This is a genomic window from Saprospiraceae bacterium (assembly GCA_016717265.1).
In the GTDB taxonomy this organism is placed as follows: Bacteria; Bacteroidota; Bacteroidia; order Chitinophagales; family Saprospiraceae; genus Vicinibacter.
Window position 1 is genome coordinate 1 of the sequence record JADKFX010000001.1, and the last position, 57,671, is coordinate 57,671.

Sequence of the window (57,671 nt, forward strand, 5' to 3'; positions counted from 1 at the left end):
CACCCTAAAAGACGACACGACCGACAACAAACAAACAGAAACGAAGGACAAAAGCTAACGCTTCGCAAAATTAAAAGAGGTGTTTTGCCAACGCACTTGCCGACACAAAAACACCACATTTAATTTTGCCCAACCGCACCAAAAGCCCACCCACCACCCGACAAGTGGAATGTTGAAAATTTGGAGGCAACTTTTGACCCTTTTTCTAAAAATAATTTTTACATTTGCCAATATTTGTCAAGTCAAAAGAAAGCACATTGAAAACAATTGGGACGACATTACGAGAATTAAGAGAAGCAAAAGGACTATTGCTTAAGAAGTTGGAGCTAAACTTTCGCTTGACCCAACCATCTTGAGCAAAATCGAGCAAGACAAACGAATGCCGACAAAAGAGCAAGTAAAATCACTTGCCAACTTTTATAAAGACCAAAAGAATGAAGTTATAATTGCTTGGCTTTCAGACAAACTTTATTATGAAGTTCAAGACGAAGATTTGGCATTACAAGCAATGCAAGTAGCAGAAGAGAAAATTAAATACAATAAAAAGAAAACAAAATAATGGCTGTAGATTTTTCCGAAATATTAGTTGTTGGAGTTTCCAGCCGAGCACTTTTCAATCTTGAAAAGGAAAATGAAATTTTTAATACCGAAGGTATTTCTGGTTTCAGAAAATATCAACTTGAACACGAAGACGAACCTTTAGAACTTGGAACAGCTTTCCACCTTGTTCAAAGTTTATTGCACTTAAATGAAAACGCTAAGAAAAGAATTGTTGAAGTTGTTGTAATGTCGAGAAACAGCCCCGAAACAGGTGTAAGAATTATGAACTCCGTTGGTAAATACAATTTGGACATTACAAGAATGGCGTTTAGTGGTGGCGAACCTTTAGCACCTTATATAGATGCTTTTGATATTGACTTATTTTTAAGCAAAGACCTTAAAGATGTTCAAAGTGTAATTGATTCTAAAAAATGTGCAGCCGCCTATATTTACGAACCGCCAACAGAATTTAAACCCAGTGACAACAGAGTGAAAATTGCATTTGATGCAGATGCAGTTTTGTTTTCTGACGAATCGGAACACAGATACAAAACAGAAGGAATTGAAGCATTTCATAAATACGAGCAAGAACATCAAGACGAACCATTGGGAGAAGGTCCTTTTGCAAAATTGCTAATTAAACTTTCAAAAATTCAAGAAGAATTACCAACAACAATTGAACTTTCTCCTTTGCGAATTGCAATTGTAACAGCAAGAAATGCACCGTCACATATGAGAGTTATCAAAACGCTTCGCAAATGGGGCGTATATGTTGACGAAGCATATTTTTTGGGCGGACTTTCTAAAGACAATGTTTTAAAAGCATTTGGAGCACACATATTTTTTGACGACCAAGAAGTTCACCTAACGGAATCATCAAAAGTAGTTCCTTCTGGAAAAGTGCCCTATGCATCAGATTCTCCATTACTGAAATTAAATGGAAAAGTATCAATCACTAAAGCAACAGACAAGAAATGAAATTATACGAAACACTTGAAAAGCAACTAAAAAAAGAACCCAACTTCGTTACCGACAACGGAGAACTTAAAAAATGGGTGGTAATAAATAAAGCACAGAATTATGATGCTGAACTTATTGGCTTGTTGCTTGACGATAAGGAACTGAAAGCAAAATTCTTTCTTGACATCAAAGGTGTTTTGATTTTCAACCAATCTTTATTTGTGCAGTTCTTAGAGCAAAAGAATTATTTGAATGACAGCTACACAGCATATAAAAATAAAGTTGGACTAAACATTGACGGAAAATATTTGAAGCAACGCAACGAAGTTGCTTTAGTTTGGCCATTTAAAGACTGTATTCTAGAAGGTGGACAAAGCCGTGAAGAAGATAAACGAGAAGAAATATTTTTTAATGAAACCCTTGCACAAGACGAAATTACTCAACTCTTAGAACCAAAGGTTTTAACCAATGCAAAACGCTACACAACAAAAGGTGATAAAGCATTCGATAAATTCAATAGGGATGAGGATAATTTTATAACGGATAATTTAATTGTTAAGGGTAACAATTTACTTGACCTTTATTCACTAAAAGCCCAATTTGAAAATAAGATAAAACTAATATACATTGACCCTCCTTACAATACTGGCGGGGATAGTTTCAGATACAATGACAGTTTCAATCATTCAACTTGGCTGACCTTTATTAAAAACAGAATGGAAATAGCAAAATCATTGCTTCGTCCTGATGGTTTTGTTTTTATTTCAATTGATGATAATGAACATCCATATTTACGATTAGTTTGTGATGAAATTTTTGGCAGACAAAATTTTGTTTCTGATATTATAATTCAATCAAATAAAGGTGGAAGAGATTATTTAAAAATTGCAAAAAGTCACGAATATTTAATTTGCTATCAAAAATCACCTGATAGTGAAATGAATGAAATTGAAAAAACAGACGTAACTCATCAATACAAGGACTCGAAAGGTGGTTTTAATTTGAGAGAACTAAGGAATCGTAATCCGAAATTTCACAAAGGCAATCGTCCAAATTTATTTTATCCGTTCTACGTTAATGAAAAAAGTAAAGATGAGAATGGATTTTGTGCAGTTTCATTAGTTCCGAAGAAAGGATTTGAAATACAAGCTGTTCCATTAAATAGCACAGGTAAGGAAAGTTGCTGGCGTTGGGGAAAACCTAAATCTGAATCAAACAGCAATGAAGACCTTGATAAAACAGAAGTTGTTGCAAAACAGAAAGGTGATGGTGGTTGGAATGTTTATGAAAAACATAGAAAAACAACTGGAAAAGTTAAATCAATATGGGATGATAGTGCAGTTCGCACAGAAGCAGGAACAAAAGAACTTCGTAAATTATTAGTAAATCCAGCGTTTCCATTTCCAAAACCTGTTGAACTTATTAAAAGAGTAGTAATGATTGCAAGCGATGAAGGCGATACAATCTTAGATTTTTTTGGTGGTTCAGGAACAACAGCACAAGCAGTTCTTGAGATTAATCAAGAAGCTGAAGAACCAAGAAATTTTATAATCTGCGAACAACTTGACTACGTTGAAACAATAACAATTGAAAGAATTAAAAAGGTAATCGAACAAAACAAAAATGGTGAATTTGTTTATTTGGAACTCAAAAAATACAATCAAAACTTCATTGAACAAATTAAATCTGCCAAAGACAAAAAAGCAGTGTTGAAAATTTGGGGAGAAATGAAAACAAAATCTTTCCTTAACTACAATGTTGATTTGCAAAAGCAAGAAGAAAATATTGAAGATTTTAAAGCATTGACTTTAGAAGAACAAAAACAACATTTGGTTGAGCTATTAGACAAAAACCAATTGTATGTAAATCTTTCTTCATTGAACGATAAAGACTTTGCCGTTTCAGCCGAAGAAAAGAAAGTAACCCAAGATTTTTACCAACTTAAAAAATAAGCAGAATGAGTTTTTTACACGACACATTGGTGCAGGAGTTTGGTAAAAGAGAAATTGCCCGTGTTCCTCTTCCCAATTACATAACTGACAATCTTAAACCTGGTTTTGGTCAACGACCTTATCAAATAGAATCTTTTCAGCGTTATATTCTTTGCCATACAGAAGATTTTACAGGCAGACCCAAAAAACCGTTTCACTTGTTGTATAATATGGCAACAGGTAGCGGAAAGACTTTAGTAATGGCTGGCTTAATGCTTTACTTGTATGAAAAAGGTTTTAGAAACTTTTTGTTTTTCGTTAACTCAAACAACATCATCAAGAAAACGAAGGACAATTTTTTGAATCCACAGGCTTCAAAATATTTGTTCAATGACAAAATAGTAATTGACGGAAAGGAAGTTTATATAAAGGAAACAGACACCTTTGAAAGTGCTGATGATAAAAACATCAATATCAAATTCACGACTATTCAGCAACTGCATATTGATTTAAACAACACCAAAGAAAACAGCGTTACTTACGAAGATTTCAAGGACAAAAAAATGGTGCTCATAGCAGATGAAGCACATCATTTAAGTTCTGCAACAAAAAACAACGGTGATTTATTTGGCAGTTGGGAAGGAACTGTAATTGAAATTCTAAAACAGAATTTCGACAACATACTTTTAGAATTTACCGCTACGCTTGACTATGATAATGCCGAAATCTTAAAAAAGTATCAAGACAAGGTAATTTTCAAATACGACCTTGCTCAATTCAGAATTGACAAATATTCAAAAGAAATAAATCTTATCAGGTCAGGCTTTGACCAGCAAGAAAGAATTATACAAGCATTGATATTGAACTTGTATCGTCAAGAGTTGGCAACAGCCAACAATATCAATTTAAAGCCTGTTATTCTATTCAAAGCAAAAAAGACAATTAAAGAATCCGAACAAAACAAAGTAGATTTTCATAATCTCATTGATTTAATGTCAGCCCAATTGGTTGACCAAATTAGAAATACGGCAACAGTTACAATAGTTCAAAAAGCGTTTAACTTTTTTGATTCAATAAATATTTCATCAGCCGAGATTTCAAGAAGAATAAAATCGAATTTCCGTTTTGAAAATTGCATCAGTGCAAATAATGATGAAGAAGCAGAGAAGAATCAGTTGCTTTTAAATACGCTAGAAGATGAGAACAATCCAATCCGAGCAGTTTTTGCAGTGCAAAAATTAAACGAAGGTTGGGACGTTTTAAATCTTTATGATATTGTTCGTTTATACGAAGGTCAAAACACAGGAGGAACAAATACAACCGTTGGAGCAACAACACTTGCAGAAGCCCAATTAATTGGACGAGGAGCAAGATATTTTCCTTTTGCATTAGAAGAAGGACAAGACAAATACACAAGAAAGTATGATGATGACCAAGCCAACGATTTAAAAATACTCGAAGAACTTTATTACCATACAAAAGAAGACAGCCGATACATTTCAGAATTGAAGAAAGCACTTGTAGAATCAGGAATTTACGAGGACGAAGATAAATTGGTAACAAAGCAACTTACTTTAAAACTTGACTTTAAAGAAACTGAATTTTATAAGACTGGTAAAGTTGTTTACAACAAGAAAGTTGAGAAAAGCTATAACAATGTAAAATCGTTTGCAGACTTAGGAGTTTCAAAACGAAATTTTGCTTTTACACTTTCATCGGGTTCAGGTAGAATTTCAAGTGCATTTAGTAAAGAAGAAGAAACTACAACCGAAAAGACAGAAAGCAAAGACATTAAAGTTTCAGCTATTCCAAAACACATCATTCGTTTTGCATTGGCTCAAAATCCATATTTCTACTTTGACAGTTTAGAAAGGTTTTTTCCTAACGTAGAATCACATTCAAACTTTATTGACGGCAAAGACTATTTGGGTGGTTTGGAAATCACTTTCAATGCTTCAAAAGCAAGACTTGCAAACATTTCAAATCACGACTTTTTATTAGCTATTCAAGGTCTATTGCAAAGTATTGAAATGGAAATAAAATCAAACTTGACAGAGTTTGAAGGTTCAGACTACATCAAAGAATATGTTCACAAGGTTTTCAAAGACAAGGAAATCAAAGTTTACAAAGACAGTGAAAGAGCAGACGGACAAGAAGCACTTGTAGCAAATGAACCTTGGTATGTTTACAATGCAAACTACGGAACTAGCGAAGAGAAAAAATTTGTTGAATTGTTTCAAAGACGCTTTGAAGGACTAAAAGAAAAGTTTACTAACATTTACTTAATCCGTAACGAAAGAGAAATTAAAATCATTGATAAATTAGGCAGAGCATTTGAACCTGACTTTGTTTTATTCTGCAAACAGAAAAAAGGAAAAGAGTTGACATATCAAGTTTTCATTGAGCCAAAAGGTGCTCACTTAATTGCCAACGACAAGTGGAAAGAAGAGTTTTTAAAACAAATCAGAGAAGAAGAAAAGACCATCAAAATTGACACAGACAATTATGTAATTACTGGTGTTCCTTTCTACAATTATGCAAACGAAAACGAGTTTAAAAAGACATTGGAGGACACATTGAAAATATAGCCAACGCATTTGGTGGCACATTTGCAAAACCGCACAAGCCCACGCTAAAGCCAAGTTTTGCAAAAGAGCCACCAAGCCAACGCACCAAGACAGTCACGAAATGACAGCGAACAAACACGACAGAAAAGAAGGGCGAAGTGCTAACACGGGTTTGGCAAAAGTGGCGGTTCAGTCCTACGCAGACACATTGGTGGTTAATCAAAGTTTGGTTCTCCGCATCAACATTTGTGGTGAAAATCGCCACCTTCGCCAAGCCCGAAACCGTTAGCGGCAAGTGTAAAACGACACTACAACCATTGAACAGACGACTAAAAATTGAACATTAAAACAAGGACAAACCATTTTGACAGTTGGACAACATACAGACCATATTTCAAGCGGACAACGAGTAAGCCGACACTCATTTCCGACCCTGTGTTTTTTATTTTTTCCCCACCCGCATTTTTTAAAAACAATTTTAGCCAGCCCGCAAGTGGCACATTTGGCTTTGCCCCACCCGCAAGCCGACCCTTCGCAAAGCCAAAAGAGCCACTTTTTGCCAACGCACAGACCGATTAACGTGATTAAAAAAGTAACTTTGACCGATATAAATTTTAGATGATTAAAGAGCAACAAATAGAAGATAGTTTAATAGCCAAACTGACTGACCTGAAATACAGTTACAGGTCGGACATCAAGGACAGGGCTTCGCTGGAAAAGAATTTCCGTGAAAAATTTCAGGCTCTCAACAGAGTTAACCTGACCGACTCTGAATTTGCCAGACTACGGGACGAGATAATCAATTCAGACGTTTTTGCTTCTTCAAAACGACTAAGAGAAATCAACACCTTCAGTCGTGAGGACGGAACGCCTTTGCATTACACTCTGGTAAATATAAAAGACTGGTGTAAAAACGAGTTTGAGGTTATCAATCAACTTCGCATAAATACAGAAAACAGCAACCACCGTTACGATGTGATTTTATTGATTAACGGAATTCCTGTTGTTCAAATAGAATTAAAAACGCTTGAAGTAAGCCCACGAAAAGCCATGCAGCAAATTGTGGACTACAAAAGTGACCCAGGCAATGGTTATACAAACTCATTGCTTTGTTTCATGCAGCTTTTTATTGTAACCAATCGCAGTAACACCTATTATTTCGCTAACAACAACTCTTCACATTTCAGCTTTAATGCTGATGAACAATTTTTGCCTGTTTATCAATTTGCAAGTGAGGACAATAAAAAAATCACACACATAGACGACTTTTCAGAAAAGTTTTTGAGCAAATGCACCCTGAGCCAAATGATAAGCAAATACATGGTATTGGTTGCAAGCGAACAAAAGTTGCTTGTCATGCGACCATATCAGATTTATGCAGTTAAGGCAATTGTAAATTCAATACAAGAACACAAAGGCAACGGCTACATTTGGCACACAACAGGAAGCGGAAAAACGCTTACTTCTTTCAAAGCATCTACCCTGCTCAAAGACAATCCGAATATTGAAAAATGTTTGTTTGTGGTTGACCGCAAAGACTTGGACAGACAAACCCGTGAGGAGTTCAACAAATTTCAGGAAGGTTGCGTTGAGGAAAACACCAATACAGAAACATTGGTAAAACGAATGCTCTCTGACGATTACGCTAACAAAGTAATTGTTACGACAATTCAAAAATTAGGACTGGCTTTAGACCCAAACAACAAGAACAATTATAAAGAACGCTTACAAGCATTAAGCGACAAACGAATTGTTTTCATTTTTGATGAGTGCCATCGTTCACAGTTTGGCGAAAACCATAAAGCTATCAAAGAGTTTTTTCCGAAAGCACAGTTATTCGGGTTTACTGGAACACCCATTTTTGACGACAATGCAACCTACAAGCAAATTGACGGAACAGTTGGCTCGTATGTAACAACAAGAGATATTTTTCAAAATCCGTTACACAACTACACCATAACTCATGCAATAGAAGATAGAAACGTATTGCGTTTTCATATTGACTATTTCAAACCTGAAAAAAATGTAACGGTTGGAAGCACTGACCATAAAAAAGCGGTTGTAAATGCTATTCTAAAAAAACATGATGCTGCAACACACAGCAAACGCTTTAACGCTTTATTGGCAACTGCTTCTATCAATGATGCTATTGAATATTACGAACTATTCAAAGACATTCAGGCAAGCAAGACAAAAGAAGATGAAAACTTTATTCCATTAAATATTGCTTGTGTGTTTTCACCGCCTGCCGAAGGGAACAAAGACGTTCAGCAATTGCAGGAAGATTTACAACAAGAGAAGGCAGACAACAAAGTTGAACCTGAAAAGAAGAAAAAAGCACTTGAAGCCATTATCAGTGATTACAACAAACAATATGGCTCAAATCATAAAATCACTGAATTTGACTTGTATTACCAAGATGTTCAACAACGCATCAAATTTCAAAAGTTCAGCAATGCCGACTATCCACGCAAGAACAAAATTGATTTGGTGATTGTGGTGGATATGTTGCTTACTGGATTTGACAGCAAATACTTGAACACTTTGTATGTGGACAAGAACCTGAAATTCCACGGATTGATTCAGGCTTTCAGCCGAACCAACCGTATTTTGAATGATACCAAACCTTATGGAAACATTTTAGATTTCCGCCAGCAACAAGCCGAAGTTGACAGAGCCATTGCCCTATTCAGCGGAGAAGATACAGGACGAGCCAAAGAAATTTGGTTGGTTGACCCTGCTCCGAAAGTGATTGAGAAATACCAAGAGGCAGTGAAAGCAATGGAGAAGTGGATGGAAGACAAAAACATGGTAGCAGAGCCGCAAGAAGTTTACAACATCAAAGGTGATGCGGCCCGAGTAGAGTTTATCAATCGTTTTAAAGAAGTGCAACGATTGAAAACACAGCTTGACCAATACACTGACCTGAACGAAGAACAGAAATCAAAAATTGACGATTTAATGCCCGAAGAGCAATTGCGTTCGTTCCGTAGTTCGTATTTAGAAATTGCCAAGCAACTCAAAGAAATTCAGCAAAAAGAAGGCGACAAAGCCCCTGAAAATATTCAGCAGTTGGATTTTGAATTTGTGTTGTTTGCTTCTTCGGTGGTTGATTATGATTACATAATGAACCTGATTGCCAAATACACACAAGGCACACCGAAAAAGCAGAAAATGACCCGTGACCAATTAATTGGTGTATTAAGTAGTAGTTCAAATCTATTGGAAGAACGGGAGGATATTATTGACTACATCAAAAATTTGGAAGTAGGAAAAGCATTAAACGAACATGAAATAAAAGACGGCTATCAAAACTTTAAAGAAGCAAAAATTGCCAAACGATTAGCAGAAATAGCACAAAATAATGGCTTGGAGATTTCGGCTTTACAGCAATTTACAACTTCCATCATTAGCCGAATGATTTTTGATGCTGACAAATTAAGTGAACTTTTTGCCCCTTTAGACTTAGGCTGGAAAGAAAGAACCAAGCGAGAGTTGGCATTGATGGAAGAATTGACACCTTTATTAAAAAAACAAGCCGAAGGGCGGGAAATATCAGGACTGAAAGCATATGAATAGAGAAAACAATTTTAGATTGGTACCAAGGCTTCGATTTCCTGAGTTTCTAAATGACGCTAATTGGGTCGAAGACACCTTAATAAATATAGCTGGGTTTCGGAGAGGAAGTTTTCCTCAACCTTATGGTCTGCCTAAATGGTATGATGACATTAATGGTATGCCCTTTATACAGGTTTACGATGTTGGCGAAGATTTTAGATTAAAGCCAAAAACCAAAAATAAAATTAGCAAGTTAGGAGCGGAACAGAGTGTATTTATTCCAAAAGGGACTGTAATAATTACAATTCAAGGGTCAATCGGCAGAGTGGCAATTACTCAATATGATGCCTATATTGATAGAACTCTTTTGTTGTTTGAAGAATTTTACATAGAATTAGATAAGACTTTTTTTGCTTATTTATTATTCCTGCTTTTTGAAATTGAAAAACTAAAAGCTCCTGGTGGAATAATCAAAACGATAACAAAAGAAGTTTTGAGTCAATTTGTTGTTAAGCTACCTTCTCCAAAGGAGCAACAAAAAATCGCTGCTTGCCTCTCGTCTTTAGATGAAGTAATTACAGCCGAGACCGAAAAGCTGGAAATACTGAAAGACCACAAAAAGGGCTTATTGCAAAACCTATTGCCGCAGGAGGGCGAAACAGTTCCAAAATTTCGGTTCAGTGAGTTTGAAGATAGTGCAGAATGGGAAGAAACTACTTTGACCCAAGTTGCAGATTACGAAAACGGTAAAGCCCACGAACAAGATATTGCAGACGATGGCAAATTTATAGTTGTGAATTCAAAGTTCATTTCACAAGATGGCGAAGTAAAGAAATTCACCAATACCGCTTTTTTGCCTGCAAGCAAAGGAGATGTTTTAATGGTGCTGAGTGATATTCCAAATGGAAAAGCCATTGCAAAATGTTTTTTGGTTGAAGAAGATAATCGCTACACTGTTAATCAGCGTATTTGCAGAATTACGCCACGAAATGTCAATAGCAAAATTCTATACTATTTGCTAAACAGAAATCCATACTTTTTGGCATTTGATGATGGCGTAAAGCAAACCAATCTAAGAAAAGATGATGTTTTGAATTGTCCATTGCTTATACCAGAAGACCCAAAAGAACAAGATAAAATTGCTGATACACTTTCTTCAATTGATGATTTGATAAACGCACAAAATCAAAAATTGGAAGCTCTGCAACTTCATAAGAAAGGATTGTTGCAAGGTTTGTTTCCATCAATAAATAATGAAGAATGAGACCTGAGTTATTAAAAATAAAGAAAGCTGATTTTGAGGATAAAATATTGAGTAAACTCAATAAAGCAGACAAAGCTTTATTTGAGAGCAATTATGTATTTGACGGTGCTGAAAATGTTTACAATCTAAAAGCAGGATTGAGTGAAGCAATAACTAACAAACTAACCTTTAAACTCAAATCAATTAGCTTCTTACCATTCTTGTCAATAGAGGAATTAGCTGAATATTTACGTGAATTAGATAAAAGATATGTTTTACTATTTGCATACAATGGAACAGGCAAAACACGCCTATCTATGGATTTCAGACAAAAGGGAAAAGAGTTTGATGCAGACGGCAATGTAACAGAAAGAGACACTTTATATTTTAATGCTTTTACCGAAGACTTGTTTTCATGGGATAATGATTTAGATGGCGACACACATAGAAGATTGCTCATAAATAAATATTCTGCTTTTATTGCAGGTGTTCGGGCATTGGATATGGACAATAAAATTCGGCCTCTTATTCATCGCTACTCAAATTTCAATTTCCTTATTGATTACGAATACAAAGACAAAGACGAAGACGAAAATGAATATTGGGCAGTTAACTTTATCAGAGAAGAAATTGTTGCAGGAACTCCTCAAAATGTTGAATTTGTAAAAATTTCAAGAGGCGAAGAAAACCTTTTTATATGGTGCTTCTTTTTAGCAGTAGCACAATTAGCAATAGATAGGCATCAAAATTACGATTGGGTAAAATACATTTACGTAGATGACCCAGTTTCTTCCTTGGACGACAACAATACAATTGCAATTGCACATCATCTTGGCTCTATGTTAAAAAAGGGCAATGGCGATGTAAAGTCAATTGTATCAACTCACCACGCTTTATTTTTCAATGTTGTATGTAATGAACTTGGAAATAATGCACCACGACTTTTTTTAAGTAAATCTGATGGAGTTTATTTTTTAAAAGACACAACAGACAGCCCATTCTTTTATCATGTTTCCATGATTCAGGATTTACAAAAGGCAATCAATGCAGATAAAATTTACACTTACCATTTCTACTTCCTCAGAACAATTCTTGAAAAGGCAGCTAATTTTCATGGCTTCAATGGCTTTTCAGATTGTATAATCATTGACGATGATGATGAAGAAAAGAAACTATTCACTCGAATGGTCAACAACCTGAATCACGGTGGTTATTCAATGTTTGAGCCAAAGGAAATGGGAGAAGAAAACAAGAAATATTTCAAACAAATATTCAAGAACTTCAGAACGAACTATAAATTCAATGAAGACTTACTTGAAAAACCAATAGAAACAGCAACAGCATGACAGACAATAATCAAACACAATTAGGCAATACACTTTGGAAAATCGCAGACGAATTGCGTGGAGCAATGAACGCTGACCAGTTCAGAGATTATATGCTTTCATTTTTGTTCTTACGTTATCTAAGCGACAATTACGAAACAGCAGCAAAGAAAGAGTTAGGGAAAGATTATCCAGTCCTTAAAGAAAGTGATAAACGAACACCTTTGTCGGTTTGGTATGAGAACAATCCTGATGATGTTCAGGAATTTGAAAAGCAAATGAGGAGAAAAGTTCACTATGTAATTGAACCTTCTCATTTATGGAATAGCATTGCTGAATTGGCTAAAACACAAAGCAAAGAGTTGCTTCGCACTTTGCAAGATGGTTTTAAATACATAGAAAATGAATCTTTTGAAAGCACCTTTCAAGGATTATTTTCCGAAATCAATTTAGATTCTGATAAACTTGGCAAGAACTACGAAGAACGAAACAAGAAACTCTGTAACATCATTCAGAAAATTGCAGAAGGCATCAACAGCTTTGATAAAAACATTGACTATTTAGGCGATGCTTACGAATATCTGATTGGAAAATTTGCAGCAGGTTCAGGGCAAAAAGCAGGAGAATTTTATACACCACAACGTATTTCAGACATTCTTTCTGCCATTGTAACACTTGACAGCCAAGACCCAAGCAAAGGTGAAAAGAAAAAGATTGAACGAGTTTTAGACTTTGCCTGTGGTTCAGGTTCATTGTTGCTCAACGTCCGTAAAAGAATGACAGACGCAGGAGGAACAATCGGCAAAATATTCGGACAAGAGAAAAATATTACAACTTACAACTTAGCCCGAATGAACATGCTTTTGCATGGAGTTAAGGACACGGAATTTGCAATTCATCACGGAGATACATTAGTCAATGACTGGGAGATTTTAAATGAAATTAATCCTTCAAAGAAATTAGAATTTGATGCCATTGTAGCCAATCCACCTTTCAGCTACCGTTGGGAACCATCAGAAGAAATGGGACAAGATTTCCGTTTTAAAAGTTATGGACTTGCCCCAAAGTCAGCAGCCGACTTTGCTTTTCTGTTACACGGTTTTCACTTCTTGAGTAAAGAGGGAACAATGGCAATCATTTTGCCTCACGGTGTTTTATTTAGAAGTGGTTCAGAAGAACGCATCAGAAGAAAATTATTAGAGGACGGAAACATTGATACAGTAATTGGACTTCCAGCCAACTTGTTTTTCTCGACAGGTATTCCTGTTTCTATTTTGGTTTTAAAGAAGTGCAAAAAGTTTGACGATGTTTTGTTTATCAATGCCGTTGACCATTTTGAAAAGGGCAAACGACAAAACAATTTACTACCTGAAAATATTGACAAAATAGTTGAAACATACAGAGACCGAAAAGAAGAAATCCGTTATTCTCGTAGAGTATCAATGGACGAAATCATTAAGAACGAATTCAACTTGAATATTTCACGCTATGTAAGCACATCGTTAGACGAAGAAATAATTGACTTAAAAGAAGTAAACAAAAAACTCGTTGACCTTGACAAGGACATAACCAAAGCAAGAGAGACACATAATAAATTTTTAAAGGAATTGGGACTTCCACCAATATAACAAGACGAAATGCCAACGCTATTTGCAAGCACATTGCCAAAGCCGCACAAGCCAACGCACAACCAAAGCTTTGTCAAAGAGCTTGCAAAGCCAACGCAACAGAAAAATTGTTTTTAAAAAATTTCCCGACCCTTCAAAAAAAATAAAAAACGCCACGCACAACCCGACAGACAATGACACTGAAACTCAATACTGACAATGGTTTGCAAGGACGGACGACAGAACACCAGCCGGTAACAGCGGTTTGGCGTAATGGCGGGTTCAGTGCTTCGTATGACAGTTTTGTGGTAGGTTCAAGTGCAGTTCTTCGATTGAACTTTTGTGCTAAAAATCCGCCACTACGCCAAGCCGCAAAACGTTACTTGCCACCCTATATAGTTTTCAAACATGATGTTGTGCCTTCATTGTCGCATTTGGTTAAAATCCGCTTTTGGCTTTATAATAAAATGCTTAGCTTTTTCTGTTTGCGGAAATTGAATACATTTTCTGAATTTTCAAATAAAGAATAGCTCATAAATAATTGACCACAAGAATATTTGATGTTTAAAATGAGAAATAGGCACGCATACCTAAACATGAATACCCAAAATAAAATATTATTCTATTCGTAATATGACTTAATTTATTCAGTTTACTGGAGAATAAGTTTAAGCCTCAAGTATCAATTGGCGGCAAGTAACACTGCATACACGCTACCCCGCCAAGCATCTAAATCATTCTCTTTTAATTTTTTTTGGAAATAAATATTTAAGTTACTATTTTTGACTGCTAAACTTTGGCGGTGCAGCGTCTATGCCAATCCGTTATAGGCTATACCAATTATGAATACATTAATTATCATACCATCCATTTTCGGAGTAAGTCTAGAAGTTTATTTAATACTAATAATACTTGCCATTCCCATTTTTTATATTTGGCGTTGGATATTTAAAAAATTTATCAAAAATACCAATATTCAAAAAACTGAGATTTGGCTCGCCACGCTTATTACAACCCCATTAGTATATTATTATAGTGTCATCTTGCTTTTTTCTATACTTTGTTATTATCCAACTAATAAATTTGAAAAAGAAAAATGGATAATGGATAAAGAACATCGTTACGAACTATCAGATGACATTATTGAAAACAAATTACTTATTGGCAAATCAAAACTTCAGGTAATTGAAATTGTAGGCCTTGATTCAAATTGCGATGAAAATGATAAGTGGAAATACTATATAGGATTTGCATCTTGTCTTGGTATTGATCCAAGTGTTTTACAAATTACTTTCAAAGATGGAAAAGTAGTAGAAGTAATTCAGTATGAAGGATGATAACAAATGAATGCACAGCCTATAACACGGCATACACACATTCCAGCCGAGACCTTAACCATTCTCTATAATCTTTTTCGTTCAATAAAATTTAATGTTTTATTTTTGGCTTCCGGCCATGTGGCGGGAATGCGTGTATACCAAATCCGTTATGGCGCATTTAAAATATCACAAAAAATGACTAATTTTAGGCCATGAAAACAAAAGAAGCTTTCCATAAACTCATTGATACTATTGAAGATGAGGGTCTTTTAAATGAGTATTATAATCTTATAACTAGACTAAGCAACAGCCAAGAAGGGGAATTGTGGAATACCCTAACTAACGAACAAAAAGAGGAACTAATGCTTTCATATGAAGAAAGTAAAGATCCAAAGAATTTAATTTCTCATGAAGAAGTTATCGGCCAATTCAGCAAATGGCTAGAAAAATAATTTGGACAAAAAGGGCAACATCAAAATTAGGCTCTTTGACTGAGTATTTAAATCAGAAATGGAGTGAAAACGTTGCCAAACAGTTTATATTAAGAACATTTGAGCTTGTAGAACTCTTAAGCAAACAACCAAATATAGGACCGTTCCAAAATTCCGAAAAGAAAATCAGAGGAATTCTAATTTCTAAACACAATAGACTATTTTATCGAACAACTTCGCATAAAATCATAATACTAAATATTTTTGACACAAGATCTAATCCTAAAAAACAAGCATAAAATGAAAACGCGCCATAACATGGCATAGACTCTACACCGCCAAGCATCTAAAATCATTCTCTTTTAATTTTTTTGGCAATGAATTATTAATTCCATATTTTTGGCTGCTGAGGATTGGCGTTGCAGCGTCTATGCCAAAACGTTATGCCCAACTTTAAAATATGCTTTTAATAAGATTTATAGCTTTTCTATTTGGTGGATTGGTCTTGACATTAATTGGATATTATCTAAGAAAGGAAAAGAAATTTTTGGGATTTACTTTTATGATTCTTGGTCTTTTTCTAATCTATACAATAACTATTGGTCCATTATCCAAGAGTAAGGATAGAATTTTAGCAATAACCAACATTGATTCTGTACAAGTTAAGAATATAAAACTTTTACCATCGCATGATAACCCCAAAAGAACAATTAATACAGAGATAATAATTAATGATAGGGATGAAATTAACCAACTATGTAAAGGATTGAATGGTGCTGTTGAAGAAGGAGAAGGGTTTTTAAAATCCCCAGAATGGCAATGTATAATAGTAGTCGAATTGAATTCAAATGAACAATTAAAATTTGGAGTAAACAGAATAGATGAAGTAACTGGATTGAATGTTTCCTCCAATGGAGAATCGGGCTGGCATTATGGCAACCTTAGGGCTGATGAATTCGGGAGGAGAATCGGAAACATCGTGAAATAAAAAGCTGGCCATAACAGGCTATACACTCTACCCCGCCTACATCTTTATGATTCTCTTTTAATTTTTTCGGTAAGTAAAAATTATTTTTTACTTTTGGATGCCAAGCGATTGGCGGGGCAGCGTGTATAGCCAATCCGTTATGAGAGACCAGCCAGATGTTTATGTGACTTGCTCTCATCCAATAAGATTATACTGATGGGTGTGAATTCAAAATTTAACATGTTAATTGATACACAAACACAACCATTTTAAAACGCAATATTGTGATGCAAACCAAACATAATTATACAAAATAATATACAATTTCTAAATGAAAATGATTTTTGTGTGAGCATGTGAAATGGGTGTCGTAACAAATCTTGGCCTCTCATAACACAGCATAAACGCTACACCGCCAAGCATCAAAAATCATTTTCTTTTAATTTTTTTTGGCAATTAAGATATAATTTTTTAGTTTTGACTGCTATTCGTTTGGCGGTGCAACGTCTATGCCAAAACGTTGGCGGTAATTGAATTTATATATTGTGCGCACGATAAAATCTAGTTTAAATTAAATTGATTATGCAACTACAATTAATAAATTATGCAGTATATTATATTTAAAACGAATTACTATATCTTATTTTTGAACTTGTTTTTTTGGGGATTTATGAAAATTAAAGTTATTTTAGCCTTATATTTATTAGTTGCTTTCTGTAGTTGCGAAATGGAAAATTCGGTGGCTACACAAGAAGATATAAAAGTGCTAATTGCCAGGGACTGGAGATTTAAAGAAAAGCCTCAAACTAATTTAAGCAATTTTATGGGTCATGTTGAAAATAGGACAGTTTTTGATGGTAGTGAGATTATATCATTTAAATCAGATAGTTCATTTCTAGTAAACCAGATTAAATATGGAAAATGGATATTGAATAGAACTGATTCCCTTATTGAAATAACTCAAATTTCAAATAATGAATATACGTGTTGTGGTATAGGTCAAACAACTATGGGGTGGGAAATAAAGGTCGTCACAAAAGATGAAATGACGGTAAATCATCGATACTACAGATTTTTAGATAATGTTTATAAGCTTAAATAACTACCGCCAACATGGCATACACTCAAGCGCTAAAGCGCCTGCGTGTATGCCAAATCCGTTGGCGGTAATTGAATTTATATATTGTGCGCACGATAAAATCTAGTTTAAATTAAATTGATTATGCAACTACAATTAATAAATTATGCAGTATATTATATTTAAAACGAATTACTATATCTTATTTTTGAACTTGTTTTTTTGGGGATTTATGAAAATTAAAGTTATTTTAGCCTTATATTTATTAGTTGCTTTCTGTAGTTGCGAAATGGAAAATTCGGTGGCTACACAAGAAGATATAAAAGTGCTAATTGCCAGGGACTGGAGATTTAAAGAAAAGCCTCAAACTAATTTAAGCAATTTTATGGGTCATGTTGAAAATAGGACAGTTTTTGATGGTAGTGAGATTATATCATTTAAATCAGATAGTTCATTTCTAGTAAACCAGATTAAATATGGAAAATGGATATTGAATAGAACTGATTCCCTTATTGAAATAACTCAAATTTCAAATAATGAATATACGTGTTGTGGTATAGGTCAAACAACTATGGGGTGGGAAATAAAGGTCGTCACAAAAGATGAAATGACGGTAAATCATCGATACTACAGATTTTTAGATAATGTTTATAAGCTTAAATAACTACCGCCAACATGGCATACACTCAAGCGCTAAAGCGCCTGCGTGTATGCCAAATCCGTTATGGGAGATATCAAAAAATACATTAAATTTGCTATATGAACAGAAAAATAGAATTAACTGCAGTAATAGAAAAGGAAGACAATTTGTATATTTCACTTTGTCCTGAATTAGATATTGCCAGTCAAGGTGACACTCCTGATGAGGCGAAATCTAATCTTGTTGAAGCACTTGAACTATTTTATGAGACTGCATCCGAAACTGAAATAACTAGAAGATTACACAACGAATTGCAAATTTCTAGAGTTACAGTTAACATTTAATTTTTAATAAGACCATTATCTGGCAAGGACATCTGTTTAATATTGTCAATGCATGGATATATAAAAGTGAGACAAAAAGGAAGTCATGTAATAATGCAAAAACTTACAGAGGATTCAACTATAACAGTTCCAGTACCAATGCATAAAGAAATTAAAATTGGAACATTGCATTCAATAATAAGACAATCAGAACTCACTAAGCGGGACTTTGAATGATACCTCCCATAACACGGCATAAACGCTACACCGCCAAGCATCAAAAATCATTCTCTTTTAATTTTTTTTGGAAATAAATATTTAAGTTACTATTTTTGGCTGCTAATGAATTGGCGGTGCAGCGTCTATGCCAAAACGTTATGAGAGACCAGCCAGATGTTTATGTGACTTGCTCTCATCCAATAAGATTATACTGATGGGTGTGAATTCAAAATTTAACATGTTAATTGATACACAAACACAACCATTTTAAAACGCAATATTGTGATGCAAACCAAACATAATTATACAAAATAATATACAATTTCTAAATGAAAATGATTTTTGTGTGAGCATGTGAAATGGGTGTCGTAACAAATCTTGGCCTCTCATAACACAGCATAAACGCTACACCGCCAAGCATCAAAAATCATTTTCTTTTAATTTTTTTTGGCAATTAAGATATAATTTTTTAGTTTTGACTGCTATTCGTTTGGCGGTGCAACGTCTATGCCAAAACGTTATAAGCCATTTCTAAACTACATAATATGTCAAAAAGCATTCACATAACAAAAAAGAATTTCAAGGGATTAAATAAAAAAGAACTTGACGAACAAGCTAATGACTCTACTTCAGAGCTAAGGCAATGGGTCAGGAAATCTATATTAAAAGAGGAAGTTAAAAAAACTCGGAAGCAAAAGAAGAATATCTAATGACTGAAAGGAAACTCAAAGAATATTTTGAAAATGTATTGACCGCAGAACAATTATCATTAGACTTAAAAGACAGTCAAAAGAAAACAAGTTATGATGTTATTAGTGTTTTTGTAACTACTAAGCAGTCTAAAGAGAAGTTTTTAATTACTAAAGATCATTTAATAAAACTTTGCAATGACACACTTAATGGAAAACTTTCTCCTAACAATTTAAATACAATTTCATTTGCACTCATTACATCCGAATTTTTTCATTGGCAAGGAGAATCTAAAGACACAGAAATTATTGAAACTGTAATATACGACTGGGACAATCCCGATAATGGCTTTGATTTATCTCTTAAGAACATTGCACTTTGGAAAGAATACTTGATCTCTGGTGAATACAAACTTGATAAGTACGAACTAAAGAGGAAATTTTGAGATACTAAAAAGCATTCCTAAAAACGGCTTATAACATGGCATAGACTCTACACCGCCTAGCATCATCAATCATTCTCTTTAAATTTTTTCCCATAAAGACAAATTAATTTTTTAGTTTTGGCTGCTAATGATTTGGCGGTGCAGCGTCTATGCCAAAACCGTTATATGCCATATTAAAGACCGACACTAAAAATGACGAACAAAGACACATTTTCAAAACGACAAGGACTTTTTTCACTTAAAGAGAAAGAGATAACAGTTCGTGAAGACGCACCAGAAGGACTTCGTGGCTTTATAAAAATGGCTTATTACGACCTTAATAAAAATCCGTCTGACTTAAGAGCAATAACTTCAAGAGTTTTAAAAATTGCTCCTGACAGCAATAACTGGTCTGAATTTCCAAACATTGACTGGGAAGTTGGACAGCATTTAGACAGTTGCGAATGGTATTTAGTTTACGACATAATTGAAACGATAATTCAAAAACTAAATGCATCTGAAAAGACAACTTTTTCCAATGAAATAAACGAATACTTTATTGCTAACGGTATTGGTTGGAAAATTGTAAATGAACAAATAGAAACTCGTGGTGACGAAGTATTTGAAACCGCAGTTAAGACAGTTGTATCTGTTCTTGAAACCGCAAAACTTGAAACTGCAAAGACAGAAATAAAAGAAGCACTTATTGACCTATCAAGACGACCTTCGCCTGACCTTACTGGTGCAATTCAACATTCACTTGCTTGTTTAGAATGTTTAGCAAGAGAAGCAACTGGCGACAAAAAAGCAACATTAGGAGAGCTTATTAAAAAGCATCCAAACATTGTCCCAAAACCACTTGACATCGCAATTGAAAAAATTTGGGGCTTTACATCTGAACAAGGCAGACACTTACGAGAAGGACAAGCTCCCGAATATTTAGAAGCAGAATTAGTTGTTGAACTCTCCGCTGCTATTTCAACATATTTAGGAAAAAAACTTAGTGAGACAAACACTAAAGCAGAAGACGATGATTTACCATTCTGACAGAAGAAATACGGCATATAACAGCACATTTGCAATAGGCGGGATTACGTGCTCCGCAGACAGTTTTATAGTTGCAGAAAGTTTGTATCTTCGAATTATAATTTGTGGCGGAAATTCCCACCCATCGCAAATCTGCAATACGTTATCGCCAAGCTTATAAAAACTATTAGGGTCACATTTTCGAACAAAGTAAATAAATGAAAATACAAGCAAAAATATCTTTGAGTTTATTAATTTTTACATCATTCGCTAATTCGATGAAATGTCAAAATTTGAATATTGGCATAACTGCCAATTTAGGACTAAGTAAAGTCACATCTAATTTTCTAGTTTCAGACGATTACAAAGTAAAATACACATACTCCGGAAACATTGGCGTATTTATAGAAAAGGAAATAGGTAATAAGTCATCATTAGGAGCAGAAGTTCTATGGGTTCAAATTGGGGGAAAAGAAACGACGGATAACAAAATACTTACTGCATTTGATGGACAGGATTTAAAGGTAGTAGGTATCATTTCAGATGTAGCCAAATTAAATTCAAGTTATATTGCATTCCCCTTTTATTATCGAGTACAATTAAATAAAATCGGAATTAAAATTGGACTTCAAACAATGTTCTTCCTTTTTGCCAATTCCAGTTATGAGGCAACAGGAGAACTTAATGGCAAGCCATACTATGGTAAAAGCAATACAAGTGGAATCAAGTTTGATATCATCGACTTTGGACCTAAAATTGGAGTTGAATATAATTTAGGTATGAGCTTAAAACTTCGAGCAGATTATTATTTAGGGCTACCGGATATTACTTCGGACTCTTCTCCCTTCGAAAGAAAAAATCGACAAGGAAATCTTGGAATAAATTATCGATTCAATTTCAAAGAAAAGACTTCGCGAAAAGAAATAAGTTACGATTATAATTAAAAAAGCCTGGCGATAACATGGCATAAACGCTACACCGCCAAACATCAAAAATCATTCTCTTTTAATTTTTTTGGTAATGAAAAACTTATTTCTTATTTTTGGCTACTAATGGTTGGCGGTGCAGCGTCTATGCTAATCCGTTATGAGAGACCAGCCAGATGTTTATGTGACATGCTCTCATCTAATAAGATTATACAAATGGGTGTGAATTCAAAATTTAACAAGCCAATCAAAATATAAATACAACGATTTTAAAACGCAATATAGTGATGCAAACCAAACATAATTATACAAAATAATATACAATTTATAAATGAAAATGATTTTTGTGTGAGCATGTGAAATGGGTGTCGTAACAAATCTTGGCCTCTCATAACACAGCATAAACGCTACACCGCCAAGCATCAAAAATCATTTTCTTTTAATTTTTTTTGGCAATTAAGATATAATTTTTTAGTTTTGACTGCTATTCGTTTGGCAGTGCAACGTCTATGCCAAAACGTTACTGGACATCCCAAAAAGAAAATATAATTGGGATGCAAATATTACCAATTTATTAATCTATAAATACACAAATTAAATAGATGTTTTGTGTGAGTTCAAGCATATAATAAATTGAATAATAAACGTGATGAAAAGGGATGAGGATCGTGTGGGCTCCAAGGGTGTGATTTTAGGAAATTTATTTCCTAATACATAATAATGAATATTGAAAACTCACTTGACGTTGACTGGGACGTCCAGTAACACTAGCTTGACACAATGCCGCCAAAATTATTTATATTTGCCATCAACCATACGTTAATGCGGCACAGCGTCAAGCCAAATCCGTTATGCCCAACTTTAAAATATGCTTTTAATAAGATTTATAGCTTTTCTATTTGGTGGATTGGTCTTGACATTAATTGGATATTATCTAAGAAAGGAAAAGAAATTTTTGGGATTTACTTTTATGATTCTTGGTCTTTTTCTAATCTATACAATAACTATTGGTCCATTATCCAAGAGTAAGGATAGAATTTTAGCAATAACCAACATTGATTCTGTACAAGTTAAGAATATAAAACTTTTACCATCGCATGATAACCCCAAAAGAACAATTAATACAGAGATAATAATTAATGATAGGGATGAAATTAACCAACTATGTAAAGGATTGAATGGTGCTGTTGAAGAAGGAGAAGGGTTTTTAAAATCCCCAGAATGGCAATGTATAATAGTAGTCGAATTGAATTCAAATGAACAATTAAAATTTGGAGTAAACAGAATAGATGAAGTAACTGGATTGAATGTTTCCTCCAATGGAGAATCGGGCTGGCATTATGGCAACCTTAGGGCTGATGAATTCGGGAGGAGAATCGGAAACATCGTGAAATAAAAAGCTGGCCATAACAGGCTATACACTCTACCCCGCCTACATCTTTATGATTCTCTTTTAATTTTTTCGGTAAGTAAAAATTATTTTTTACTTTTGGATGCCAAGCGATTGGCGGGGCAGCGTGTATAGCCAATCCGTTACTGGCCATCTAAGAAAGAAAACAAACATGACGCAAATCTTCCGTCGTCGTATTTGATTAAAATTCGCTTTTGGCTTGAAGACCAAAATGTTTGAATTAACATTTTTATATTCTCATTAACCCAACCAAAATAGAAAATTCACCTGTCATTTAATAAAAACTTTAGAATATGAAAATTTATCCAATCGTTATTCTATTTTTAATCTCATGCCATTGCAATAATGAAGATGAAATTATAAATCCTACCTTACCAAATTGCATTGAGAGTATAATTGCTAACAAAGCAATCTCAGGAGCATTACAAACAATACGTGCCCAAAAAGTAAATGGAAATATTCATTACTGGTTAAATACTGATTTTACACAATTTGATGGAGTGGAATACATTTTAAATACAAATTGTGATACAATATGCAGCTTTTGTGGAGAATGTTGGCCGGCAGATTGCACAAAGATTTATTGCGAAACATGGCAAATAATTTGGAAGAAATGAAATACATTGATAATTCCAATCAGTATTATTCATCACATCAAGCATGAATAGACGGCCAGTAACACTAGCTTGACACAATGCCGCCAAAATTATTTATATTTGCCATCAACCATACGTTAAGGCGGCACAGCGTCAAGCCAAATCCGTTACCTGCCATTTTAAATTTAATATTATGGACAAATTAATAGAAGAATGTAAAAGATTATCACTTTGTTCTAGCCTTGAAGATTCACAAGAAACCTTAGATGTTTTTATAGATTGTATATACCAATTAATTTTAAACCATCATAAAGATAAATTGAATAACCCGACAGAGGAAGAAGCCAAACTCGTCCTACAAATGATATTTTCTAAACTTTGTCATATTCGCAAACTGATTGATGGAGTGGATTATGTAAAAAATGGTAAATTTTATTTAAAAAAATTAGTTGATCCAACAATTATTGCTTGCTTGATTCGGAACTTATATGAAACCGTTTGTGCATTTCATGTAATTTTTATTTCACCCAAAAACAATGACGAACATATAATTATATACAAGTTATGGGTAATAGCAGGGCAATCATTTAGGCAAAGATTTGCATCAAATGTTCAATCTTCAACTAGCCAATCCAAACTTGATGAGGAACTCAAACAAATTCAGCAATTCAAAATTGATATTGAGAATAATAATAAGTATAAGCTTTTAAATCCAGCAGACAAAGACAAGATCCAAATTAAAATCAAAAGCAAAGACTATAAAATTTGGTTCGATGGAAATGAAGTTAAATTTTTAGATTGGAAAGATATTCCAGAATTAATGTCGTGCAAAGGATCCTATTTTGAGAATATGTATACTTACTTTTCCCTTTATTCTCATCCAAGCTTTGTTTCAGTATATCAATTTGCAGACTTATTTGATAAAGATAACAAAGATTTTCTTATGATGACAACATTTAATTTGAAATTTGCCTTTATTATTACAAGTATTTTTCTTGCCGATTACTTAAAACTATTTCCCACAAATTTGTCTGCTTTTGAAAAAATGGATATTCGAGATCAATTTGTGATTAACTTTTTCAACAAAAATATAAGAGGTGATGCTTTCTCGATTAATGACGTTAATAAAAGAATTGTAATTTAAATATGTTATGATTATAACACAACTTAAAAGTCATTATAAGTTGAAAGATAATCCTTAAAAATAAAAAGATTTTTTAACCTTTAAATTCAAAGCTTCTTAGCGCACCTAGGCAGCTCCCCCAGGGCCCTCCATAAGATATTTCAAAACTATCACCAATCCAATCAGGCCCTACTCTATAATTTTCTAATAACTTTTCTACTGCGTCAAAGTTCTCTCTAATATATGCCACTGTAATATGTGGAGTTTCACCCACAACATCCCAGTTCAACGGTTCTATCCATTTAGATACTTTTTCTTTTAATTGAAGTTTAAGATCAATTAAATAATCAGATTGTTCGGTATCAATGAAAAGGTAATTTCTTTTCGGTTTTTTCAAGTATGGAATTGATGATGATATTTTTATTGGTAACATTTTTTGAGAAAAGTGATAAACCTCATCCAAAACTGCTTCATAGTTTTTCTCGTTAGCTATAAAACCCATATAAAGAGTTAAATGAGGAATTTGGAAAGATTTTGGTGAAAAATCAACCCCACTCTTAGTAATTAATTGTATTTCCTTATTAAGCTGCATACAATAATTTGCTATTTCACCTCTTAAAGGGAAATGGATATTAATTTTTGAATGTTTATTACCGAAATTTTGATTCGGTTGATCATGTAATAAATCAATAAATCTACTTATCATTGCTAATTACTCAAATTTATTTTTTAATTCTTCTGAATCCTGTAAAACCTTAATAACACCTTTTGTTTGTTTTGGTTCTCTATTAGTAAAATAATAACCTTCCAATCTTTTAGGGCTTTCCTTTTCAAACAATTCAAGAATTGTAAAACCATAGAACGTTGCGGCTGGTATTTTTCTTTTTTCAATCTTGCCGCCATCTCCTTGCCATAGATAGCAAATCCAGAATTTTTGTTCTGCTAGATCTGAAGAAATTTCAACTAAATAACTTTGTGATTTTCCATTTCTAGAGTAAGTATAAACTTGCGCTTTTGACATACTTTGTGTAATTTCAATTACAAATGTATGCGGGTCTTCTTCTCCGTCACGGTCAAGAGTTCCTATCCATCGCCCTCTGAAATCCGGGGGAATATTAACTATTGTTCTATACTTTTGAATATATTTCCAATGCCATCCTTTTTTTTCTAAAATGAACCAGAGAATAGTTATCGGAAGCAGAATTAATGCATAATGAATCAATATTTCACCTAGTTTTTTGAAATCTGCAATATGCAAGACTAGTAAAATTATTGCAAAAATGAATATACTTCCTAATGCGGAAGTAGTTATAAGTGGTTTTATTTTAAGCCTGTAGGGAATCATAACTATTTGATCAATTTAAACACTAATCAGAATGTATGCATTAGCGTTGTAAATATACGAATTTACTTTTTCTTTATAGCCGATTTTTACAAACTAATTTTATAGCCAATGTACAACTGGCAAACAGCATTAAGATAAACAGCAGGTAACACTGTATACACTCGATCCCGCCGATCCAGATTTCATTTTTCACTTTCGGCTGATATGCAAATAAAAATAAAGCGGTAACTTTGACTGTCTCCAAGCGGCGGGACCGCGTGTATACTAATCCGTTACCGGTCATGCTATGGCGACAGTGCAACTATTAAACTGACAGATAAAAATTAAACAGACGAGCAACAAATTTTGACATTTAGACAACGACATACAACTAATTTGACTTCCTGACAGTTCGGACTAACGAGCCGACACTCAAGCCAACGCTATAAAAAAATTAAAACACCGCCACCGCACAAAAAAAAATTGAATTTCTATGCCACCGCACAAAACACACTTTCATTTTTTTGCCATCACACGAAGCCAACCCGAAAAAAAATGAAAGAGTGTTTTCTCCACCGCTTTATTCCGCTTCGTAGCAAATATTTCTTGAAAGTATGTTCAATATATTGCACTGAAAAACAAAACCAAATTCTATCTTTGCGACAACTAAAAGCGGGGGCAACGCGATATAAACTGCACAACAATTATGAAACCTACTAAAGTCGGGCAAGTAGCCAAGTTCCACACTCCTAATGAGGACGAAGACCCAAATCAACTTTATGTTGTTTTGGAAATCAAGGGAGACGATGATTCAGCAAGAGTTGACATCAAAGCATTAAACACTGGACTTTCATTTCCACCAATCAACACGGTTAGATTAACTGACTTGGAAGTTGTTCCGGTTGATACAGCAGACCTTGTTGGACATACAGTAATAATCAACAAGGCAGATTACTCACAGGTTTCAGGGAAGGTTATTAAAGTAAGCGAACAACAAATTATGCTTGACCTCACCAAAGGAATTAAAGGAGTAGAAACAAATGTTTGGGTTACGATTCAAGACGAGAACGGCAAAGAACACACAGGAACTTTGTTTGTAAACTAAAATTCTATGACGAAAATTAAATCCAAACCAAAGCCGGAATACTTCCAAGATTACAGACAAAAGATTGGGGACAGTATTCGTGTATTCAGAGAAGAGAATGAATACAGCCAAGATGATTTGGCGGAAATAATGGAAGTCAGCAGAACAACAATTTCAAAAATAGAGAATGGCAAATTTGCCATTAGCATTGATTACATCGTGAAATTCGGATGGTATCTTGATTTTGATTTTGTGTTACTGAAAAAAATCAAAACCGGAAATTCCAAATGAATTGAACAATGACTTACTTAGAATGGAACGAACATATCGCCAAGCTATTTTTCAAACCTGACAACGCAGGTAAGGACATTCTATTCTATTTAACCAGAGAAGATTTAATTAAATATTCAAGAGCAAACTTTAACGGCACAACTGATGAAAACATTTGGGCTGACTTCATTCATGCAATCAAGTTTGACCAACAAGAGAAAAACGATTTCGCTTATCCTTACTCTCCTATTGCCAAACCGCTTGAACTATTTTCAAAATGGAACAAGACAAGCACACCGCCATTCATTGCTTACTTAATTCTTTATGTTATTCCGTTGACAGAAACTTATGAGGAGAATTTTATTTCATCTGCCTATTACGGAAAAGTAAACGCATTCTTCAACAAGTATGAAATCCTAAATCATTTTACTGAAAAAATAATTTGGTGGGGAAACTTCCAAACTATTTCTCCATTGTTTAGTCAACTTGAAGAATGGACTGTAATAACTAACAATTGCGACCTTGGAATTTTTGAACTGAAAAAGTTTGGAAACGAAAATTGGGTTCATGTAGGCAAACCTCTTTCGCAATGTGTGTTTCCACCGAGAGCAATTAAACGATTACCGGAATTATTTCTTCATGCAGGAATGATTCCCGATTCAACCTACCAACCGGCAGAGTTCAAAAAATATTTACTGCAATACGGTTCATCAATTTTGTTGCTGCCAAATAGTGTAATTGATATTATCCGAAAATATGAAACACATGATTTAGGACAATCAATAATTGACACAACAAAAAAGGCATACAAGAATTGGACAGGTGAATCACATTCAGTTGATGAAACCGGAGCAACAGCAAGAACAAAACGCAACGACATTTCTTCAAGAATATTTTTGCAGTTGCAGCTTTTCAGCAACGAAGGAAGAATTGAATTTTCCTACCGGATGAAATCTGCAAATGAATTTGCAGAAGATTTATCTTTCAATGGAATTGAAATCAGAGAGGAGAAATTGGGCTATTCAAAAACTTTGAAGTTACCATTCAAAGAAACCTTTCAACTCAAAGACGATTTCAATAAATGGGTTGCAAAATTTCCTGACAAAGATGTTCGGCTTTTTATCAGTGCAGGTTCACTTCAATTCAGCACTGACTATTGGATTGAAACAGACACACTCACAAAAGCAAATTGGATGTATCTCCTTTGCAAAAATTCTTTGCGTGAGAAAATTTTAAGTTGGGGGAAAAACCAATGCACAAAGTTTGAAGATGAAACTGATTTAGAGAATATGCCTGACGGCATATCTCTTTTCAGGTTTCTCAATCCGAGAGAGGGCATTGATGAAATTCCAGTTCTGACAATCATCAAAGAAAAATTTGTTCAGCTAACTTCAGCATTGGAATTTGATTTCAGAACTTTCACGAATGACTTTTTACCCGAAGTTGAAATTCTAAATTCAGATGGAACAGAAAAGATTTATCTCCAATACAAAAACAACGAGGAGAAATTTTTTCTAAAGAAAAAAATTTCCAACAGCAACCGTTGGTTGCTGCCGGAAGAACTTTCGCTATTTTCTGATTTCAACATTAGAACAGACGAAGAAAAATTTGCAGGGAATGAAACAACTTACAAAGTTGTTTCTGCAAATGGTTCTGCTTTGTTGCTTGATGGAACAAAACTTCCAAAGAGAAATTCATTTGGCAGAACTACCGACCAAGTTCTAACTCAATATTCATTCGGAAGCAATACGGTTGGAATTAACTTAATGAAACAAATTCCATATCAACAACTATTCAGAGGAATCAATGCGGATTCAAACACGGGCAACACACAGCCAACTTACACACACAGCGAGGGGAATATTTTTCTTTCGTTCCTCACATTGAAAGGAACAACAACAGCGAAAGATTTTTATTCAGCATTTGAATTTCTCCATTCAAAATATTTCGGAAACAAACCACACAGCAACAACTTCAATTATTCAAAAGTCAAAAAGGCATCGCTAAATTTCTTTGACTACTTAGGATATTTGGATTACGAGTATGAAACAAAATCAATTGTGGTGAACCCACCACAATTGATTTTCATTCCGGCAAGCAAGGGAAGAAAAGTTTTGTTGATTGGTGGCAGAGATGAAACACTTGTGAATGCAATTATTGCAACAGCACCCAAACACAATTTGCAAGTTGAAATCACAAAACAATTTCAATCAAACGAAGATTTGCTTTTGCCTGATGCGATTACAATAAAATCATTTGGAACAGCTAAGGAAGTGTTCGGAGAAAAAAATCTGATTGCATTCGCAAGCGAACTGAAAATCAAATTCAGTTCAGGAGATTTGGTGCAGGTTGGCTTACAACATTTTTGCAGTGACATTGACGAGTATGAAAAAGATTTGTTTGCAACAAAAGAAACAACGCTGACTTATGAAGATTGGGCAAGGTATATTTTCAATCCCGACACTTTACAACTTGACAAATCATTTTCAGAAAACTTTGATAAGAGTTTTACAATGTTGGAATATCGGTTGAGACCTTGGGAGTTTCACCACCGACTTTGGGCAAATCAAAAGTGTTATGATATTGATAAGAACTGGGGAAAATATGTTGCTCTGAAACATCAAAAGAAACATGTTATTTTGTATGACCGGAATAAAGAGAAAGTTGCAGTTCCTCTTGAATTACCATTACCGAGATTATTAGCAGAATCCATTATGTTGCTTAGTGGATTAGCTCCGGTTTATTCTGAAATTGAAAGCAAGGCATACAGGGTTTACGAGAACATTCCAAGTGTTTTCATTCAGAACTTATTTGATAAACTTAAACAGAAAACTATTGACTTTAATTTTTAATTCAGCACATGAAAGACCCAATTGGTTCATTTGAAATAATAAAAGAAAACTTTATCCGCTATGTTGAAACAGCATTCGGGACAAGGTTTGAAGGCATTGAGAAAGAACGCTACGCTTTACTCAATTACGATAAAGTTCTTTACCGCAAACCCTGGATTGAACCTTTGCCGGATTATGTTTCAAGCAACAAACGAGTTCAAGATTTAACGCTTGAAGATTTGGGAAATGCGTTGAGTGAAGCAGAAGCAAATACATTTAAGGAACTTGTAGCAACTGGTTTGTTTCCATCGTTTGCAAAACTGCATTCTCACCAAGCAGAAATGTTGAAGGAAACATTGAGAGGAAATAATTGCATCATCACATCTGGAACAGGTTCAGGAAAAACAGAATCCTTTTTACTTCCGTTGTTTGCACAACTTTCAAAAGAACTTGCGAATTGGGAAACACCAAACGCAAAACCGGCAAGTGTAAACACATGGTGGAAGTCAGCAACAGAAAGAGGATTGACACCAACTCAAATTGTCAATCCAACTAATTTCACTTTAAGCAATGCAGTAAGACAACGACAACATGAGAAACGACCAGCCGGTGTAAGAGCATTGATTCTTTACCCAATGAATGCTTTGGTGGAAGACCAAATGAGCCGATTAAGAAAAGCACTTGATTCAGACGATACAAGAAATTGGTTAACGGCAAACACAAATGGAAATTCAATTTTCTTTGGAAGATATAACGGCAGTTCACCGATTGCCGGAGAACTAAGAAAAATAAAAGATGATGGAACAGTTGCAGTCAACACAAAAAAAGTAAATCAACTAAAAGAGAGATTGAAGCAAGTTGAAGTTGATGCAACTAAAGTTGCAGAATACATTCAGCAAAACAATATCACAGGCAGCGAAGCAAAAGATTTAAAATCTTTTTTCCAACGACTTGACGGTTCTGAAATGCGTTGCAGATTTGATATGCAATTAGCACCACCGGACATTATGATTACCAACTATTCCATGTTGAGCATAATGTTGATGCGAACAGTTGATTCAGGAATTTTTGAGCAAACAAAAAATTGGTTGGCTTGTGAAGATTTATTGCCGGAGCAAAGAGAAGCAGAAAGAAGAAACAGAGTTTTTCATTTAGTCATTGACGAGTTACACCTATACAGAGGCACACAAGGCACGGAGATAGCATACCTACTTAAACTTGTGCTTGACCGTTTGGGCTTGCACCCACATCATGAGCAGTTACGCATACTTGCATCCAGTGCATCACTTGAAGCAGGCGACACAGACAGCGTAAAATTTTTGGAAGATTTTTTTGGCATTGACAATTCTGTTAAGCCATTCAAAATTATTGAAGGACACAACACCGAAGTTGAAACACTTTCATCTTCTGAAAGAAAACTTCCGGTAAATCCATTCAAAGAAATTGCGGAAGCATACAACATTGCTAAAGGTGAAATCTCAAAAGCAAATTTTATTTCCGCTTGTGAAAATTCAGCAAATGCAATTGCAACAGAATTTGGAATTTCAGAAACAGGAAATGGAATTGAAAAATTGTTGAGAGTTATTTCCAATCCAATTTTAAAATTGAAAGAACGATTGTATTCGCCTTGTGCAGTAACAGAAAATGGAAAGACAAACTACAAAGCAGTTTGTTCCATTCATGCAAACGGTGATGATGGAATTGGAAATTATTTTTCGGAAACAATTTTTGAAACAGCAGCATCGCAAGACGATTTACAAAATGCTTTGAGAGGTTTGCTGATTGCAAGAGCAATGTTTGATGAAACAGAATTTGCAAACATTGACATTCCTGAAAACAGAAAGTTGCCACGATTCAGATTCCATTACTTCTTTAGAAACATTGAAGGAATGTGGGCATCGGTGAAAGCAGATGACATAGGTAATGCAGAATACAACGACATAGAAAGAACAGCCGGAAAACTTTATTCAACAACAAGAATAAATTCAGAAGCCGGTAACAGAGTTTTAGAATTACTCTATTGTGATAATTGCGGAACAACTTTATTTGGTGGAAGCAGATTGGTAACTACAAATGAATCCGGCAACAGTTCATTTGAATTACTTCCAATCAGTCCGAACATTGAAGGCATACCGGAAAAGACACCGGCAAAACTTGTTGAGAAAAGAAGTTTTCAAGAGTATGCAGTTTTTTGGGCTTGTGGTAATCAACAGTTCACTCCACACGATGCAGAACCCGGCATCTCTGGAAATTTTTGGAGACAAACAGCAGTGAACGGATTTTCTCAAACTGATTACGAATCAAATTGGATTGAAGCATCACTGAATTGTATTTCAGGCGACATAGATTTTTCACACGACAAAGCAACCCGTGATTCTTCACGATGGATTAAAGGATATTATTTTACGATTGTTCCAAACAGTTCAAGCACCGACATTGCTTTACCAAATGCAAGCGGAGAAATCAGCACAGTTGAAACACACAGAGCATTGCCAAATGTTTGTCCGTGTTGTGGCATCAACAATCAAAGACGAAACAACGCTTCAAGAAAATCAAAGACAACTTCAATCAGAGGTTTCAGAACGGGTTTCGCTAAGACAACACAAATGTTTGCAAAGGAGTTGATGTATCAATTGCCCGACAGTGAAGCACAAAGAAAGTTGGTTGTGTTTTCTGACAGTAGGGAAGATGCAGCACAAGTTGCAAACGGAATAGAAAGAAATCACTTCACTGATTTGTTGAGAGAAATTTTAGTTGATGAATTGCACAAAAAAGTTTTGACGAAGCACAACATCTTAAACGCAATTGAAACAAACGACACAGCGAAAGTTGATAGATACAGAATAGAAAACAACACAGAACTTTTAGACATTGAAGGGCTGATTACATTTTCAAATTTGCCTGGGGCAAATCCTTTGATTGTTGAGCAGAGAAACAACGCCAACAATCAACTTGAAAAAATCCGTCAGAAAATATTCAGCGTTAGAGAATTGGTTGACATTACAAACTCTGTAAATCTTGCACCGCTTATTCGCCACTTAATAAGTTTGGGAATCAACCCCGGTGGCAACGACATCACAATTCAAACAAGATTATTGAACAACGATTTTGTTCCTTGGTATGACTTGATTGACTTTACAAATTTTCAGTGGACAGCCGGAGCAGACCAAACTTTCATCAATGATTTGAAAGAAGGAACATTCAGCAATCTTGCTACAATGTTTTTTGGCTCTCTCTTTTATTCCTTTGAATCTTCTGCATTGGGTTTTGTAACAATCAATCCCGACTTGCAAAGCATCACAGATGCAGCAACTGCATTGACAATTACACGAGATGAATTTTTGCAAACGCTAAATTCAACAGTCAGAATTTTAGGCGACAAATTCAAGCACAACAAAAATGATGATGCAGACCCTTTCAACTTTGATGATTACAGCAGATTCCCAAGTCAAACAAAAAGATATATCAGAGCAGTTGCAAACAGATTATCAAAAACAGAACTTGAATTAGGCACAGCAGTTTTCAATACGCTAACAACAAGCGGACTTGTGCATGGAGTGAGAGGAGTAATTATTGAAGAACTATTTATCAAGGTTGCAACCGCAACTGACAGCGTATGGACAAGCACACGGGGGAGCAGACCACACTTGCATTTAAGCGGAGGCATTTGCACATACTCACTTACACAACTGAATACACAGCCGGATAAAATTTGCAATGACATTTGGGAGAAAAATTATTTGTCATACAATGCAATCAAACAACAGCGAACTCCAATCCGTTTGCATTGCGAAGAACTCACAGGACAAACCGATAATCAGTTTGAAAGACAAAGACATTTTAGAAATATCATTTTGCCTGATGAGGGAAACAAACAAGTAAAAGCAATTGACTTGCTAAGTGTAACAACAACTTTGGAAGTTGGTGTTGACATCGGAGCATTGCAAGCAGTGATGTTGGGAAATATGCCACCGCAAAGATTCAACTACCAACAAAGAGTTGGACGGGCTGGACGGAGAGGACAAGCATATTCAATCATTCTAACTTTTTGCAGAGGTAGAAGTCATGACGAATTTTACTTTTCAAATCCTCATAAGATTACAGGCGATTCGCCACCTACTCCATTCTTGACAATGGGACAGGAAAGAATTTTCAAACGTCTTTTAGCAAAAGAGATTTTCCGAAAAGCATTTACAACCATTCCAACGAATGTGAACAATGATGAAGAAAAGCCAAGTGTTCACGGTGAGTTTGGTGCAATTGATAATTGGCTTACATACAAACCACAAATTGCAAATTGGATAAACACAAACAGACCGCAAGTTGAAGCGACTGTTGAAGCATTGATTACACCAGAGTTGAGACCGCAACGAAATGAATTTGTGAATTGGGTTTGCGATACAACAACCAACAACGGTTTAATTGAGAAATCACAAAGCGTAATTAGCAATGAAGAAATTGCAACAACTGATGTTTCAGAAAAATTAGCTGAAGGTGGAATTCTCCCAATGTTCGGAATGCCAACAACAGTGAAAAATTTATATCACGGCATTGACAGAAACTTAGAACCGCTTTCAGTTGACAGACCGCAATCAATGGGAATCTATGAGTTTGCACCGGGTTCACAGAAAACAAAAGACAAAGCAATTCATTCTGTAATTGGTTTCACCAGTGATATTATCAATACAAGAATCAGAGGAATTGAAACAGTAACCAATGCAAGAACAAACAACAATCTTCCATTCTCAATGAACCGTTGGTTTGTGCGTTGCCGTTCATGTGGTTTATTCAAAACTTATTCTGAAACTGAAAAGGCAACACTTGAAGCAGCAAATCATTTTGATGCTTGTCCGAATTGTGGAGAAACAAATTTGGACAAATATCAAAGACCGGAAATGTTGAAAGCACCGAGAGCATACAGAACAAATCTTTCAATGGGCAGTGATATGAAAGACGATTCAGAATTTCTTCTTTCACGACCACCAATTTTTGCAGAGAATGTTGAAGACCCAAACAATCCAAATGTTCCAGTGATTGTAAACAATGCAGAGTTGTTGATTACTGATAAGGATGTTACTTGGAGAGTGAATACAAATTCAGATAATTTCTTTACTGGAAGTTTAGCTAACACACAAAATTCTTTTCCGTTCTCACAAGCGTTCAGATTTACACAACAATGGATTGCACAAAATGTAATTGACAACAACCAAGCGAATCCATTCAGCGAAAACGGTTACTCATATAGAATTTATCCCGAAGGAGCACAAGAAAGAATTGCATTAGCAAGCAATAAGAAAACAGAGATATTCCGAATTGCACCGGTGAGTGTTCCATTAGACCTTAATTTGAATATGTTCTCAATGGACTTTGAAGAACCCTATGTGAAAGCACAAGCAAACGGAGTTCGTTCCGGTTATTATTCAGCAGCATTTTTACTGCAAAGAATTTTGGCTGACAAACTTGATGTTGACCCAACCGAAATTGAAATTGCTGACATTGTAAAAAGAGAATTGGTTGAGAACTCTTTAATCAAAAGGTATGTGTCAGAAATTATTCTCACTGATGAATTGCCTAACGGTTCAGGTTTCGTAAGATTTCTTTACAACAAATTTTCCGACTTGTTAGCAGAGGCAATGAACCCAACAGATGCACAATCTTATTTGGGGAAAATTCATTCAACACATCATCAAGGAAATTGCAAAGATGCTTGCTATGAATGTTTGAAAGTTTTCCGCAACATGAATTATCACAGCTTGCTTGATTGGCGTTTAGGATTATCAATGATGAGAATTTTGAATGATGCAACTTACAAATGTGGAGCAGATGGAATCTTTAATCAACATGTTGAATTAAACGGGTGGCTTGAATTCGCAACAAGTTTAAGAAATGGTTTTGCAGAAAGTTTTGGAATGAGAACAGTTGATGTAGTTCAAGGGTTGCCAATTATTAAATGGCATGCAAGGGATAAAAATGTAATCATGATTGTTCACCCGTTTTGGGATATGAAAAACATGAGAGAAGCAAATTGGATTGCAGAAATAAAAAATGAGTTAGACGAATACACAAGAAGCAGAGGCGGCAAGTTGAGCATTGTTGACACTTTCAATTTGCATCGCAGACCGGGTTGGTGTTATGAAAAATTAGTAAGGAACGGATGAATGTAATTGGCAACATAGCGTTTAAGAAAATCAACAGAGTTTCTCCAAGCCAATTTCATTCAATGAAAAATTGTGCTTACAAATCTTTGTTGGCGGAAGCATTTGAAAAAAAACCTTTGCTTCCGGTTTCACCCAATGCTTATTTGGGAACAGTGTTGCATAAAATGTTGGAGTTGATTTCAAGAGGAGAAATATATAACGAAACTGAATTCAATTCAAGATTTGACAGCGAAATTCTTTTGATGGAAAATAAATTAAAAGAATTGGGTTATGATTTTTTTGTTCCGCTTCAAATGAATGTGAGAGATTTTGGAATGAAGAAAATTCAGTTGAAGAAACATTTGAGAAGTGCAACAGCATCACCGAGAGAACAGACCGGAATAAATTTCATTTCTGAAAAGTGGCTTGAATCAAAAGACAAATTAGTTGGAGGAAGAACGGACTTGATAATTGAAGAAGCAGAAGAAACAGAAATTATTGATTTCAAAACCGGAGCAATAACAGAAGATGTTTTTGATGATAACGGAGAATCTTATTTGGAAGTGAAGAATGAATATCAAGAGCAGTTGAAACTTTACGCTTATCTCTATTTTGATTCCAACGGAAAATTCCCAACGCAATTGAGTTTGATTGATTTAGCAAAACAGAAATTCAATGTTGAGTTTACAGAGGAAGAATGCAAATCAGTTTTTGAGGAAGCGAAAAGTTTATTGACAGAAACAAACAAGAGCATAGACACATCAGCATTCAAAGCAAACCCAAGTGAAACCAACTGCAAGTTTTGTCTTTACAGACCGGCTTGCAAATTCTATTTGGAATTTCTCACAACGGAAAATTATTTCAATGATGTGTGTGGTTTGGTAAAAGATGTTGTGAAGTATCAGAATGGAAATGTTTCAGTGTTTGTAGAAAAGGGAAACAACAAAATTTCAGTTACAGGTTTTGCAACTGACAAGTTTGAATATTTTAATAGTAACCGGAATAAACAAATCAATCTTTTCAATTTGAGAAAGGAAGCAACCGAGTTTGTTTATTCTGCAACCAAGACGACAAAAATTTATGAGTAGTAATCACGAACATAAAATCCCAATCCTCTCTTTCTATTCAGGCGGGGGCTTTATGGACATGGGTTTTGAACAAGCAGGTTTTGAAATTGTATGGACAAATGAATTTGACAAGGACTTTGCAAAACTTCATGCAGCCGGTATCACTTCATGGAGAAAATCACAAGGCAATGGAATCAAAGCAGAAATCTTCAATACAAAATCCATTACAGAAGTTTCTTCAAGTGAAATTATTTCAGAAGCATTTCCAAAAGGGAAACCGGAAAATTTTGGAATGATAGGTGGACCGCCTTGTCAGGACTTTAGCATGAATGGAAGTTTGAAAGGTTTTGAAGGTGACAGAGGAAAACTCACAACACTTTACTTTGATAAGATTTTAGAATTGAAGCCAACATTTTTTGTAATGGAAAATGTAACCGGCTTGACAAAGCGAAAAGAAACGAAAGAATTTTTGCAAACACTTTTGAAACGAGTTGAGAAAGAATATTTCGTTGACCATGAAAAGCTAAATGCTTTAGAGTTTGGAGTTCCACAATTCAGAGAACGAATTTTCTTTATTGGGATTAAGAAAACAAAACTTGACGAGAAAATTGTTTCTCAAAGTCCATTTGGAAAATGGTTTCCATTTCCGGTAAACAAAACTTATCAGAACGCAGCGACAAAATATACTTGGGCAAAACAAGTTGCATTTGGAAAAACTTTGACAAAGCCAAAAGATTTGCCGTTTGAATTATGTGTAGAGAGTTGTTTAGTTCCAGCCCGTAAAATGAATTCAACAGACAACGCAAACGAGTTTTTTAATTTGTATGTAACAGAGAAATTTTTGCAAGCAATTGATGAAGGTGAAACTAACAGACCATCATTCAAACGACTTCACCGTCACAAATACAGTCCGACAGCTTGTTACGGAAACAATGAAGTTCACTTGCATCCATACAAACACAGGCGTTTGTCAGTGCGTGAAGCATTAAGAATTCAAGGTGTGCCAGACCAGTATGTTTTGCCGATAAAATCACCTTTGTCAAAAAAGTTTAAGATGATTGGAAACGGTGTTCCAGTTCCTTTGGCAAATGCAGTTGCAGTTGCTTTAAAAACATTTATCAAAGACAAAAAAGTAATCCGATGAAAAGCCCTCTCACAAAAAATACACTCTTAAAAAAACGCACAAGCCAACGCGTCAAGCAATTTTTTTTAAGAGAGTATTTTTTCTCCCACCCAAGAAGAAATTCAATTTTTTTTTCTCCCACCCTTCGGTGTATTAATTTTTTTGCAACCGCACAACAACCCACGACAGACAAGCATTTAGACAGGACAACGCAAGTAACAAACCGACTGGAACTTGCCGCAGACGAAGAAGCACGAACCGGTAACAGCGGGTTTAAGAAATTGGCGGTTCAGTGGTTAAATGAACATTTGTGCTTCGTATCAAATGTAGTGCTGGCAGACAGTTTTGTGCTCCGAAATCGCCAACTTCTTAAACCCGCAAAACGTTATCAGCGACCTATGAAAAATAATTAACCAACTGCACGAATTATTTCATTAAAACCATTACATTCACATTAAAATAAGTCTTATGAAAATACTAATTATTTTAATTCTACTACAGCTCTCTATTCAGCCTCAATTGTCAGGGCAGAAGGATTCATTTGATTTAATCTATAGAGACTGGTACGCTAAAGATTACGGAGATAAAGAATTCAATATTGGAGATATCCTAATATTAGATACCTTAAAAGTTGATCCGAAAGTTAATCACAACTTCATGAAGTGGGAATTCCAAAGGAACGGTGATTTTATTAATTTATACTTTTATCTACGTAAAGAAGGTAACTTCAAAGGAGAGGTAATAGGGATATCAGATGATGACTTAAAATGGGAACTGGATACTAGCTCTTCAGAATTAAAAATTAAGAAGAAAGATTTTGTTTTTAGATACAAAATTCTTAATATTAATAAATCAAAATTAATATTAAGGAAATTAAATTCGAATTGGCCTCCAGAAGGTAAATAAAAAAGGCCGCTGATAACATGGCATACACTCATTCCCGCCAAAAGACTTTAATCATTCTCTTTTGATTTTTTTCGTTTTATAAAAATTAATGCTTTATTTTTGGCTTCCGGCATGTGGCGGGAATGCGTGTATGCCAAACCGTTATAAGCCATTTCTAAACAACATAATATGTCAAAAAGCATTCACATAACAAAAAAGAATTTCAAGGGATTAAATAAAAAAGAACTTGACGAACAAGCTAATGACTCTACTTCAGAGCTAAGGCAATGGGTCAGGAAATCTATATTAAAAGAGGAAGTTAAAAAAACTCGGAAGCAAAAGAAGAATATCTAATGACTGAAAGGAAACTCAAAGAATATTTTGAAAATGTATTGACCGCAGAACAATTATCATTAGACTTAAAAGACAGTCAAAAGAAAACAAGTTATGATGTTATTAGTGTTTTTGTAACTACTAAGCAGTCTAAAGAGAAGTTTTTAATTACTAAAGATCATTTAATAAAACTTTGCAATGACACACTTAATGGAAAACTTTCTCCTAACAATTTAAATACAATTTCATTTGCACTCATTACATCCGAATTTTTTCATTGGCAAGGAGAATCTAAAGACACAGAAATTATTGAAACTGTAATATACGACTGGGACAATCCCGATAATGGCTTTGATTTATCTCTTAAGAACATTGCACTTTGGAAAGAATACTTGATCTCTGGTGAATACAAACTTGATAAGTACGAACTAAAGAGGAAATTTTGAGATACTAAAAAGCATTCCTAAAAACGGCTTATAACATGGCATAGACTCTACACCGCCTAGCATCATCAATCATTCTCTTTAAATTTTTTCCCATAAAGACAAATTAATTTTTTAGTTTTGGCTGCTAATGATTTGGCGGTGCAGCGTCTATGCCAAAACCGTTATAAGCCATAATCAATATAATATGCAAAATAGAAAAATTAATTTAAAAGAAAGGTGGAGCCTCTTTTTTAATTTATTGTTTGACCCATGGGTTCTAATTTTATTATTAATTATTGTGACCATATTTTATTTTAAATCCCAAAACAAAGATTCAAGTCTGGATTTATTTTACACTGTCTTTCTTTCAATAATAGCATCAGTATGGGGAGGCATTGTAAGCAATAGATGGATATCTATTACAGAGCAACAAGCTATTGCAGCTAGAGGAAAGGGAGCAATCCAAAGCTTGCAATTACTATTATCAACAATTAGCAACATAAAAGAAAGAATATTTAAATTCAAGAATTGTTGTGATGCTCAATCTCTTAATAAAGAACTCCTAAAAAGTAATTTTGAGGAAATTGAATTCTGTATGAACACAATTACTGAAGTTGGTTATAGTTCAATTGAAACATGGCAAGACATCTTACCTGAAGCAGATTTAAAAGAACATTTTAAAAAGATTCAAGAAATTGAAAAGAAACTATTAATTGCAGAAAACAAAGTAATAACTGTACAAGAAGAGCTTTTAGTGTCGAAATCCGAAATAGAAAAGTCTGCAAATTTAAGATTGGATTTGCAAAATAGTAAAAATGAAGTTTATAACTTAAGAGCAGAATTAGCAAATTGTCAGATGAATTCTCCATCTGGATCAGCGTTTAATCATTATAATCCACTAATGGGGTGCATTTGTCCTCATTGTAACTGTAGTTACAATCCAAGTCAAGTTACAACTGATGCTTTTGGTGTGCGGAAATGCCCAAATCCATCATGCAATTGCAATTTATAAAATACAGATAAATAAAAACTACAATTATTTAATTAAAAATTGAAATATGGAAATTAAAGCAATTTGGAAGCCACCTGTTAAGCTAATAAAGTCTAATTCAGATTCAGCAATATTTAATATTAATTTGAATAAATTGTTACCTGAACCCGGATGTTATGTTTTCATAAAGAAATATGGTGACAAAATTACGCCATTATATATAGGTCAAGCTTTGAATTTAAGATCAAGAATAAAAAGTCAACTGGAAAATGTAAAAATAGCACGTAGAATTGAAAAATCTGAAAAGGGAATTAAACTTGTGATGTATTGCAAAGTTGAATTAAAAAAGGGCCAACAAATTAAAAAGGTTCTTAATATCTTAGAGAAAAATTTAATAAGAAATGTGATTAGTAATGGCTTTGAGTTATTCAACAAACAGCTAACCATTATAAAACTTGATGAATTAGAATTTAAGCAAAATAGTTATTCTAGAAGACTATTTCCAAACCGCATGGCCAGTATTAAAAGTAAGTGAACGGCTTATAACATGAGATTGATTCAATCAGAGCAAATGCTTGTTCTTCGCTCCGGAATATATCGTATATTTGGCTTAAGATTTTTGCTTTTGGCAGTTGTCGTAAATGCTCTGCCTGCATCAATCTCTGCTCGTTGGGCGTCATTTTAAAACAAAATCACATGAAACAATTATTTATTAGAATATTTATTTTGATGATTATAGGCACTTGCTATAGTCAAAATAAAACAGTTGACTCTTCAAATTATTCTGATATTATTAAAGAACAAGCAGAAACTATGAGCCAGTTTTTGTTAAAAAAGAACTTCAAATCATTTACTCAATTCACTTACCCTAAATTAGTGGAAATGATGGGAGGTGAGCAGAAAATGATAGAAACATTGGAAAAAGCCTCAACACAAATGGAAGCAGATGGGACTGCCTATTTAAATGTAACCATAGGAGAACCATCAAGAGTTTTGTCATTTCAAAATGAAATGCAGTGTATTATACCCCAAACTTTAGAAATCAAAGTGCCAAATGGAAGAGTACTTACTAAATCGTCATTAATTGCAATTTCAATTGACAATGGTAAAAGCTGGTACTTTGTCGACACTTCAGGTAAAGATATTCAAACAATGAAAAAAGTATTGCCAAATTTGAGCGAAGAATTGATAATTCCAGTAAAAGAAAAGCCAACTTTTTACAACGACTAAAAAAACGACGCCCAACACGGCATACACTCACTCCCGCCAAGAAGGATTTACTCATTCTCTTTTGATTTATCTAGCTTAATAAAGAATTATGTTTTATTTTTGGCTTCCAGCATGAGGCGGGAATGCGTGTATGCCAAATCCGTTACTGGCCATCCAAGAATGAAAACATACATGACACTAATCTTTCATCGTCGCATTTGGTTAAAATTCGCTTTCGGCTTGAAGTCCAAAAAGTGTTTTGTAATATTCTCAATTTTTTCATTTTCTAATTGTTTTATAACTAACACTCCAGGCTTTTATAGCGGCTACAGTAAATTGACTGAAGAACAAAAGAAATCAATCATTTTTGTTGAAGAAAATACTAGTTTTTGCGACTTAAAAAATGATCAAAGGATTTATTCGATTTCTGCGAATCAATTACTAAAATGCTTAAAAAGAAACCAAACTTCCATAATTTATTTTTGGTCGCCAAATTGTCATGCTAAAAGCTGCATCTCTTTAGTTGCAGCTCAAAAGTATTGTGACAATAATAATTACACCCTTTATATTATTACAGAATACTACGACTTAGAAAAAATAAAAATCCAAAATAACGTTTCCTTGTCAATGTTGGCAGTAAATCATGAATATTATAAAACGGATTATTGTAACAAGTATGTCGACTTATTTACAAAAGAAATTGTAAAGAATAAGAAATTAACTAAACCTGAATTGCACAATAGATTTTTTGTTTTTAAAGCTGACAGTTTAGTTAAAACAAAAGCAATTTTATTCACAGAATAAAGACATTTCACTATACTGTTTTGCGATACAACGATCTTCATAAAACAAATTGAAGTAAATTTACTTGCTGAATTGAAGTAATAAATCAGACGGCCAGTAACACTAGCTTGACACAATGCCGCCAAAATTATTTATATTTGCCATCAACCATACGTTAAGGCGGCACAGCGTCAAGCCAAATCCGTTAGCAGCAACCCTAACAGACCGTCCATCTAAAGATCAGCAGTTAGAATGAAACATATTTTTACTATCCTATTGACAATAGTTATCATCTTGACAGGAATTTTTCTTCCTTTCATTCACGGGGACTATGACTATTTTGCGGTTGGACTTTCCTACATTTTTCAATTTGGGATTTTCACATCATTACTCCTTGTTCCGATAGGTCTGATTTTGCTTATACTCAACATTACCAATAGACAAAATAAACAGACAGTAAAATATCCGTTATATCTTAGAAGAGCAATTTTTGTTATAGCTATAATTATTACTTTGGCATCAGCACTTGGTGCTTTTGCATCAGACAATAGATTTTCAGCAATCGCCATTTTAGGAATGGGCATTTGTCTTTTTTTAATCCGTAAAAAAGTAAACTTACAACCTATTACAAATGGCATTATTCCGTATTACCTCATTATTATTCCACTGACAGTAGTGTCTATTCGTTTGGCATATTTTGAAAAAGCAAAAGATAAAACCACAGACTTCGTAATACAACAGAGTGAGCAATTAATACAAGACATTGAAGCGTACAAAAAAACCAATGGACATTACCCGCCTTCATTGTTATCAACCATCGAAGACTACCACACCGGAGTTTCAGGTATTCCACGTTTCCACTATGAACTCAGGGGAAATGCTTACAACTTGTATTTTGTACAGACATCAAATATGTTAGGTACTGAAGAAATAGTTATGTACAACAAATTAGACGAGCAAGAAATGACCGTACATAATCAAGACTTACTAAGAATCCCTTATGACAGTATCATTCACGGACACCATAAAGTACAGCAACTACCGCAAGAACATTGGAAAATATTTTACTTTGACTAATCGGCTGACAAAAGGGTATGCTGCTAACAAGGTATTGTCAAAAGCGGGGCTGAACGGCTTCGATTGGACATTTGTGCAAGGTTCAACATTCGTTCTTCGATTGAACTTTTGTGCTAAAAATCCCCGCCTTCGGCAATACCCAAACCGTTATGGGAGACCAGCCAAATGTTTATGTGATATGCTCTCATCTAATAAGATTATACTAATGGGTGTGAATTCAAAATTTAACAAGCCAATCAAAATATAAATACAACGATTTTAAAACGCAATATTGGGATGCAAACCAAACATAATTATACAAAATAATATACAATTTCTAAATGAAAATGATTTTTGTGTGAGCATGAGAAATGGGTGCCGTAACAAATCTCGGCCTCCCATAACACGGCATAAACGCTACACCGCCAAGCATCATAAATCATTCTCTTTTAATTTTTTCCGGTAATTAAAAATTAATTTTTTAATTTTGGCTGCTAATGGTTTGGCGGTGCAGCGTCTATGCCAAAAACGTTATCGCCAAGCCAACAATAAAAAATAAATTATTTGAAACTTAGTAAATTAGAAAATAGCATCAAATAAATGAAATATGCAATTATTGGATTTTCACTAATGACATTTATTGGACTCATTTGGCAGAACAATAAAATCAATGAATTAAAAGCAATCACGATATATCAACGCGATACCATTAATAATTACAACTTAAACTTAGACCCATATGAAAAAGTCAATTTGATTGAACAACTTCTTGAACCAAGAATATTGCGTACCAATGATTCCATATATGAGGTACAAAGAATAATTTACGGTTATAGCAATGATATCAAAATAATAAAAGTTGAATGCTTTAAAGATAGTTCAATTAAACTTATATACAAGCAAGGTTCACTAAGGAATCCAATTACTGGGGTTGGAACAGCACGTCTTGTCAAAACTCAAGTGCAAGTATTAGATAAAAATGTATGGATGCAATTTAAGTCTAAATTTAGCAAAATTAGTTGTTACGACTTAACCCTCTGGGATGGATATCTTGACTGTATTGGGCCAATTTTAGAGTGGGATGCTAAAATTGGGTATGAATCCTTTCGTAATAGTTCAACTTGTGGATTAGCAGCTCAATTCACTGAAGCTTGTGAATTTTTAATGCGGCAAGTAAATGATAAAGATTTGCAAGAAATGTTTAGAAAGCAAGATATAAGAAGGAGCAAATAAATTGATTCAAACTAAATAATAATAGATTTTTCTTAAGATTTAAAATTTGACTCCTAATTGAAAAATGCCTGGCGATAACATGGCATAGACGCTACACCGCCAAGCATCAAAAATCATTCTCTTTTAATTTTTTCCGGTATTTACAAATTATTTTTTTAGTTTTGGCTGCTAATGGTTGGCGGTGCAGCGTCTATGCCAAAACCGTTGGCGGCGATCAATTAATATGAAATACATACCAATCATTCTGATAATACTTTTAGGGTGCGCTGATAAAGTAAAACTTAATTGTCCGCCTAATTACAATTTTATATTAGTAGATGAAATAAATAAAATAAACAACTTAAAATCAAAACCAAACCAATCGCTTAGAAAAGAAATAATAAACCACATCACAAATTGCCCAAGACTTATGCATGATCTTTTGGATGGAATTGATTCTAACCACAAATTATTTTATAACACACCTAATATTGAATACTACCTGAATTTAGAATACGATTTAATTGCCGATTCATTCCTAAGTACCAGTCAAATTTTAAAAAACATCAATACACCTGAAATTTATACTGCCTATAAAATTAAAAGTCTAAAATTAAGGAGCCTTTACTACAAATTTTTAGTCGACAAAACGCCTTTGTGGAGAAATAACCGACTCCCAGTAGGATATTTTTATGGATCAATAGAAATGCCACCACCAATTAGAGTTTGTGATCTTGCCTTGGATGGATTAATTTATCTTGGCCATAAATCCAAAGTTGAATATTACCAACAATTCTTCAATAAAGATTCTTTTGATTTGTCAATCTATCCTCAAACAGCAGGTAATTATCAAAACCTATACAAAAATGTTGAAAGCTTAAATGAGGTGAGAGATAGTCTAATAGACTCCATGATTGAACAAAAATGACCGCCGCCAACACGGCATACACGCATTCCCACCAAAAGATTTTAATGAGTCACTTTTTATTTTTTTCTGTTTACTAAAATTTAAAGTTTTATTTTTGGCTTCCGGGCCATCTGGCGGGAATGCGTGTATGCCAAATCCGTTACTGGACATCCCAAAAAGAAAATACAATTGGGATGCAAATATTACCAATTTATTAAACTATAAATACACAAATTAAATAGATGTTTTGTGTGAGTTCAAGCATATAATAAATTGAATTATAAACGTGATGAAAAGGGATGAGGATCGTGTGGGCTCCATGGGTGTGATTTTAGGAAATTTATTTCGAAATACAGCAAAATGAATATTGAAAACTCACTTGACGTTGACTGGGACGTCCAGTAACACTAGCTTGACACAATGCCGCCAAAATTATTTATATTTGCCATCAACCATACGTTAAGGCGGCACAGCGTCAAGCCAAATCCGTTACTTGCCACCCTATATAGTTTTCAAACATGATGTTGTGCCTTCAATGTCGCATTTGGTTAAAATCCGCTTTTGGTTTTATAATATAATGGTTAGCTTTTTCTGTTTGTGGATAATGAATACATTTTCTGAATTTTCAAATAAAAAATAATCCATAATTTATTGACCACAAGAATATTTGATGTTTAAAATGAGAAATAGGCACGCATACCTAAACATGAATACTCAAAATCAAATATTACTTTATTCGAAATATGAAATATTTTATTCAGTTTACTGGAAAATAAGTTTAAGCCTCAAGTATCAATTGGCGGCAAGTAACACTGCATACACGCTACCCCACCAAGCATCTAAATCATTCTCTTTTAAATTTTTTTGGAAATAAATATTTAAGTTACTATTTTTGGCTGCTAAACATTGGCGGGGCAGCGTGTATACTAATCCGTTACTGGACATCCCAAAAAGAAAATATAATTGGGATGCAAATATTACTTATTTATTAAACTATAAATACACAAATTAAAAAGATGTTTTTGTATGAGTTCAAGTGTGTAATAAATTGAATTATAAACGTGATGAAAAGGGATGAGGATCGTGTGGGCTCCAAGGGTGTGATTTTAGGAAATTTATTTCCTAATACATAATAATGAATATTGAAAACTCACTTGACGTTGACTGGGACGTCCAGTAACACTAGCTTGACACAATGCCGCCAAAATTATTTATATTTGCCATCAACCATACGTTAATGCGGCACAGCGTCAAGCCAAATCCGTTACTTGCCACCCTATATAGTTTTCAAACATGATGTTGTGCCTTCATTGTCGCATTTGGTTAAAATCCGCTTTTGGCTTTATAATAAAATGCTTAGCTTTTTCTGTTTGCAGAAATTGAATGCATCTTCTGAATTTTCAAATAAAAATAAATTCATAAATAATTAACCACAAGAATATTTGATGTTTAAAATAAGATATAGGCTCGAATCTTAACGTGAATACCCAAAATAAAATATTATTCTATTCGTAATATGAATTAATTTATTCAGTTTACTAGAGAATAAGTTTAAGCCTCAAGTATCAATTGGCGGCAAGTAACACTGCATACACGCTACCCCGCCAAGCATCTAAATCATTCTCTTTTAATTTTTTTTGGAAATAAATATTTAAGTTACTATTTTTGACTGCTAAACTTTGGCGGGGCAGCGTGTATACTAATCCGTTATCGCCAAGCTTATAAAAACTATTAGGGTCACATTTTCGAACAAAGTAAATAAATGAAAATACAAGCAAAAATATCTTTGAGTTTATTAATTTTTACATCATTCGCTAATTCGATGAAATGTCAAAATTTGAATATTGGCATAACTGCCAATTTAGGACTAAGTAAAGTCACATCTAATTTTCTAGTTTCAGACGATTACAAAGTAAAATACACATACTCCGGAAACATTGGCGTATTTATAGAAAAGGAAATAGGTAATAAGTCATCATTAGGAGCAGAAGTTCTATGGGTTCAAATTGGGGGAAAAGAAACGACGGATAACAAAATACTTACTGCATTTGATGGACAGGATTTAAAGGTAGTAGGTATCATTTCAGATGTAGCCAAATTAAATTCAAGTTATATTGCATTCCCCTTTTATTATCGAGTACAATTAAATAAAATCGGAATTAAAATTGGACTTCAAACAATGTTCTTCCTTTTTGCCAATTCCAGTTATGAGGCAACAGGAGAACTTAATGGCAAGCCATACTATGGTAAAAGCAATACAAGTGGAATCAAGTTTGATATCATCGACTTTGGACCTAAAATTGGAGTTGAATATAATTTAGGTATGAGCTTAAAACTTCGAGCAGATTATTATTTAGGGCTACCGGATATTACTTCGGACTCTTCTCCCTTCGAAAGAAAAAATCGACAAGGAAATCTTGGAATAAATTATCGATTCAATTTCAAAGAAAAGACTTCGCGAAAAGAAATAAGTTACGATTATAATTAAAAAAGCCTGGCGATAACATGGCATAAACGCTACACCGCCAAACATCAAAAATCATTCTCTTTTAATTTTTTTGGTAATGAAAAACTTATTTCTTATTTTTGGCTGCTAAACAATTGGCGGTGCTGCGTCTATGCCAAATCCGTTACTTGCCACCCTATATAGTTTTCAAACATGATGTTGTGCCTTCAACGTCGCATTTGGTTAAAATCCGCTTTTGGCTTTATAATATAATGCTTAGCTTTTTCTGTTTGCAGAAATTGAATGCATCTTCTGAATTTTCAAATAAAAATAAATTCATAAATAATTAACCACAAGAATATTTGATGTTTAAAATAAGATATAGGCTCGAATCTTAACGTGAATACCCAAAATAAAATATTATTCTATTCGTAATATGAATTAATTTATTCAGTTTACTAGAGAATAAGTTTAAGCCTCAAGTATCAATTGGCGGCAAGTAACACTGCATACACGCTACCTCGCCAAGCATCTAAATCATTCTCTTTTAATTTTTTTTGGAAATAAATATTTAAGTTACTATTTTTGACTGCTAAACTTTGGCGGGGCAGCGTGTATACTAATCCGTTACTTGCCACCCTATATAGTTTTCAAACATGATGTTGTGCCTTCAATGTCGCATTTGGTTAAAATCCGCTTTTGGCTTTATAATATAATGCTTAGCTTTTTCTGTTTGCAGAAATTGAATGCATCTTCTGAATTTTCAAATAAAAATAAATTCATAAATAATTAACCACAAGAATATTTGATGTTTAAAATAAGATATAGGCAAGCAATCTTAACATGAATACCCAAAATAAAATATTATTCTATTCGTAATACGAATTAATATATTCAGTTTACTGGAAAATAAGTTTAAGCCTCAAGTATCAATTGGCGGCAAGTAACACTGCATACACGCTACCCCACCAAGCATCTAAATCATTCTCTTTTAAATTTTTTTGGAAATAAATATTTAAGTTACTATTTTTGGCTGCTAAACATTGGCGGGGCAGCGTGTATACTAATCCGTTACTTGCCACCCTATATAGTTTTCAAACATGATGTTGTGCCTTCATTGTCGCATTTGGTTAAAATCCGCTTTTGGCTTTATAATAAAATGCTTAGCTTTTTCTGTTTGCAGAAATTGAATGCATCTTCTGAATTTTCAAATAAAAATAAATTCATAAATAATTAACCACAAGAATATTTGATGTTTAAAATAAGATATAGGCTCGAATCTTAACGTGAATACCCAAAATAAAATATTATTCTATTCGTAATATGAATTAATTTATTCAGTTTACTAGAGAATAAGTTTAAGCCTCAAGTATCAATTGGCGGCAAGTAACACTGCATACACGCTACCCCGCCAAGCATCTAAATCATTCTCTTTTAATTTTTTTTGGAAATAAATATTTAAGTTACTATTTTTGACTGCTAAACTTTGGCGGGGCAGCGTGTATACTAATCCGTTACTTGCCACCCAAGATAGAAAACATATAATACATCGAAGTATTTAGCGGAAATTCGATTTCGGTTTCAAGACCAAAAGTGTTTAATGTTTTCATCTTCGGAAATTGATAAATTAGAATTCTAAAGTTTAAGAAAAACACTTAAGAATTATTATATTTGCCTTGATGAAGAAAAACATACTTTTCATATTCATCTTATTAAGTAATAATTACTCGTATTTACAAATTGCTATTGCAGATACATGCTTTTCTTCCTCTGTACCACAAATCTCATTTAATCCAAGTTCTGACATGGTAAGCTTTGATGCCGACCTGATGGAATGGGATGGTTCCAATTGGATTGGAGCATGGCCTGGAGGTTTTACAATTCCTCCTCCTTCACCAAATATTAATTGTAGAGCCATATTTATTGGCAGCGGTAAAAGAAATCAATCATGGACAAGCGGTGGGGAAGGATTTGGGCTAAGATTGACGCAGCCTCTTGTTAGTGGTCAATTATACAAAATACCGATTGTATATGTTAGTCATGGACCTAGTTCAGATGGAAAATTTAAACCTAAAGTTTATTCAAGTAAAGACGACCTTAATTTAAATAAAGTTTTTATTGATAGTTTACCTGCAGCTAACTTTAATTGGACTGCATATACTCTATCTTTTATCGCCGATTCCATTCAGCATGGACACGATTGGCTAATAATTAATACTGATTCAATAACAAGTTCTGGAATGATCAGCTCATTTTGTTCTATTTGTGCATCAATTGTAACTTCATTAAATGATCAATTGAATGTGTCTGATAGAATGTATTATCCTAATCCTTTTTCAAATAAAGTATATTTTAACGTAAGAAATAACTTGGAGTTGGAACTTACCTTATTCGACGTATTTTTTAAAGTCTATTACAAAACATCATTTATTAATTTTCTTGAAGTAAAAACTGATAATTTTCCTTCAGGAATATACTTTTATGAACTTAAAACTAAAAATCGAACTATTATTGGAAAATTATTGAAAGAATAAAACAACTTAAAAATAATCATTATTCTTTTTATTTAAAATGTTTTGATATTCTCTTATCGTTAGAATAAGCTCAAGTCAACAAACTAAAGAGGGCGGCATGTAACAAGGCATAGACTCTACACCGCCAAGCATCGTAAATCATTCTCTTTTAATTTTATTCGGTAATAAAAAGTTAATTTGCTATTTTTGGCTGCTAATGGTTTGGCGGTGCAGCGTCTATGCCAAAACGTTAGCGGTCAGCTTAATAGACGACACAGACGTAAACATTAACGCAAGACAATTGATATGAATAAAATTGAAATTCCTTTAAGCAAGACAAAACTACTACTCGGTATTGGTGGTTCAATTCTGTTTGTGGCATTAGGACTTTACTTTATTACGACAATGGCAGACCAACAGACAAGGTTTAACCCGACAATGGTAAAAGGTGTTGGTATTGCCAGTATTTTGTTCTTTGGTGCGACTGGTATTTACGGAATAAAGAAAATGTTTGATAAAACAATTGGGTTGACAATTGACGAGAACGGAATTTTTGACAATACAAATGCTTCAAGCGTTGGACTTATAAAGTGGACAGACATTACAGCAATAAAAACTGAACAAGTTGCCTCGACAAAATTTCTATTGATTTACACGTCAAATCCTGACTTTTATCTTGACAAGGTAAAAGGCTTTAAAAGGAAGCTAATGGAAGGAAACAACAGAATGTATGGAACGCCATTATCAATTACTTCCAACACTCTAAAATATAACTTTAACGACTTGGAGAAACTAATAAATGACAGACTTGACGGACAACGAGAAAGAAAGCCGAACCGCTAACAGCACATTTGCAATAGGCGGGGTTTCGTGCACCGCAGACAGTTTTGCGGTTACAGAAAGTTAAGTGCTCCGCATCAACATTTGTGCTGAAAAGCCCGCCCATCGCAAATCTGCAAAACGTTATCGCCAAGCCAAATTTAATAGGTATCTTTAGCAAACTCAAAATTATTTTTTATTAACCTATGAAATATTTAACTCCAATTATTTTAACAATTCTAATAGTCATAAGTTATTGGCAAATAAGAAACTCAGAGAAATTAACCACGGAAGTTATTGATATCAGAAACTCTATTGATGAATACAGTAAGCATAAATTTGACCGATGGGAAAGAGCTGGTTATTTCTCAACAATTCATAATACACTTGAAGAACCGGATCATCCATACACGAATAAAGAAATTTTAGAAATGCATTGGATTACTCTAATTCTTGGATGGGAAGTGAAATTTATAAAAATTGAAAGTAAGATGGATAGTTCTATTAATTTGACATATAAATTCGCAACTCTTAAAAATCTAAATGACAAGAGTGGAATAGATAGTTTAAGGCAGGAATCAACTCAAAAAATAGACAAAACGGTTTGGTTAAAATTTAAAGAAAAAATGAATAATATTAATATTTATGATTTAACATATTGGGACGGCGGTGGCTGCATAGGTAATAGTCTTAAATGGGAAGCTGCGATCAATAATAGAGATTACAAATATGAAACAAATTGTGGAAATGCATTATTATTTACTGAGGCTTGCGAATTCATGATGAGACAAGTTAATGATCCTGGTATACAAGAAATGCTTGATTATAAAGAAGCAGTGCAAGAACGCTTAGATGAATTAAAAAACAAGAATAAACGCAAATAACCAAAAGGATAGAAAATCCCTAAAAAGCCTGGCGATAACACGGCATAGACTCTACACCGCCAAGCATCTTAAATCATTTTCTTTTAATTTTTTCCGTTAATGACAATTTAATTTTTTAGTTTTGGCTGCTAATGGTTTGGCGGTGCAGCGTCTATGCCAATCCGTTATGAGAGACCAGCCAGATGTTTATGTGACATGCTCTCATCTAATAAGATTATACAAATGGGTGTGAATTCAAAATTTAACAAGCCAATCAAAATATAAATACAACGATTTTAAAACGCAATATAGTGATGCAAACCAAACATAATTATACAAAATAATATACAATTTATAAATGAAAATGATTTTTGTGTGAGCATGTGAAATGGGTGTCGTAACAAATCTTGGCCTCTCATAACACAGCATAAACGCTACACCGCCAAGCATCAAAAATCATTTTCTTTTAATTTTTTTTGGCAATTAAGATATAATTTTTTAGTTTTGACTGCTATTCGTTTGGCGGTGCAGCGTCTATGCCAAAACGTTATGAGAGACCAGCCAGATGTTTATGTGACATGCTCTCATCTAATAAGATTATACAAATGGGTGTGAATTCAAAATTTAACAAGCCAATCAAAATATAAATACAACGATTTTAAAACGCAATATAGTGATGCAAACCAAACATAATTATACAAAATAATATACAATTTATAAATGAAAATGATTTTTGTGTGAGCATGTGAAATGGGTGTCGTAACAAATCTTGGCCTCTCATAACACAGCATAAACGCTACACCGCCAAGCATCAAAAATCATTTTCTTTTAATTTTTTTTGGCAATTAAGATATAATTTTTTAGTTTTGACTGCTATTCGTTTGGCGGTGCAGCGTCTATGCCAAAACGTTATGGCGCATTTAAAATATCACAAAAAATGACTAATTTTAGGCCATGAAAACAAAAGAAGCTTTCCATAAACTCATTGATACTATTGAAGATGAGGGTCTTTTAAATGAGTATTATAATCTTATAACTAGACTAAGCAACAGCCAAGAAGGGGAATTGTGGAATACCCTAACTAACGAACAAAAAGAGGAACTAATGCTTTCATATGAAGAAAGTAAAGATCCAAAGAATTTAATTTCTCATGAAGAAGTTATCGGCCAATTCAGCAAATGGCTAGAAAAATAATTTGGACAAAAAGGGCAACATCAAAATTAGGCTCTTTGACTGAGTATTTAAATCAGAAATGGAGTGAAAACGTTGCCAAACAGTTTATATTAAGAACATTTGAGCTTGTAGAACTCTTAAGCAAACAACCAAATATAGGACCGTTCCAAAATTCCGAAAAGAAAATCAGAGGAATTCTAATTTCTAAACACAATAGACTATTTTATCGAACAACTTCGCATAAAATCATAATACTAAATATTTTTGACACAAGATCTAATCCTAAAAAACAAGCATAAAATGAAAACGCGCCATAACATGGCATAGACTCTACACCGCCAAGCATCTAAAATCATTCTCTTTTAATTTTTTTGGCAATGAATTATTAATTCCATATTTTTGGCTGCTGAGGATTGGCGTTGCAGCGTCTATGCCTGCACGTTAGCAGCAACCCTGACAGACAACTCGTCTAAATAACAACAGTTAAAATGAAACATATTTTTATTATCCTATTGACAATAGCCATCATCTTGACAGGAATTTTTCTTCCTTTCGGTCACGGGGACTATGACTATTTTGCGGTTGGACTTTCCTATATCTTTCAATTTGGGATTTTCACATCATTACTCCTTGTTCCGACAGGTCTGATTTGGCTTATACTCAACATCACCAATAGACAAAATAAACAGACAGTAAAATATCCGTTATATCTTAGAAGAACGATTTTTGTTATAGCTATATTTATTACTTTGGCATCAGCCCTTGGTGCTTTTGCATCGGACAATAGATTTTCAGCAATCGCCATTTTAGGAATGGGTATTTGTCTTTTTTTAATCCGCAAAAAAGTAAACTTGCAACCTATTCCAAACAGCATTATTCCGTATTATCTCATTATTATTCCTCTGACAGTAGTGTCTATTCGTCTGGTATATTTTGAAAAAGTAAAAGATAAAACCACGGACTTCGTAATACAACAGAGTGAGCAATTAATACAAGACATTGAAGCGTACAAAAAAACCAACGGACATTATCCGCCTTCATTGTTATCAACCATTGAAGACTACCACACCGCAGTTTCAGGTATTCCACGTTTTCACTATGAACTCAGGGGAAATGCTTACAATTTGTATTTTGTACAGACATCAAATATGTTGGGCACTGAAGAAATAGTTATGTACAATAAATTAGACGAGCAAGAAATGACCGTACATAATCAAGACTTATTAAGAATACCTTATGACAGTATCATTCACGGACACCATAAAGTACAGCAATTACCGCAAGAACATTGGAAAATATTTTACTTTGACTAATCGGCTGACAAAAGGGTATGCTGCTAACAAGGTATTGTCAAAAGCGGGGCTGAACGGCTTCGATTGGACATTTGTGCAAGGTTCAACATTCGTTCTTCGATTGAACTTTTGTGCTAAAAATCCCCGCCTTCGGCAATACCCAAACCGTTATCAGCTATGGCAAACGGACACATCTACGACATGTAGACATTATGAAAGAAAAAAAACGTTTTTATTTTTGACTAAATATTAATGTGGAGCAGAAACCACTTTACAAACGACCTGACCTGTAACAGGGATTTAATTTCAGGGGCGAAACCGAAAAGCCATCAGAGTATGACTTAAATATTTTGAAAAATGCAAACATCCTTAAATTTAAGGAGGGAGCCTTTTGCTCTACTTCTCTTGACGACAATCCTTTTGTTGTTTGTCCTTGCTTTACGGCCAATTTCCAGCGTTGACTTTCAAGACAAAGTAATGTTTGGAGTTCCATTTGACAATATGGTTTGGGTAATTCCGTCCTATTTAATTTCTTTTTGGTTGTTGTATTTAGCTACAAAAAAGATTCTCTACTCGACAAAAGCAACTTGGATACACGTTATTGCGACAGTTGCTTCAACTCTTTTAATTGTTTCTATTCTATTCATTGGGATTAACCCAACACAAACAATTTCAGAACATCACGAATTAGTAGGCAACTTAATCCAAATAGTGACATTGCTTTTTATCGCTGGACAGTTGACGTTTATTGGTAATCTAATTTTGGGTCTGTTCAGGGGACAAAAATGATTTAAGAATTGCGAGTGGAAAGCCACAAGCTGCTAACATTTGCTTTAAAGAAAGTGGGGCTCAGTCACATCGCATGAGCTGAGTCACAATTAGGAAGTCAGTGCTACGAAGGAAATTCAATGCTAAAATTCCCCACCTTCTTAAAGCAAAGAGGCGTTATGCGTAATAGCCGAAAAAATCAACCACAAAGAAAATGGTAGAAAAACATAAATTATTTGCCGATTTTGAAATGTTAACTTATACTCCAGAGATGTTGAGAGAAGAGTGGAAAAAAAGTATTGAATATTTCAAAAGTAAAGTCAAAGGTGGTTGGGCAAATGAAAGTATCATTAATTTGGTAAGATACATAATATCAAAAGAATATGATGACAAGTTTTTTCCTGGATCATCTCTTGGAAGATTACTTATAAGTAAACCTAAGGACGGTATCTTAAACTACCAACAAACTCTTACCATATCGACAGATCAAGAAACCAATAAAATAAAATTTGAATATTCAGATTGGGATACAATAGAAGATAAAAAAGATTTTGAAAAGTCTATTATTTGGTCTTGTGAATGTTTGGACAGTCAACTTCAAGAAAAATTTGAAGAATTTATTTCTTGGAATAAAAACTGGTAGTAGCAAAACGGTTACTACGCATAACATTGTACTTGCGAACATACCGCCAAAAATCATAAATTTTCACTATTGGTTTCTTATGAAAATATTTCTTACTTTTGGCTTTGGTGCAAGTGGCGGCACGTCGCAAGTACCTCTCCGTTACCTGCAAGCAAAATAATGGATAATCCAAAAGTCATAAGATCAAAAATTAAAATTTCACAGATTGTCATTTTAGGAGTAGGAGGAATAATATCCACCTTATGTGGAGTTTATTTAATTTCAATTGGAATTGACATATTCACTCAATTTATACTTGGGATTCCGCTTTTTTCCTTTGGCATTTATTGCATGTATTGTCTCATAAATTACGATATATTAAATATAAAAGGTAAAGAATTAGTAATTAAGTCAATATTTGGAAAAACAAAGAAAATAATCCTCTTGCAAGAGTTCAATTCGTATACTGAAATTTTGAAGGAAAATGCAAAATCTCCCGGTCACTTGGCTAACATGCAATGGAAGGACTTAACCCTATTGGGTCAGAATATTTCTTACAAAATTTCTTCTTCCACATATACAAATTATCCAGAGCTTAGAGAGTCTCTAACAAATGGTCTGAAAAGAAATAAAA

At 34.1% G+C, this 57,671-nt stretch carries 51 protein-coding genes and 2 pseudogenes (1 of these 53 running past the window's edge); 50 read left to right on the forward strand and 3 right to left on the reverse strand.

The annotated features are described in order from the left end of the window. The first annotated feature begins 257 nt into the window (after nt 1-257). The 4 genes and pseudogenes from IPO86_00005 to IPO86_00020 all read left to right on the forward strand — a co-directional run bounded on the left by IPO86_00005 (nt 258) and on the right by IPO86_00020 (nt 6,019). Nucleotides 258-559: pseudogene (locus IPO86_00005) on the forward strand (helix-turn-helix transcriptional regulator). Then, nucleotides 559-1,518, forward strand: a complete 960-nt coding sequence (locus IPO86_00010) for a 5'-nucleotidase (protein ID MBK9726480.1) — start codon at nt 559-561, stop codon at nt 1,516-1,518. Before IPO86_00005 ends, IPO86_00010 begins: the two are co-directional and overlap by 1 nt. After that, on the forward strand, nt 1,515-3,452 hold the full coding sequence (locus tag IPO86_00015) for a site-specific DNA-methyltransferase (GenBank protein MBK9726481.1): 1,938 nt from the start codon (nt 1,515-1,517) through the stop codon (nt 3,450-3,452). The genes IPO86_00010 and IPO86_00015 overlap by 4 nt, the downstream gene beginning before the upstream one ends. A gap of 5 nt (nt 3,453-3,457) precedes the next feature. Then, nucleotides 3,458-6,019, forward strand: a complete 2,562-nt coding sequence (locus IPO86_00020; protein ID MBK9726482.1) for a DEAD/DEAH box helicase family protein — start codon at nt 3,458-3,460, stop codon at nt 6,017-6,019. A 308-nt stretch (nt 6,020-6,327) separates the two neighbouring features. On the opposite strand, the gene IPO86_00025 is transcribed toward IPO86_00020, so the two are convergent. Further along, complete coding sequence (locus IPO86_00025) at nt 6,328-6,561, reverse strand: hypothetical protein (protein ID MBK9726483.1); 234 nt, start codon at nt 6,559-6,561, stop codon at nt 6,328-6,330. 55 nt (nt 6,562-6,616) lie between these two features. On the opposite strand from IPO86_00025, the gene IPO86_00030 reads away from it, so the two are divergent. The 20 genes and pseudogenes from IPO86_00030 (at nt 6,617) to IPO86_00125 (ending at nt 24,925) form a co-directional block, all read left to right on the forward strand. Continuing rightward, nucleotides 6,617-9,577 carry a type I restriction endonuclease subunit R gene (locus tag IPO86_00030; GenBank protein ID MBK9726484.1) on the forward strand — a complete coding sequence of 987 codons (2,961 nt, stop codon included), beginning with the start codon at nt 6,617-6,619 and terminating at the stop codon, nt 9,575-9,577. After that, nucleotides 9,570-10,196: pseudogene (locus IPO86_00035) on the forward strand (restriction endonuclease subunit S). The gene IPO86_00030 and the pseudogene IPO86_00035 overlap by 8 nt, the downstream one beginning before the upstream one ends. After that, nucleotides 10,185-10,820: a restriction endonuclease subunit S gene (locus IPO86_00040; GenBank protein ID MBK9726485.1), complete on the forward strand. Its 636-nt coding sequence runs from the start codon at nt 10,185-10,187 to the stop codon at nt 10,818-10,820. Before IPO86_00035 ends, IPO86_00040 begins: the two are co-directional and overlap by 12 nt. Continuing rightward, nucleotides 10,817-12,145 (forward strand): AAA family ATPase, encoded by a 1,329-nt coding sequence (locus tag IPO86_00045; protein MBK9726486.1) that lies wholly within the window; start codon nt 10,817-10,819, stop codon nt 12,143-12,145. Before IPO86_00040 ends, IPO86_00045 begins: the two co-directional genes overlap by 4 nt. Then, a complete protein-coding gene (locus IPO86_00050; protein ID MBK9726487.1) occupies nt 12,142-13,752 on the forward strand; it encodes a type I restriction-modification system subunit M in 1,611 nt (536 codons plus the stop codon). Before IPO86_00045 ends, IPO86_00050 begins: the two co-directional genes overlap by 4 nt. 173 nt (nt 13,753-13,925) lie before the next feature. Continuing rightward, on the forward strand, nt 13,926-14,261 hold the full coding sequence (locus IPO86_00055) for a hypothetical protein (GenBank protein MBK9726488.1): 336 nt from the start codon (nt 13,926-13,928) through the stop codon (nt 14,259-14,261). A 312-nt stretch (nt 14,262-14,573) separates the two neighbouring features. After that, nucleotides 14,574-15,068, forward strand: coding sequence for a hypothetical protein (locus tag IPO86_00060; GenBank protein ID MBK9726489.1), 495 nt, complete (start codon nt 14,574-14,576; stop codon nt 15,066-15,068). A gap of 194 nt (nt 15,069-15,262) precedes the next feature. Beyond that, a complete protein-coding gene (locus tag IPO86_00065) occupies nt 15,263-15,502 on the forward strand; it encodes a hypothetical protein (GenBank protein MBK9726490.1) in 240 nt (79 codons plus the stop codon). Then, on the forward strand, nt 15,487-15,780 hold the full coding sequence (locus tag IPO86_00070; GenBank protein MBK9726491.1) for a type II toxin-antitoxin system RelE/ParE family toxin: 294 nt from the start codon (nt 15,487-15,489) through the stop codon (nt 15,778-15,780). Before IPO86_00065 ends, IPO86_00070 begins: the two co-directional genes overlap by 16 nt. A gap of 161 nt (nt 15,781-15,941) precedes the next feature. Continuing rightward, nucleotides 15,942-16,469, forward strand: a complete 528-nt coding sequence (locus IPO86_00075) for a hypothetical protein (GenBank protein MBK9726492.1) — start codon at nt 15,942-15,944, stop codon at nt 16,467-16,469. A 583-nt stretch (nt 16,470-17,052) separates the two neighbouring features. Further along, a complete protein-coding gene (locus IPO86_00080) occupies nt 17,053-17,550 on the forward strand; it encodes a hypothetical protein (GenBank protein MBK9726493.1) in 498 nt (165 codons plus the stop codon). A gap of 142 nt (nt 17,551-17,692) precedes the next feature. Beyond that, nucleotides 17,693-18,190, forward strand: a complete 498-nt coding sequence (locus tag IPO86_00085) for a hypothetical protein (protein MBK9726494.1) — start codon at nt 17,693-17,695, stop codon at nt 18,188-18,190. 95 nt (nt 18,191-18,285) lie between these two features. After that, on the forward strand, nt 18,286-18,510 hold the full coding sequence (locus tag IPO86_00090; protein MBK9726495.1) for a type II toxin-antitoxin system HicB family antitoxin: 225 nt from the start codon (nt 18,286-18,288) through the stop codon (nt 18,508-18,510). Between the two features lie 48 nt (nt 18,511-18,558). Continuing rightward, nucleotides 18,559-18,726, forward strand: a complete 168-nt coding sequence (locus IPO86_00095) for a type II toxin-antitoxin system HicA family toxin (protein MBK9726496.1) — start codon at nt 18,559-18,561, stop codon at nt 18,724-18,726. A 691-nt stretch (nt 18,727-19,417) separates the two neighbouring features. Beyond that, a complete protein-coding gene (locus IPO86_00100) occupies nt 19,418-19,843 on the forward strand; it encodes a hypothetical protein (GenBank protein ID MBK9726497.1) in 426 nt (141 codons plus the stop codon). Between the two features lie 192 nt (nt 19,844-20,035). Continuing rightward, nucleotides 20,036-20,869, forward strand: a complete 834-nt coding sequence (locus tag IPO86_00105) for a hypothetical protein (protein ID MBK9726498.1) — start codon at nt 20,036-20,038, stop codon at nt 20,867-20,869. A gap of 257 nt (nt 20,870-21,126) precedes the next feature. Further along, nucleotides 21,127-21,792, forward strand: a complete 666-nt coding sequence (locus IPO86_00110; protein MBK9726499.1) for a PorT family protein — start codon at nt 21,127-21,129, stop codon at nt 21,790-21,792. 850 nt (nt 21,793-22,642) lie between these two features. Then, nucleotides 22,643-23,170 carry a hypothetical protein gene (locus tag IPO86_00115; GenBank protein ID MBK9726500.1) on the forward strand — a complete coding sequence of 176 codons (528 nt, stop codon included), beginning with the start codon at nt 22,643-22,645 and terminating at the stop codon, nt 23,168-23,170. Nucleotides 23,171-23,478: 308 nt separating this feature from the next. After that, the gene (locus IPO86_00120) at nt 23,479-23,802 is read left to right on the forward strand and encodes a hypothetical protein (protein MBK9726501.1); all 324 of its coding nucleotides are present in this window, start codon (nt 23,479-23,481) and stop codon (nt 23,800-23,802) included. A 172-nt stretch (nt 23,803-23,974) separates the two neighbouring features. Then, a complete protein-coding gene (locus tag IPO86_00125; GenBank protein MBK9726502.1) occupies nt 23,975-24,925 on the forward strand; it encodes a hypothetical protein in 951 nt (316 codons plus the stop codon). Between the two features lie 73 nt (nt 24,926-24,998). On the opposite strand, the gene IPO86_00130 is transcribed toward IPO86_00125, so the two are convergent. Continuing rightward, on the reverse strand, nt 24,999-25,610 hold the full coding sequence (locus tag IPO86_00130) for a hypothetical protein (GenBank protein MBK9726503.1): 612 nt from the start codon (nt 25,608-25,610) through the stop codon (nt 24,999-25,001). 6 nt (nt 25,611-25,616) lie between these two features. Next, nucleotides 25,617-26,249: a hypothetical protein gene (locus IPO86_00135; GenBank protein ID MBK9726504.1), complete on the reverse strand. Its 633-nt coding sequence runs from the start codon at nt 26,247-26,249 to the stop codon at nt 25,617-25,619. A gap of 685 nt (nt 26,250-26,934) precedes the next feature. On the opposite strand from IPO86_00135, the gene IPO86_00140 reads away from it, so the two are divergent. From IPO86_00140 to IPO86_00265, 26 genes are all read left to right on the forward strand, one after another. After that, nucleotides 26,935-27,333, forward strand: a complete 399-nt coding sequence (locus tag IPO86_00140) for a hypothetical protein (GenBank protein MBK9726505.1) — start codon at nt 26,935-26,937, stop codon at nt 27,331-27,333. A gap of 6 nt (nt 27,334-27,339) precedes the next feature. Beyond that, on the forward strand, nt 27,340-27,603 hold the full coding sequence (locus IPO86_00145; GenBank protein MBK9726506.1) for a helix-turn-helix transcriptional regulator: 264 nt from the start codon (nt 27,340-27,342) through the stop codon (nt 27,601-27,603). Nucleotides 27,604-27,611: 8 nt separating this feature from the next. Beyond that, nucleotides 27,612-30,434, forward strand: a complete 2,823-nt coding sequence (locus IPO86_00150; GenBank protein MBK9726507.1) for a hypothetical protein — start codon at nt 27,612-27,614, stop codon at nt 30,432-30,434. A gap of 8 nt (nt 30,435-30,442) precedes the next feature. Beyond that, nucleotides 30,443-36,571, forward strand: coding sequence for a DEAD/DEAH box helicase (locus tag IPO86_00155; GenBank protein MBK9726508.1), 6,129 nt, complete (start codon nt 30,443-30,445; stop codon nt 36,569-36,571). Next, entirely contained in the window at nt 36,568-37,638 is a 1,071-nt protein-coding gene (locus IPO86_00160; protein MBK9726509.1) for a PD-(D/E)XK nuclease family protein, read from the forward strand. Before IPO86_00155 ends, IPO86_00160 begins: the two co-directional genes overlap by 4 nt. Beyond that, nucleotides 37,631-38,761, forward strand: coding sequence for a DNA cytosine methyltransferase (locus tag IPO86_00165; protein MBK9726510.1), 1,131 nt, complete (start codon nt 37,631-37,633; stop codon nt 38,759-38,761). Before IPO86_00160 ends, IPO86_00165 begins: the two co-directional genes overlap by 8 nt. A gap of 206 nt (nt 38,762-38,967) precedes the next feature. Then, complete coding sequence (locus IPO86_00170) at nt 38,968-39,153, forward strand: hypothetical protein (protein ID MBK9726511.1); 186 nt, start codon at nt 38,968-38,970, stop codon at nt 39,151-39,153. Between the two features lie 55 nt (nt 39,154-39,208). Then, on the forward strand, nt 39,209-39,646 hold the full coding sequence (locus tag IPO86_00175) for a hypothetical protein (GenBank protein MBK9726512.1): 438 nt from the start codon (nt 39,209-39,211) through the stop codon (nt 39,644-39,646). 332 nt (nt 39,647-39,978) lie between these two features. After that, nucleotides 39,979-40,404: a hypothetical protein gene (locus IPO86_00180; protein ID MBK9726513.1), complete on the forward strand. Its 426-nt coding sequence runs from the start codon at nt 39,979-39,981 to the stop codon at nt 40,402-40,404. A gap of 184 nt (nt 40,405-40,588) precedes the next feature. Next, complete coding sequence (locus IPO86_00185; GenBank protein MBK9726514.1) at nt 40,589-41,395, forward strand: hypothetical protein; 807 nt, start codon at nt 40,589-40,591, stop codon at nt 41,393-41,395. Between the two features lie 46 nt (nt 41,396-41,441). Further along, nucleotides 41,442-41,909, forward strand: a complete 468-nt coding sequence (locus IPO86_00190; protein MBK9726515.1) for a GIY-YIG nuclease family protein — start codon at nt 41,442-41,444, stop codon at nt 41,907-41,909. Nucleotides 41,910-42,070: 161 nt separating this feature from the next. Then, on the forward strand, nt 42,071-42,604 hold the full coding sequence (locus IPO86_00195; GenBank protein ID MBK9726516.1) for a hypothetical protein: 534 nt from the start codon (nt 42,071-42,073) through the stop codon (nt 42,602-42,604). Nucleotides 42,605-42,823: 219 nt separating this feature from the next. Continuing rightward, nucleotides 42,824-43,387, forward strand: coding sequence for a hypothetical protein (locus tag IPO86_00200; GenBank protein MBK9726517.1), 564 nt, complete (start codon nt 42,824-42,826; stop codon nt 43,385-43,387). Between the two features lie 273 nt (nt 43,388-43,660). Continuing rightward, a complete protein-coding gene (locus IPO86_00205; GenBank protein ID MBK9726518.1) occupies nt 43,661-44,443 on the forward strand; it encodes a hypothetical protein in 783 nt (260 codons plus the stop codon). 579 nt (nt 44,444-45,022) lie between these two features. After that, the gene (locus tag IPO86_00210; protein MBK9726519.1) at nt 45,023-45,655 is read left to right on the forward strand and encodes a hypothetical protein; all 633 of its coding nucleotides are present in this window, start codon (nt 45,023-45,025) and stop codon (nt 45,653-45,655) included. Between the two features lie 223 nt (nt 45,656-45,878). Continuing rightward, a complete protein-coding gene (locus IPO86_00215; GenBank protein MBK9726520.1) occupies nt 45,879-46,562 on the forward strand; it encodes a hypothetical protein in 684 nt (227 codons plus the stop codon). A 1,801-nt stretch (nt 46,563-48,363) separates the two neighbouring features. Then, nucleotides 48,364-49,029, forward strand: a complete 666-nt coding sequence (locus IPO86_00220; protein ID MBK9726521.1) for a PorT family protein — start codon at nt 48,364-48,366, stop codon at nt 49,027-49,029. A 1,637-nt stretch (nt 49,030-50,666) separates the two neighbouring features. Then, nucleotides 50,667-51,521, forward strand: a complete 855-nt coding sequence (locus IPO86_00225) for a T9SS type A sorting domain-containing protein (protein MBK9726522.1) — start codon at nt 50,667-50,669, stop codon at nt 51,519-51,521. A gap of 285 nt (nt 51,522-51,806) precedes the next feature. Continuing rightward, on the forward strand, nt 51,807-52,343 hold the full coding sequence (locus tag IPO86_00230; GenBank protein ID MBK9726523.1) for a hypothetical protein: 537 nt from the start codon (nt 51,807-51,809) through the stop codon (nt 52,341-52,343). A gap of 182 nt (nt 52,344-52,525) precedes the next feature. After that, nucleotides 52,526-53,203, forward strand: coding sequence for a hypothetical protein (locus IPO86_00235; GenBank protein ID MBK9726524.1), 678 nt, complete (start codon nt 52,526-52,528; stop codon nt 53,201-53,203). Between the two features lie 933 nt (nt 53,204-54,136). After that, a complete protein-coding gene (locus IPO86_00240; protein MBK9726525.1) occupies nt 54,137-54,376 on the forward strand; it encodes a hypothetical protein in 240 nt (79 codons plus the stop codon). Beyond that, complete coding sequence (locus IPO86_00245) at nt 54,361-54,654, forward strand: type II toxin-antitoxin system RelE/ParE family toxin (GenBank protein ID MBK9726526.1); 294 nt, start codon at nt 54,361-54,363, stop codon at nt 54,652-54,654. The genes IPO86_00240 and IPO86_00245 overlap by 16 nt, the downstream gene beginning before the upstream one ends. Before the next feature lie 189 nt (nt 54,655-54,843). Continuing rightward, the gene (locus IPO86_00250; GenBank protein ID MBK9726527.1) at nt 54,844-55,668 is read left to right on the forward strand and encodes a hypothetical protein; all 825 of its coding nucleotides are present in this window, start codon (nt 54,844-54,846) and stop codon (nt 55,666-55,668) included. A 336-nt stretch (nt 55,669-56,004) separates the two neighbouring features. Further along, complete coding sequence (locus tag IPO86_00255) at nt 56,005-56,436, forward strand: hypothetical protein (GenBank protein ID MBK9726528.1); 432 nt, start codon at nt 56,005-56,007, stop codon at nt 56,434-56,436. Between the two features lie 193 nt (nt 56,437-56,629). Further along, the gene (locus IPO86_00260) at nt 56,630-57,058 is read left to right on the forward strand and encodes a hypothetical protein (protein MBK9726529.1); all 429 of its coding nucleotides are present in this window, start codon (nt 56,630-56,632) and stop codon (nt 57,056-57,058) included. A 159-nt stretch (nt 57,059-57,217) separates the two neighbouring features. Further along, nucleotides 57,218-57,671, forward strand: the 5' portion of a protein-coding gene (locus IPO86_00265; GenBank protein ID MBK9726530.1) for a hypothetical protein. 206 nt of this gene lie beyond the right edge of the window; the window shows 454 of its 660 coding nt (coding positions 1-454); the start codon lies at nt 57,218-57,220; its stop codon lies off the right edge, out of view.

Excerpts from the sequence above, each read along its gene's own strand:
- IPO86_00060 (MBK9726489.1), top strand. The coding sequence starts at position 14,574 with ATGAATACATTAATTATCATACCATCCATTTTCGGAGTAAGTCTAGAA.
- IPO86_00235 (MBK9726524.1), top strand. The coding sequence starts at position 52,526 with ATGAAATATTTAACTCCAATTATTTTAACAATTCTAATAGTCATAAGT.
- IPO86_00195 (MBK9726516.1), top strand. The coding sequence starts at position 42,071 with ATGAAACAATTATTTATTAGAATATTTATTTTGATGATTATAGGCACT.
- IPO86_00030 (MBK9726484.1), top strand. The coding sequence starts at position 6,617 with ATGATTAAAGAGCAACAAATAGAAGATAGTTTAATAGCCAAACTGACT.
- IPO86_00240 (MBK9726525.1), top strand. The coding sequence starts at position 54,137 with ATGAAAACAAAAGAAGCTTTCCATAAACTCATTGATACTATTGAAGAT.
- IPO86_00245 (MBK9726526.1), top strand. The coding sequence starts at position 54,361 with ATGGCTAGAAAAATAATTTGGACAAAAAGGGCAACATCAAAATTAGGC.
- IPO86_00090 (MBK9726495.1), top strand. The coding sequence starts at position 18,286 with ATGAACAGAAAAATAGAATTAACTGCAGTAATAGAAAAGGAAGACAAT.
- IPO86_00045 (MBK9726486.1), top strand. The coding sequence starts at position 10,817 with ATGAGACCTGAGTTATTAAAAATAAAGAAAGCTGATTTTGAGGATAAA.
- IPO86_00135 (MBK9726504.1), bottom strand. The coding sequence starts at position 26,249 with ATGATTCCCTACAGGCTTAAAATAAAACCACTTATAACTACTTCCGCA.
- IPO86_00175 (MBK9726512.1), top strand. The coding sequence starts at position 39,209 with ATGAAAATACTAATTATTTTAATTCTACTACAGCTCTCTATTCAGCCT.
- IPO86_00110 (MBK9726499.1), top strand. The coding sequence starts at position 21,127 with ATGAAATGTCAAAATTTGAATATTGGCATAACTGCCAATTTAGGACTA.
- IPO86_00190 (MBK9726515.1), top strand. The coding sequence starts at position 41,442 with ATGGAAATTAAAGCAATTTGGAAGCCACCTGTTAAGCTAATAAAGTCT.
- IPO86_00230 (MBK9726523.1), top strand. The coding sequence starts at position 51,807 with ATGAATAAAATTGAAATTCCTTTAAGCAAGACAAAACTACTACTCGGT.
- IPO86_00100 (MBK9726497.1), top strand. The coding sequence starts at position 19,418 with ATGACTGAAAGGAAACTCAAAGAATATTTTGAAAATGTATTGACCGCA.
- IPO86_00185 (MBK9726514.1), top strand. The coding sequence starts at position 40,589 with ATGCAAAATAGAAAAATTAATTTAAAAGAAAGGTGGAGCCTCTTTTTT.
- IPO86_00260 (MBK9726529.1), top strand. The coding sequence starts at position 56,630 with ATGGTAGAAAAACATAAATTATTTGCCGATTTTGAAATGTTAACTTAT.
- IPO86_00075 (MBK9726492.1), top strand. The coding sequence starts at position 15,942 with ATGCTTTTAATAAGATTTATAGCTTTTCTATTTGGTGGATTGGTCTTG.
- IPO86_00165 (MBK9726510.1), top strand. The coding sequence starts at position 37,631 with ATGAGTAGTAATCACGAACATAAAATCCCAATCCTCTCTTTCTATTCA.
- IPO86_00070 (MBK9726491.1), top strand. The coding sequence starts at position 15,487 with ATGGCTAGAAAAATAATTTGGACAAAAAGGGCAACATCAAAATTAGGC.
- IPO86_00095 (MBK9726496.1), top strand. The coding sequence starts at position 18,559 with ATGCATGGATATATAAAAGTGAGACAAAAAGGAAGTCATGTAATAATG.
- IPO86_00220 (MBK9726521.1), top strand. The coding sequence starts at position 48,364 with ATGAAATGTCAAAATTTGAATATTGGCATAACTGCCAATTTAGGACTA.
- IPO86_00145 (MBK9726506.1), top strand. The coding sequence starts at position 27,340 with ATGACGAAAATTAAATCCAAACCAAAGCCGGAATACTTCCAAGATTAC.
- IPO86_00050 (MBK9726487.1), top strand. The coding sequence starts at position 12,142 with ATGACAGACAATAATCAAACACAATTAGGCAATACACTTTGGAAAATC.
- IPO86_00015 (MBK9726481.1), top strand. The coding sequence starts at position 1,515 with ATGAAATTATACGAAACACTTGAAAAGCAACTAAAAAAAGAACCCAAC.
- IPO86_00120 (MBK9726501.1), top strand. The coding sequence starts at position 23,479 with ATGAAAATTTATCCAATCGTTATTCTATTTTTAATCTCATGCCATTGC.
- IPO86_00160 (MBK9726509.1), top strand. The coding sequence starts at position 36,568 with ATGAATGTAATTGGCAACATAGCGTTTAAGAAAATCAACAGAGTTTCT.
- IPO86_00080 (MBK9726493.1), top strand. The coding sequence starts at position 17,053 with ATGCAGTATATTATATTTAAAACGAATTACTATATCTTATTTTTGAAC.
- IPO86_00115 (MBK9726500.1), top strand. The coding sequence starts at position 22,643 with ATGCTTTTAATAAGATTTATAGCTTTTCTATTTGGTGGATTGGTCTTG.
- IPO86_00180 (MBK9726513.1), top strand. The coding sequence starts at position 39,979 with ATGACTGAAAGGAAACTCAAAGAATATTTTGAAAATGTATTGACCGCA.
- IPO86_00150 (MBK9726507.1), top strand. The coding sequence starts at position 27,612 with ATGACTTACTTAGAATGGAACGAACATATCGCCAAGCTATTTTTCAAA.
- IPO86_00225 (MBK9726522.1), top strand. The coding sequence starts at position 50,667 with ATGAAGAAAAACATACTTTTCATATTCATCTTATTAAGTAATAATTAC.
- IPO86_00125 (MBK9726502.1), top strand. The coding sequence starts at position 23,975 with ATGGACAAATTAATAGAAGAATGTAAAAGATTATCACTTTGTTCTAGC.
- IPO86_00065 (MBK9726490.1), top strand. The coding sequence starts at position 15,263 with ATGAAAACAAAAGAAGCTTTCCATAAACTCATTGATACTATTGAAGAT.
- IPO86_00105 (MBK9726498.1), top strand. The coding sequence starts at position 20,036 with ATGACGAACAAAGACACATTTTCAAAACGACAAGGACTTTTTTCACTT.
- IPO86_00250 (MBK9726527.1), top strand. The coding sequence starts at position 54,844 with ATGAAACATATTTTTATTATCCTATTGACAATAGCCATCATCTTGACA.
- IPO86_00140 (MBK9726505.1), top strand. The coding sequence starts at position 26,935 with ATGAAACCTACTAAAGTCGGGCAAGTAGCCAAGTTCCACACTCCTAAT.
- IPO86_00020 (MBK9726482.1), top strand. The coding sequence starts at position 3,458 with ATGAGTTTTTTACACGACACATTGGTGCAGGAGTTTGGTAAAAGAGAA.
- IPO86_00010 (MBK9726480.1), top strand. The coding sequence starts at position 559 with ATGGCTGTAGATTTTTCCGAAATATTAGTTGTTGGAGTTTCCAGCCGA.
- IPO86_00255 (MBK9726528.1), top strand. The coding sequence starts at position 56,005 with ATGCAAACATCCTTAAATTTAAGGAGGGAGCCTTTTGCTCTACTTCTC.
- IPO86_00210 (MBK9726519.1), top strand. The coding sequence starts at position 45,023 with ATGAAATATGCAATTATTGGATTTTCACTAATGACATTTATTGGACTC.
- IPO86_00155 (MBK9726508.1), top strand. The coding sequence starts at position 30,443 with ATGAAAGACCCAATTGGTTCATTTGAAATAATAAAAGAAAACTTTATC.
- IPO86_00085 (MBK9726494.1), top strand. The coding sequence starts at position 17,693 with ATGCAGTATATTATATTTAAAACGAATTACTATATCTTATTTTTGAAC.
- IPO86_00055 (MBK9726488.1), top strand. The coding sequence starts at position 13,926 with ATGACACTGAAACTCAATACTGACAATGGTTTGCAAGGACGGACGACA.
- IPO86_00215 (MBK9726520.1), top strand. The coding sequence starts at position 45,879 with ATGAAATACATACCAATCATTCTGATAATACTTTTAGGGTGCGCTGAT.
- IPO86_00130 (MBK9726503.1), bottom strand. The coding sequence starts at position 25,610 with ATGATAAGTAGATTTATTGATTTATTACATGATCAACCGAATCAAAAT.